The following is a 57,363-nucleotide window of genomic DNA, read 5'->3' on the forward strand; positions in this document are numbered from 1 at the left end:
TCTGGCACATTACTGCCGATCAGTTCTGAGGACCTCTGCGTGCTATCCAGAGCCTACGTCCCCGAAGGGAGGGCGGTGTCCATTCCATCTCGGCCGACAACCGCCCGTCGGCGCCTCTCACGGCGCAGAAGCCTGCGCAACCAAGTCTCAAGCCGTTATCAGATTCGATGAAGAACGGCGGCTGCTTCAGTGGGGAAGGGGCTACGTTCGAGCGCGGCGCAACGATAGCGCATCAACAAGGGGCCAACTGCACCCCGCGCGCACTCCAAGATGTTGAGGTGGCACTCGGGGACTCACATAGCGTCGCTAGCCAGCGCCGCGACATTCAAGTTCGGCAAGCGGTTCAGCATATTCGGAGACAGTAGCAACTTGGCCGAGCGAACACCTGCACTTGAGCGCGGAGCCGAGCGAGCTCTTGATTGTGAGATAGAGGAAGCCCGGCAACCGAGGCAGCGCGGCTCACCAGCGACTCGGCCTTAACGTTCCGCGCATCGCTCTGACGCTGCCGAGCTCGATCGATTACCGCCATTCGCGCCGGATTTCTGGTAAATGCTGAGGGATTCTTCAAGGCGGAGTGACGGCGAGCCACCTCGCGAATCGTAATATCGGTGTCATTCAGCAACAGGACTTCAAGCACTGCCGCCAACTCGGTGTTGTCCGCATCGATAAGCCTTCTCATTGAAACACATCCTTGGGTCGTGCGGAGTGGTCATCCTCGCGTACATGTACGAAAGATCGATTATCCGACTGCTCTTCGTTTTCTGATCCCCGCGGCCTACGCCGGCGATACCAACGCCCAATACGACCTGGCTTTGGCAAACTATTTGGGCCAGGGCATCCCGGTCGATCGCCGCCGGGCGCTTGCATGGAGCTGGCTGGCGGTGCGTCGTGGCTCCAGCAACGCGCGAAAGCAGTTCGACGAGATGGCCAATGGCACTAACGGCGACGAGCGAGCGCAAGCACGCCGGGCTGCGGAGCAGTGGCGCATCGGCCACGACATTGTGTTTTCAGTGGAGCCGCCGGGTTACGGCGGGCTGTCAGCCTTTAATCCGAACGCACCATTTGCACCAGGATATTGAAGCATTGCGCATAGATTGTCGGCGGCGGGCACGCTCGTCCTCGTCGATGACGACATAAGTCAGCGATCGACGTGCGCTTAGTTAGTTGTTGAACGTTGAATTGCCGCCGCGCATCGTAATGAGGAACATTACGTCGACGAAGAGCAGAAACACGGTGAAGACGTGTACGACTATTGCGAGCCACGTCCGCTTTGCGCGATAGGCGGCGCGCGCGAAAAAGAAGTAGGCAACCAGCCAGAAAGGCGTGGCGACAAGAGCAAAAAAGAGAAGAAGGATGGCCATTCGGCGGCTCGCGTTGGTTGCGTGGTGTTATTTTAGCGGCCGCACTTAGCCGAGCGCGCGTTAGTGCCCGCCGCCTCGCAATACCCCGGAGGTCATCTATTTGAAGATCCCGTGCAGCGACTGCATGAGTCCTTCGCAATAGGCCAGACGTTCCTCCGTGTCGAGCTTGACCATCGCCTCAGTCAGTTTTTTGCCATATCGCTGGCCGAACTTGTGTGATGTCACCTTTTTTCGCTTATCCGTCATCAGGACTTCAACGACTTCGCCGGCAAATTCCTGTGCCTTGCGTTGTGCTTCGTTGAGCCGCGCGCAGCCGCAGTTGCCAACGCCTTGTGTGCCGCATCTGAGGCAGCCGACTTGTGCATCACTCAGGTTTTCAACGGGTGTTCGCATAAAGCGTCGAGCTTTAGTCCAGAGAGTGGGGCAGCAGGTGGGGCCTTGAGTGCTTGTGAGCATTGTCCGCTACTCCAATCCTCGTGCAAATCACGGCGACAGCGGCGCAGAGGTGCTCGTCCAGGGGGCAAGTGTCTGTGCCGATGTCGCGATGTTAGACTCGCCGAAACGCAAGGGTACGACATGGGCACCGCAGGGCAGCACGCCGGTGATGGAAGTCACGGGCAAGCGCTTCTCGCTGAACATGATTTCGGCGCTCTGTGCTCAGGGCGAGTTCCGCTTCATGGTGCACGAGGGCGCCGTCACCGCCATCGTCTTCCGGGAGTTTCTCAGTCGTCTGATGCCTGGCGCGAGTGGCCCGGTATTCCTCGTGCTTGACGGGCATCCGGTTCACAAGGCCAGGCTAGTCCAGGAATTCGTGAAGGCACAGAAGGGGCGCCTGAAGCTGTTCTATCTGCCGCCTTACTCGCCGCACCAGAATCCTGACGAGCAAGTCTGGGCACATGTGAAGCGCAGCGTCTCCAGGCGCCTCGTGCAGTCCAAAGACGACATGAAGCGACTGGCCATTGGTGCTCTGCGCCGCATCCAGAAGTTGCCTGCATTGGTGAAGTCCTTCTTTCGTAACCCCGAATGTCAGTATGCCTCTATGTGACATTTCTTTCCGAAATCTTAGTATCAGTTCGCTCGTCCTGTCGAATTGGTTGCCAACGCAGCCGTTTAAACTACCATCAAAGTGACGCACACGCGGGCAGCATGCTGGCGCGTCATTGCAAATCCTTTCCGTTGTGCCGCCCAGGTGCCTCGCAGTATTCATTCCGCATCAGTGAACGTTAAATTTTTTGGAATTATTTTCCGTTCAACTTAATCGCAAATTTCTGAAGCGGAAATATCTTCTGATTATGTCTTTCCATTCGTAACACAATTTGACAACGTTCTAACGCCCTGATATTTTCAGGCCGATTTCCTTGCGGAGAAACTAATCCGCCGCGCTAAGCGGCAGTAATCCCGTCTCAAATTTAATTCGCATAAAACTGAAATTCCTCCCGGGGGAGTTGGACGTGAACATACAGCGGGTATTCATCGGCGCGCTCCCGTCGCAGGACACGCGCCCATTCCGGCTTTTCTGGCGCAACTCGCAGTCGGATCTGGCCAATCTTTTGTTTCTTCAGCGGCTCGATATTCGGGAAGATCTTTGCGGGGGCATTGAAGGGCGGCTCTCGTGTATTTCCACGAGCACTGGAATTGCGCTGCAAAATTTACTGGGCCAGCCTGTCACCGTTCAACTCGTGACTGATACGGGCGGTGTGCAATCGATTTGCGCGATCGTCACCGATGCCCATGAAGGGGAGTCTGATGGATCGCTTGCGACATACCAGTTGGTGATCCGGGACGCACTCTCGATTCTCGAGCGTCGCTTGAACACCCGGATTTTCCGGACTAAAAGCACGGTCGATATTATCCAAACGCTCGTCAGAGAGTGGCGCCAGAAAAGCTCGACGCTTTCTGGCACGTTCGACGTTGACGTTTCGCGTCTGGACTCGTCCAAATACCCCGCGCGCGAACAGACGCTGCAGTTCGACGAATCGGACGCGGACTTTATCCGGCGCCTCTGCCGACGCGAAGGGATTGCGTGGTTCGTGAAATCGGGCGGTGGACAGGGGAGCGATTTGAGTGACCAGCCGTTCCACACGCTGGTTTTATTCGACAGCGTGATCAAGCTTGAGCAGGCGCCGGCTGGGACGGTTTCCTACCATGTCGACGCGAGTGTCGGCGAGAGCGACTCGATCACGTTGCTCACGACAGGCCGCCAACTGGTTGCCGGCTCGTTCAGACGGGTGAGCTGGGACTACAAGCCGAGCCAGATGGATAAGGTGCAGGGTTCGACGCGGGTGGACCAGGGCGCCGCCGGAAACGACCTGGGCAAGCTCCTGTCGGATTCGCGCATTGATGCGCCGCATATCGCTGACTCTGCTGACGATTACCAGCGTCTTGGGCGTGCGCGGATCGCAGCGCACGGCGGACAGGCAGTCCGAATGGATGGCGCCAGCGGTGTGCGCAATCTCACGGTGGGCACCTGGGTGGCAGTGACCGGCCATCCGGAGTTGGATCAGCTCGATGAAGTTGATCGACGCGTGATCGTCACGTCACTTCACCATCGCGGTGAAAACAATCTCCCGAAGGAACTCTCGGCGCGCGCGCAGTCGCTTTTTACCTCGAGCCGCTGGCAGTTCGATTCGCCGCCGACGTCGGTGTCGACGCGCATGCGCCCGGCGACGACAGGCGACTCAGACACCAGTCGCTATGAAAATGTCTTTACTGGCGTGCCGCGCGGCACGCCGCTTACGCCGCTCTACGATCCGCGAGTGGATCTGCCACGGGTCTATCCGATCACGGGCGTTGTGACGGTTCCCGACGGCGAGGAAGTCCATTGCGACGAGTACGGTCGAATCAACGTCCAGATCCAGGGACTTGATGAGGCGGATCACGAGCATGCGGGTGGTGCAGGTACGCAGGGCACGCCCGCCGACAGCGCTGCAGTGCGCGTTCTCGGCGGTTGGGCTGGCCCGAACTTTGGGCAGCACGTCCTGCCGCGTGGCGGAATGGAGGTTCTGCTCGATTTTCTAAATGGCGATCCCGACCGCATGTACGTCGCGGGGGTATTCGCGAACGGCCAGAACATGCCGGCTACCTTCACGAAAACGGGAGGCTTGCCTGGGAATCGATATATGACCGGGCTTGTGAGCAAGGAGATCCAGGGCCAGCGGTATAACCAACTGCGACTCGACGATACGCCATCGCAGATAAGTGCTCAACTTGCAAGCGAACACGCGCACTCCCAGTTGAACCTGGGGTATCTCACGCAGCCACGAGATGACGGCAAGGGCGACGATCGAGGCGAAGGGGCCGAATTGCGCACGGACGCGTCAGCCGCACTTCGAGCAGCGCAAGGCATCCTCCTGACTACCTATGCACGTACTCAGGCACAGGGCACTCACCTTGATCGAAAGGAGCTGCAGGAGCTGCTCGACCAGTGCACGTCACTCTTCACGTCGCTCGGACAATACGTGAGCGAGCACGGAGGCACGGCCTCCGATGCAGAAGGCCAAAAGGCGGTTGCAGCGGCGTTCAAGGGCTGGAATTCCAGCGGCAGCGGCTCATCGAGCGCGGCCGCTAGCGCGTCGCCTTCTATCGTTGCGATTGGTGCTGAAACTGGCTCGGTGTCGATTACGCCAAAGACACATATCTTGTTCGCGAAGGAAAACGTCGACGCTATCGCGGAACAACACCTGCAGTTCGCGGCCGGCCAGCGCATGACCGCCACCGCGGGCCAGGGCGTACACCTCTTCGGCAAGGGTGAGGGCGTAAGCGCGATTGCCGGCGAAGGCGCGATGGTGCTGCAGGCTCAGAAAGAGACGCTGACGGCGAGCGCACAGAAGGGCGTGCAGGTGATCTCAGTCGGCGACGAAGTGGTCGTGAGTGGCAAGACGATCCGGCTCGTTGCGGCGGACGGTAGTTATATCAAGTTGGGCGGCGGGATCACAGTGGGCTCGAACGGTGCCTTTACCGCGCACACGGCTGGCCATGACTTCGTCGGGCCGAATACGGACAATTTCTCGCCACCATCGTTCAGCGCCAAGGGTACGGATCAGAAGTTCCGGCTGCGATATCCTGGCACCGACACGGAGGAAAACCCGCATCCTGTGCCAAACAGACCCTACGAAATTGCGTTGAGCAACGGCAAGGTCATCAAGGGCGTCTCTGACAGCCAGGGCTTCACCGATCTGACCGCTGATGACGCCATGCACATTGCCCAGGTTCAAGTATTCGACGCGGTGGAATAAAAATGAGTCAATCACACAACCATAAAGTCGTTGGACGGGGCAGCGCGCCGCTTTATCCCCACCGACCCAAAGACGCACATGTGCCGATCGACACGCAGCATCGGTATCCGTGCACAACGATTCTGATCCACGGCGTCAACGATCTCGGGACGGATTTTGGCACTGTTGAAAAGGGCCTCTGTAAGGGGTTGAATGACCGACTGGGTCGAACCGATTTTTCGGGCGCGGAGTACACGCACGGTCGTATGGCCAATGACGGCCGTCACGTGACGTCTGCCGATCTGATGAAAAATCTGGACGCAACCATGTACAGGCGTTCGCCAAAAGCGGACACCGTGAGTCCGTTGATTCCGTTCTACTGGGGGTTTAAAGCCAACAAGACGGACCTTGCCAAGGATCCGAAGGACCAGAAGCGAAACGGCCAGAACCTCGACAAGTTCGGCAATCGACTCGATCCTAACCTCTGCAAGAACGGGGGGATGTTTGCGAATGCAACCAATAATATTCGTGATATTTTCGACACGAATTTTAAGGGGGGATGGAAGACTTGGTTGCTGAACAAGGGGCAAAACGACGCGACCCACCCACTTCACGCGTGCCCGAACCGGCACTACATGGTGCTCGCGGCAAAGCGTCTTGCGGCGCTCGTTAGGCAGATCCGGCTCGTGGATCCCAATGAGACGGTTAACATTATTGCGCACAGCCAGGGGACGATTATCAGCCTGCTGGCTCAGGGCTTTCTGACCGAGGGATTGCTCGGCAGCAACGGCGTTGCAGATCGAGCTGCAGATACGCTGATTCTGATCGACTCTCCCTATTCGCTCAGCGAAGAGTTCATGGATCGCCTGACGCAGACTGGCGACACGCAACAGACGACCTACGCGCGGGCGAAGACCCTGGCCAATCTCGTCGGATTTGTCGGCAAGGCGACCCACAGCAAGCCGAGCCTCGACGACCTTCAATTGAAGCCGGGCCACGACAACTTTGGGATCACGGGCCCGAAGTGGGGGTCGAAAAATGCAGTCCGTTTGACGGCGCCGACCTCTGTCACAGGCAGTCAGTCGGAGAAGGCAACGATCGCCTTTGCCGAACGAGATAATCGCGGATCCGTCGTGATTTATTTCTGCCCTGAAGACAGTACCGTGGGTCTCAGTGGGGTTGCCGGGATGGGGACAATGGGATTGCCAGAGTCGGTGTCCGCTGCCCCTGCGAACGGTCACAAAGAGACGATCCATCTGATAGGTGGGAATTTCCGGCAGCGCGTCTTTACGCGTCGTGCGCGAGATGGAAAACCTGAGAAGGTTGGCACGGATCCGCACCAGTACGTGATGCGTAAGGATGGCGAGTCACCGCACATGACGGGCTTCTGGGATCAATGGCTCAAGCGCGCCGCCGTGGACGTTGGATCGACGAGAAATATCAATGCGCCTGCAACCGGAGGGCTTGCCTTCGCACCTCAAATGGACGGGAACACGCTGCCAGGGACCGGGACTAAGTCTCTATTCGGGCGCAGTGATGCCGACCTTGAAGCAGGCCGTCAGTCTCTTGATGAACTGGAAGCTTCAACCGCGATTAGCGCGACCGACCTGGAGGAGCTTCCGCCGGAGCCACTGTCGTGGCCGTCGTTCGTGCCGGGGCAATCGGGTCTGCCTTCTAATGCGGAGGTGCAGGAGTCCATGAACAAGGGCAAAGACGAACTGGACCAGACGACTGTTCTCCGCGTGTTCGGCACGATGCCGCCGACGCCCGGCCATCTCATGGTCATTCGAATGGAAACGCCCAACGAAGGGAAACTGCGCTGGATGAACAAGAATCGCGTCGACAGTTCGTACCACTCGGCGGTGATGAGCGGCGAGCTGAACCATCGCTGTGCCACCGCCTTCGACGTCTCGATCGGCCAGGCTCGGGCGATTGACGACCCCGACCGGGCCCTCGCGCTGCGTTCAATGGCTGACTGGCGCATTCCGCTTTCAAAGACCGCGACTGTTGGTAAGGGTGCTTTCCATCAGTTCGACTCGATTACCCAGCAGTATGTCGTGGCCACTTCGGATTACAACACCAACGGGGTGTTCCCGAGCGCGACGCTCGTTCCAAAGGCGCCGACGCCTGCTGTGGGGGTGGTCGGCGAAGAGGTCGGCGCCAGACATTCCAAGTTCCTCGATGCGCTCGCAAAGAGCAATATGGGTTCGATCCCGCTCCCGTGATAACGAAATGGCCACCTTACTGAAGCGCCCGTCGGGCACCCGATTTTTCGCCTTGCTCTTGATCGTCGCCGCAATATGGCTGCTGATTATCAAGGTGCTGGCATCCGAGAATTTTTTCGCACTGGACGGTCTTTCTATGCCGCAACGCCTGTTACTTTTCTTCGCCCCGATCGTTGTGGTGGCAGCGGCCGCAATGGCGATCGCTGGCTTCTCGCGTACGAGCCAGGCGGGCGAGAAGGCTGCTGCTGGCGGCACGCTTGCTGCGGGCCCGGCGGCGGCTACTGCAGCCGCTGCTTCCTCAAAAGGCGACCTGCAATTTACGCTCGAAATCCGCCGCTTCGGAGTGACGGTTGACCGGTTTCGCCAGCGTGCACTGCTTATGCGACTCGACGAGGCCGGTCCCAAGGGTACGGTTCTATTGAGTGATCCAAAGGAGTACGAATGGTCTTACAGCACGCGCATGGATCAGTTCGGAAAGCGAGCTAACAATGTGCTCGGCTATACCCTCCTTGATTGGGTCGATTACTGGCCGATCCCGACCGTGCTCGTCGGGCCCCCGTGCAACGAGTCCGACAAGTACGCGAGCCGACTTGGGACGTTCCTTGGGAATGCGGATAACGGATCAGGTATCGGTAACAGTTTCTATATTCGTATGGATGATCTGAACACGTCCGACGGCTCGGAGGTGGTTGGGAAGCTATTCAAGCTCTTCGACGACCATCCTGACCTGCCTGCCGTGTTCGTTTTGGCTCTCGACGGCGCCGTCACGCGCGGATACTCGGGGACGCCAGGCGGTAAGCTGCCGGAGTTCGATACCGATGGCAACTTTGTGCCGACGCATCCCGACGCAGTAGTGGGACTGCTAGTGACGCGCAAGGATCGGGTCGATCGTATGATCCGCCCCTATACAGTCGAGACAGAAGGCATCATCACCAACGAGAAGACGCAGTATGACGTGGTGAAGCTCTCCAATTTCTACTGGCAGGAAGCGCGGGCATACCCCAAGCCGGCAATGGGCGTTAACGATCCGACCGTCGAATACTGGCAGCAAAAGCTCCCGGAGTTCTACAAAACCGAGCAGTTGAAATTCCCGACGGGCTTCAAGCCGAATCCATGGGTGCCGGTACCCTGGACCACGTGGCAACTCAAGGAATACGACCAGTGGCCAGTGCTCGCCAATCTGCACCGACCCGTGCGCGTGGACCTGACGAACGGCCATGGTGTCCCGGCGAAAAAGGGAGAAAAGATCGACAAGCTCCGGTTCGGTTGGGAGCAGGCCCTTACGACCCTGCCGCAGGGTGTTCAGCCTGAGCGCATGTTCTACGACACGGGCGCGTCGACTTCGAACCTTGCGCTGCTGGTGCAATCGCTGCACGACAACAAGCAGCACATCGATCTCGACGATCCGGCCGATGCGTTCGACATGCAGCACCGCATCGGTGGCGACACAGGCGTCAGCTCGACGTTCGTCCAGATCGCTCTGGCGACCATGATGGGCTACGGCGATGGCAAGGCGAATGTACTGGTGAATCTTCGCGATTCGACTCACGCGACCATCGTTATGGTGACGCCGCCTGATGAGGCGTCGCGCAAGGCGCAACCACAGACGTTTAGCTGGACCCCGGCACAATAACGGAGGAATCCGAAATGGCTGGAAAAAAGTACATCGTTGTGGGCGACACGCATAGCCACGGAGGTCGTGTCGTCGCCGGCGCGCCAAATTCACGGATCGCGGGAAAGGCGATTGCCCGTATCGGAGACGCGGCGGTATGTGCCATCCACGGGCCAACGGTCATTGTGGAAGGTTCGGGCAACGCAAAATATGACGGGCGTGCTGCTGCAACGGACGGTGATCTCCTGGCGTGCGGTGGTCGGCTGATAGCGAGTCAGACGACGACTGGTGGCTGAGCGACGCCGACGGTTGAATACGAGAAAGGGTGGGCAGGTGGATGGCTGATCTGAAGGGTAGCTTTGAGCGGGAGCTTTTGCTCCTGCGCCGCGGACTTGCGGACTTTGGCGCGCGTAATTCGCGGGTCGCCGGACGGTTGTCGATGATGGGCGAGCATTCGGAGGACATGCACGTCGAGCGCATGATCCAGTCGGCGGCGCTGCTCAATGGCAGGATCAGGGAGCGTCTGGAGGACGACGTGCCGGACTTCACGGCGCCGTTACTTGAGGTGCTTTATCCTGAGTTCCTTCGTGCCTTTCCGTCGTGCTCGGTAGCGTGTTTCGAGCCCAGCGCTGGAGTTGAGCGGTTGGCCAAACCTTCCGTGATAAAGCGGGGCACTCATCTCACGACGCGGGTCGGCGAATACGGTTTTCGGACCGTCTACGACGTGTCGATGTCGCCGCTAGCCATCGACGATACGATATATCGGTTGCCATCAGCCGTCCCTGCAAGCGTGCAGTTGCCCGAGGGTGCTGCTGGCGTCTTCTCGATCAGCTTTGTCGTGCGCTCCGAATCGGTCTCTCTTGCTGATGCGGCCGGGGAGATCGCGCGGGTCTACATCGACGCGCCAGAAACTCCGACTGCGTCGATCATCGATGCGATCCTTTATCGAGGAAAGCGAGCCTTCATTGAGATCGATTCGAGCGGTCGCTGGAGTGCGCTGGAATCAGTGCCGGTCACGCCTGTTGGGTTCGCGGACGACGAGGCTCTCTTCACGCGGCCCGACGGCGAGGAATCGCAATACCGACTGCTGCTGGAATATTTCGGATGGCCCGTGAAGTTCCATTTTCTGGACTTCCATCTTGGCAAACTGCTACGCGGTCGTGCCATCAAGCGTCGCATAACCCTCCACATTCCGGTTTGTGGTCTTCATCCTGAAACGGCGGCGGCGATCTCGCTGTACGGTCTGAATGCCTCCAATTTCAAGCTCCGATGCGCGCCGGTGGTGAACCTCTTCCCATGCCCGGCGGAGCCGATCGCGCTAAAGGATGTGAATTTGCCCGCATATCCCATGATTCCTCAGGCTGTCTCCCCAGAGGGAGCGCAGGTTTGGGCGGTCGGCGGGGTGCGGCTCACTCGCGATACCGATGGAACGGCGGTGACCCGGGAGTTGAAGCCGCTCTATTCTCTCGACCATCATTCGGGTTTTGCCACGGCAACGAAAACGCGACCGGTTCTTTTCTGGACTGAGTCGCGTCATCAGGGCTACAAGGCTACGGAGGCGGCTGGCCAATGCCTGCTTTCATTCGTGACTGTTGGCGGGGAGGAGGCCGAGCCGCCGCGCGACGAACAGATTGATGCCGCGCTGCTGTGCACGAACGGAAGCGCGCCGGCATCGATGCCATGGGGGGAGAGGGAAGGCGATTTTTCGTTTCCCGATCGCAGCGTGGCCGCGAAAATCACTTTGCTCCTCAGACCTACAGACAGCGCTGAGCGACATGTTCCCCGCAATCAGTATTGGTATGTGATCCAGTGCTTGAGCGCTGGCCCGTTTAGCCTGGACCAGAAGGGTCTGCCATCGCTGAAGGCGCTTCTCGAAGGCCATGTGCCGTCTGCGGATCAAGCCTCAATCGCGCAGATCAACGCTATCGTCAGTCTTGCACGCGAAACGGCGATGGAGTGGATCGTCGAAAAGCCGCAATCGCGTATGGCGCGAGGCCTCCGGGTGCGCTTGGCGTTAAACGAGAGCGCGCTGACGGCTGTGCCAATTGTCGTACTCGCGCGCGTGCTCGAGAGCGTGTTCGTGCAATATGCGCCTGCCCACAGCTTCGTACAACTCGTCCTCATCTCGGCCAACAACGGCGCAGAGCTTGCCCGCGGGCAACTGCTGCCCGGCGTTGTGCCTGTCATCTAGGACTTCCCGTCATATGAGCAGCACGCGTGTGAACGGATCCCCGTCGGCCAACCCGGAGCATTTGCCGAGCAAGGCGCTCGAACGCGCCTTGACGCGACACAGCATGCACTTTGCTGATGGCGCGTGGAAGGGCTTGTGGATTGAGCAAAAGTTCACATGCGATAGGGGGCATGTCACGATCATTGCGCCGCGCAATCTGATCCGGCAGCGGGAGCAGGGTTGTCGCGTCTGCGCGAATGAGGCAGCGACATCGCGCGGCCATGAACTTGCAGCCGCGGCGGATTCCCGTTGGCTGGACGCGCCGTGGAGGGGAACCGCTGCGCGCTACCGCCTGCGATGCAAGGCCGGCCATGATTGGTCGTGCGGCGGGCAGGCGCTGCAGCGTGGCGCTCGATGCACTGAGTGCAAGCTTGAGCACACCAATCTGCCTGGCACGATGCTACGTGACGGTCTCGAACGCCTCGGTGCCGCCGCACGCGAGTACGGCGGCGTCTGTATGTCGGATCAATACGACGGTGTGACTGGCCATTATCTCTTTCGGTGTGGAGCGGGTCACCGCTTCACAAAGACAGGGAATGCAGTCCTGTATGGCGGTGTATGGTGTCCAGAATGTCCTAGGGATAGGATAGTCCTCGTTGACGGGCTGCAGAGGCTCCAGCGGGCCGCGAAAGACAATGGCGGTGTCTGCCTGTCTACGGAGTTTCGCGGAACTGGAGCCAAACATCGCTTCAGGTGCTCACACGGTCATGTTTGGTCCGCGCAGGCGGGCACGATCCTCTATTCGTCTGGGTGGTGCCGGCGATGCCGGTACGACGGCATGATGGCGCCAGAAGGGTTGGAGCGCCTGAAGAATGCAGCCGCACAACGCTGCGGTCAATGTCTTTCGCGCCGATACGGCGGTTATCACGGCAAGCACGAATTTAAGTGTGAAGCCGGACACCGCTGGAAGACCACGGCGCAGTCAGTGCTAAGGGGGGCGTGGTGTCCTCATTGCGCTGAGGCACAAGCGGGCTCGGCTTTATTGCTCAAGGATGGACTCGAACAGTTGCGCGCACGGGCCGCTGAGCCGGGCGGTGAGTGTCTCGACGAGGCCTACCTGGGCACGGTGCACCGGTATAAGTTCCGGTGCAGCAAGGGTCACGAGTGGTCGAGCAAAGGCGGTGCGGTTTTGCGCGGCCGGTGGTGTCAACGGTGCGCGATCGATGCCCAGCGGTGCACAATCGAAGAGGCGCGCGCCGTTGCGCACGAGCGCGGCGGGGAGTGCTTGTCGGAGATCTACGTGAATGCACGCGCACATCTCGTCTGGCAGTGTCACCGAGGACACGTCTGGCCGGCCAATTTCGACAATGTGCGCAACAAGGGGAAGTGGTGCCCCGACTGCAAAGTACTGAACATGATCAGTAGCGCAAAATCGAAGGCGCGCGCCCGGTTGGAAGCGCGCTGAATCGACTTATCGGTCGTCGTGTAGCATCGAATTGGATTCGGACAGGTTGGTGCAAAGCACACCTGAGACCGGTTTATTCGTTGCGTTGTCTATGGCGGTGTAATGCACGCCAGTTTTTTCATTCCAGTCGCATACGCCAGGCGCCGGGCCGCCAATCTTGACGTTGTGGATTGGGTAGGCTCTCAGTGCGTACTCGGCGCTGTCGTTCGATACGCAGGCCGACAGGGCGGCGCAGATCGCGACCAATAGGGTGGCTCGAAGCAATCTAGTCTCCTTTAAAAAGCGACAATATGCCTTTGAACAGTCGCGGTAATTGAACGACCGATTATACGTCCTATAAATTCTGATTATTTTTCGGGCGCCCAGTCCGATCAGCGGCGCAGTGAGATAGCGATTCGCAGGCGAAGTCGGCGCGATAACCTAGCGTCGGTGCGCGAGTGGCGCGCCGCTGACGGCCACAGATCCTGCAGCGCACCCTCACCGCCGGATTGTCGACGAACTTGGCCCTGATGTCGAAGGTCCGCACCTGGCCGGAAGGCGCTGCCCAGCAAGGCTTTCAGGGTTTTTCCTGAAAGTAACGCCCAAACCGCCGGTGCGCGCATGCAGCGTACGGTCGGGAGCAGCGGCAAACAGGCGGGCGACCCGAAGCGCGCGGCGCTCGCGATGATTCGCCTGCCCGAAGTGGAGAAGCCGCCCCGCCATCTGGTGCTGGGTGCATTTGGCGTCGATGCGGTGGCGGCGCGCTTGCGTGCTGCCCTCGCCGATATCGACGCATGGCGCGATACCCGTATCGCGACGGATTATCCGCAAGGAGAGTGAGCTTCAACCCACCGCGATCATCAGCGCGCCGGTGGCCACCAGCGCGCCTTGCCAGAGCCATTCGAAATTGATCCAGCCGCGCCTGAGGATGCCCAGACCCAGGTATTCATAGGCGAGCAGCGCGATGGCGGCGGTGGTCGCGAGCGTGACGACCGTATGCAGCGCGGTAAACGCCGCCGATACCAAAAGTGGGCCGCCCACGCTCACGCCGCTGCCGCACACGGGCAGCAGCGCAGGCATCAACATCAGCCCCGCGCCGTGCAGTGTCGCCATCAACGCCGACCACGCGGCGAGCGCGACAAAGCCCGCCGTCATGCCAACCCGCACGCGATGCCGGTGCCCATAAGCGTGCTGCCACGCGGCCCAGCCGATCAGCAGCGCGCCCAGCGCCCAATGCAGCCCGCTATGCGCGAGCTGCGGGGCCCAGGCGCCGAGCAACGCGATTGAGCTCGTGAAAAGCAGCACGGACGCCGCATGACCGAGCGCGATAGGCGGCAGCGCCAGCAGCAGCGCCGATCGACTGCCGCGCTGCAGGCCGAGCGCAGTCGCGAAGAGCCAGCCCATCGCAGGGTTCACACCGTGAAAGACGCCGCTGGCGACCACGGCGCTCCACGCCGCCCAATGCGAGCCAAGGCTACCTGCGACGTTGTCCATGCCGGGCGTTGTTACGGATAGCAGTACGAATCAGACGAACAGTCGCCGCCTTCAAGCCGGATCTGATGCGGCGGGTGCGTCTTGGGCCATTGCACGAAGAAGCGCTCGTCGAAATCGATTCCGCCGTCAAGACCGGCATCGAGCTTGACCATCCAGCCGTCGATACCTTGCGGATAGAACTGTGCGTCGATGGCGCCATACAGCGAGTTCGTGAAATAGACGCGGCGGCCGTCGCGACTGACCTCGACCATCTGCGGGCCGCCATTGAGCGCGCGACCCGGCGCGGCGGGATGCGCAGCGCTGGAAACGATGCCGCCTACGCGCACCTTACCCGTGAGTTTGGGATGTTCGGGATCCGAAACATCGTATTGGCGCAGGTCGCCGGTGCCCCAGCACGCCACGTAGAGAAAGCGGTCGTCGAGCGAAAGCGCGATGTCGGTCACGAGCGGCGGCACGGCCGAAAATCCCTTGAGCATGGGCGGCAGCGTTTCGGGATCGGCGGGCTCGGCGGGAATTTCGATGATCTTGCGCGCGGCCCATTGGTCGCCATCCCGATACCACTGCCAGATCGAGGCCGAAAGATCCTTCAGGCTGATGACGGAATTCACGAAGCCATAGGGCCTGGTGGGATCGTGCGCGGGGCGCAGTTCGAACACGAGCTGGTTTTCCGCGCCAAAATCGAGCACCTGTTTGTGCTTGCGCGTATGCAGATCCCAGAAGTGCAGGCGGTGGCCATACTGACCGCCAAGCAGAACTTCGGGAACGAGCCCGTTTTCGAAGGCCGCCGGCAGGCCCCATTCGCTCGTCACGAGCGTGTCATAACCCAGATGCCACCAGCCGTCGTAAGCCAGTTGTTGAGGACCCCGTTCGATTTCCCATCGACCGAGAATGTCGAAACTCTCGTGATCCATCAGAAAGATGCCGCCGGGCGCTTCGCCTTCGGCATTGGCGAGTGCGGTCACATAAATGCCATCGGGGCCGCAGTGTACGGTATGCGGGCGCGAATAACCCGCACGCTGCGCGACGTCTTCCGGCTCATGCACGCGCACGATGGAAGGGCGGCGCGGGTCGGGCTTCGTATCGACGATATGAATGCGCGAGGAGCGCAGCCCCGGCACGATCAGATAGCGGCGTTCGGTGTGTGCGTGCGGCGCGTTCGGGCAGAGGCACGAACTGCAGGCGTTCCAGCCGAAGTGATGGAGTTCGTCGCCGGTATTCGGCATTGGCAGGCGGTGGACGATGCGGCCGTAGTCTGGCGAGGCCGGGTCGAGATCGACCACGTCGAGCGTATCGGGGACGCTGCCGGTTGGGTCGAAACTCGCGACCCAGGCGAGCGTTTCCGCTTTCGCTTCGGCCGCCAGTCGCGCGGAGGGATAAAAGCTCGGGTCCGGCTTCCATGTCGCCATCGCTGCCTCCTCTTCGATATGGTCGTAGCGCCTATCATGACCCAATTCGCAGCTTGGCGCTTTTTTAAACCGCTTATTCCTCGTGGATTCAAGCTTATGAGCAGCGGTGATAAAGCATGCGATTGTGCGTTCCGCGAAAACACTGAATTCGCCGCGCCGACATTTATCTGGCGCTCCGCTCTTTCTAGACTTAACACACCGGTTGGCAGCCCGCGCTGCGCCGAACAAGTCAAGTTATCGGAGGTGGAGTCATGAAGTCGCTGATCAAGGCAGTCGCACTGGCCGCGGTGCTGGTAGCGCCAGCCGTTTCTTTCGCTCAATCGCAGGCCGACAATGGTCCCGTTACGCGTCAACAGGTGCGTGACGAACTGAAGGCGCTCGAATCGGTGGGTTGGCGCCCGAATGTGGCGTCGCCGTTTTATCCCGACGATTATCAGGCTGCGAAGGCGCGTCTGGACGCGCGTAACGGCAGCGGTTATGGCCCCGCAATGGACGGCACCTCGCAAAGCGGCGCCGCGAGCAGCTACTCGCCGCCGGTGTATATGAACCGTTAAGGTCTGTCGTAGCAGGCACAAGCGCTTGCGCCGCCCGGATGGCAACATCCGGACGGCGTTGTTTTATGCACAGACTTCAGTGCGAGGCCGATGTGTCGGCATCCTGATGTTCGATCCAGGCGAGCGTTTCGCTCAGCACCTCATCCGATAGTGCGGGATCGTCAACGAGGCGCGCGAGAATCACCGCGCCCACCATCGCCGACCAGCCGCCGATCGCCGCGCGCCGGGCTTGCGCGGCATCGTAAGCGCCGTCGCCCTGGCTGCGCGCGCTCAGGCGCTCGATCTGCTTCCTCAGACCCGCCGCCATCGCGGCGCGCGCCTCGGGGGGCTGACGCACCGTTTCCGCACCAAGCGCGGCCGTGGGGCAGCCATCGGCGATATTATCGCGATGCTCGCCCGACAGATAGCGCGCCGCATAGTGTGTCAGCCTGGTTTCCCCCGTCTCGCCCTGGCCGATCAGATGTTCGAGCGTCTGCACGATCAGTTCGTCCTTCGACTTGAAGTAGCCGTAAAAGCCGCCGTGCGTGAGCCCGGCGGCGTTCATCACGTCCGCAACCGTAACGGCGTCGTAGCCGCGCTCGCGAAAGAGCCGGCTTGCGGCTCCCAGAATTTTCTGGCGATTGATCGCCACCTGCTCCCGACTGACTCGCATCGCGCCCTCCGCACCGCATTTTCCTGCTTGACATTATACATGATGGCCATCATCATTCTATCCTGATACATGATGATCATCATGTAAAAATTCACGACACTCGAAGGAGTTTCACTATGTCTGCTCAACAAGCTGCTGTTCTTATTACGGGCGCATCCTCCGGTATTGGCGCGGTATATGCCGATCGTTTCGCCAAACGCGGCCATGACCTCGTGCTGGTGGCGCGCGATCAAGCGCGCCTGGAAGCGCTCGCGGCGCGGCTGCGCGAGCGCGACGGCGTCAATGTAGAAGTTCTGCGCGCCGATCTCACGCAACGCGCCGATCTGCTCAAGGTGGAAAAGCGCGTTGCCGAAGACTCGCGCATTGGCGTGCTGGTGAACAACGCCGGCGTGGCCTCGGCAGGTGGCTTTCTCGATCAGGGCGTGGAGGAAGTGACTCGCGTGATCGATCTGAACACCACGGCGCTTGCGCGCCTGGCTTCGGCGGTGGCGCCGCGTTTCGTGCGTGAAGGACAGGGCGCGATTGTGAATATCGCTTCGGTGGTGGGCCTGGCGCCCGAGTTTGGCATGAGCGTGTATGGCGCGACCAAGGCCTTTGCGTTGTTCCTCTCGCAAGGGCTGCATCTGGAACTCGGTCCGAAGGGCGTTTATGTGCAGGCGGTGCTGCCCGCCGCCACGCGTACGGAAATCTGGTCGAGCGTGGGCAAGGACGTCAACACGATTGAAGGCGTGATGGAAGTCGACGATCTCGTGGATGCGGCGCTGGTGGGCTTCGATCGCCGCGAGACGGTGACGATTCCGCCGTTGCCCGACGTGCAGCAGTGGCATGCGTTCAACCAGGCGCGTCAGGCGATGTTGCCGAATTTCGCGCAATCGCAAGCGGCGGCGCGCTATCGCGAGGCGGCGCACGACCCGAAGTAAGCAATGTCGTTGAGGCGGCGGCGCGTGGGCTCGCGCCGCTGAGAAAATGGGGCAATAGCGCGGCAATCCGTTTGTCCGCGTTGCTGCTGAAACAGATCAATGTGCAGATTGGGGCGTCACTCTCGGTCGACGTCAGGCCAGAAGGCGTCATGCCGACGCCCGCAAAACCAAAATCCTCGCTGGACGATCTGGTCGCGCAGTGTGACGCGAAGGCTCCGCTGCCCGAAGACCTTGCAGCGTGGGGACAGTCGAAACCTGTGGGACGCGAAGCATGGTAAGGCGCCCGCGGTTTGAGCGCGGGGATATTGTGCGAGTCAGTTTCAACCCGACTTCGGGTCGCGAACAGCGGGGCGATTTTCGGCCCGCGCTGGTGTTATCGCCTGCTGCATTCAATGCGTTCGGCGTCGCGCTCGTGAATATGATCCGCACGCTTGATCTTGAGGCGCGTGGAGCGCATAAGATCGAACGCGCGCCCGCAGAAGTTATTGAAGACGCGCTGGCGCGCCTTCAGACGATCATTGAATGAGATGGGGGACGGGCCAGGTCACCCGTCTCATCCCCACTCATTATTTTTCTGCCTGCACCCCTTGCCCCGCCGCCGGCTTCTGCTGATCCGGCTCCCATCCGCCGCCTAGCGCGAGGAACAATTTCACCTGGTCGAGAGCCACCTGGCTTTCCGCCGCAGCGACTTGCGAATGCGCGCTGGTGAGCGTGCGCGTCGCATCGAGATCCGAAAGAAACGATTCCCGTCCGGCCGAATAGAGCCGATGCGTTTCATCGGCCGACTGCTTCGCCGACGCATACGCCGTGCGCAGCGCATCCGCACGCTGATCGTCGGCGGCATAGGTCGCGAGACTCGATTCCGTTTCACGCAGCGCGTTCAGCACCACGCCGTCGAAATGTGCGAGCGCCTCGCTCGTTGCCGCTTGCGCGCCGCGCACGCGGGCGCGTTGGCCATTGGCCGGGAAGGTCCAGCTGATCAGGGGTCCGAATGACCAGGCGTTGGTCTTGGCCGAGAACAGATCGCCGGTCAGACCGACCGTGCCCACGCCCGCACCGAAGCTGACATCGGGATACATCTCGGCAATGGCCACGCCGATGCGCGCCGTCGATGCCGCGAGCTGACGCTCGGCCTCGCGCACATCGGGACGGCGCCTGAGGAGCGCGGCGCCGTCGCCGACGGGAATCGGCTGCTTGAGTCTGGGCAGGCGATTGCAGGCGAGTGCGGCGGGCGGCAGATCCTTGGGCGCGCGCGCCAGCAGCATGGCCAGCTGATATTGCGCAACGCGGCGGCGGCCCTCGAAACGCGGGATATCCGCGGCGAGGGTCTGCACCTGGGTCTGTCCGCGCGTCACGTCGGGCTGGTTGCCGCGGCCCGCGTCGCGCAGGCGTTTCGTGAGCGCCACGCGCTGCTGCTGCAGCTTCAGCGATTCCTGGGCGATGGCGAGTTCTTCGGCTGCAGAGCACGACTCGACATAGGCCTGCACCACGTCGGCGACCACGCTGATGCGCGCGAGGTCGGCGGCGGCCTCGACGGCCTCGTCGTCGGCGCGCGCAGCTTCGACACCGCGCTTGAGCTTGCCGAATAGATCGAATTCGTACGACACGTTCACGCCGAGGTCGCCGAGATTCGCCACCGGCACTTTTTCGAACAGCAGATACTGCTCGCCCGACACCTGGGCGCGTTGCGCACCGGCAGTGGCGCTGCCCGAAAAGCCGCCCTGCGCATTGGCGACGGCGACGACAGCACGCGAGCGTTCGAGGTTCGCGGCGGCCACGCGCAGATTCGTGTTCGACGCCAGCGCGTCCTGCACGAGTTCGTTGAGCGTGGGGTCGTCGTATAGCTGCCACCAGTTGGCCGGCACGTTCTGCTGCGAGACGGGGGCCTTGTCCGCGCCTTCGATGGGCCCTTGCGCAAGCGGCGCATTCACCGCGGCTTCCTGCGGCAGCTTGTAGTTCGGCCCGAGCGTTATGCACGCGCCCAGTGCGAGGGCGAGCGGCGTGAGGGCGAAGCTGCGCCAAAGACTGCGACGTGTCATTGCGACGCTCCGCTCGCCGTGACCGGCGCGACAGCGGCGTCGGAACCGGCGACGGCTGCGCTGGCGCCTGCGGCACCATTGCGCTTGTCTTTCTTGTCCGCCGCATCGTCGCGCACCGCAACGGTGGCCGTGCGGCCCGCGATCATGCGGAAATCGTCAGGGACTTCATCGAGCGCGACGCGCACCGGAATACGTTGTGCAAGCCGCACCCAGCTGAACGCCGGGTTCACGTTCGGCAGCAGGTTCGGGCTGGCCTGACGGTCGCGGTCTTCAATCGCCGCGACAATGCTCTGCACGTGGCCGCGCAGCGGACGATCCTCGCCCATCACGATGATCTCCACCGGCTGGCCGATATGGATGCCATGCAGGCGCGTTTCCTCGAAGTAGCCATCCACGCGGAACGAATGCAGATCGACCACGGACAGCACGGCGCGGCCCGCCGCCACGTATTCGCCCGTACGCGGCGCGCGGTCGTTCAGATAGCCGTCGACGGGACTGACGACGGTCGTGCGCTCAAGATTGAGCTTCGCGGTGTCCACCTGCACCTGGCCGTCCGCGACCGATGCCTCGCCTTGTTCGACGCGTGTGCGGCTTTCTTCCATCGTTTCGCTCGCCACGAGATTGCCGAGGGCGATATTGCGCGCGTACTCGCGTTTGGCCTGCGCAAGCGTGGCCTTGCGCTGTTCGAGCGCGGCTTGCGCGAGACGCAGCGATAGCGCGTAGCGGGCCTGGTCGATCACGAACAGGACCTGGCCTTGCTTGACCGGCTGGTTGTCCACCACGTCGACGCGGGTGATGAGGCCGCCCACGTCGGGCGCGACCTGAATCACGTCGGCGCGCACGTGGCCGTCCCGCGTCCACGGCGAGAACATGTAGTAATTGACGATGCGCCACAGCACGAGGGCGGCGACCACGACGACGATGAGCGTCAGCAGGATCTGTCCTGCGGAGAACCAGGTTTTTTTCACGTTCACGTTAGTTCACGAAGCGATGCGACACGATGATGACGGCGGCCAGTACGAATACATAAATGCCGAGATCGAAAATGGAGCGATGCCAGACGAGCCGGTAAAAACCGACCCGCGTGAGCACCTTGCCGATCACGACGTTGATGAGGTACGCGATCAGCATCAGCACGAGGACGGCGGGCACGAAGACGCCAAAGATATCGATTTCGCCGATCATGGTGCGGATTTCGAATGAGGTTGAACAGAAACAGTGCTCATGCGCCGGCCTCCGGTGTGCCGCCGCGCGGGCGCTCGCCCGCGAGCGCGGGATAGAGCGCGAGGCGCAGGCCCACCAGCGCGTGCAGCGTGTCGCGCAGCCCGCGCTGCGAGAGACGCGCGCGCGGCGTGCCGCCGGGCGTGACGGTATCGGCGGCGCTGGCCGCTTCCTGGGCAAGGCCGCGCGTGGCGACGCGATGCATGGCGTCGTCGATGGTCACGAGCAGCGCGGGCGAGGCGTTCTGGCGGTGGTTGGCTTCGGCGCAGCGGGTGTAGTGATCGCTCACGCCCGCGAGCACGCGGTCGATGGCGGCGGGCACGTCGCCGTCGAGCTTGCGGCGCGAGCGGCGCAGATCGAGCGCATTGAGTGCGATGCGCAGATCGCGGAAGCTCTCGATCGACGGATGGCGATGCTCGTCCGAAGCCGCCAGACGCGGGATCAACTGCATCAGCCGGTCGACCATGCGCGACGCGAGATTGCGCTGATCGGTGAGCGGCGCGGTGGAGGCGGACAGCGCCACATCGGCCCAACTCGAACGCAACAGACGCCGGGCCGCGAATTCCGCGCCAAAGGGGCGCGTCACGCGCGTCCACACATAGGCGAACAACAGGCCGGCGACGCCCGCGATATTGCTGTTGAGAAACACGAGAAAGTCGGTGTCGTAAGCGCTCTGGATGCTGATGAAGGTCGCCGTGTTCACGGCAGTGAGCATCGTCACCATATTGAAAGCGGGGCGTGGGATCAGCGTGCCGATCAGAATGAAGGGCCCCGCGAAGATCAGCACGAGCATCGCAAAGTCGTGCACCTTGGGCAGCACCACGAACAGATACAGGCCCGCGAACACCACGCTCGCGGCGGTGGCGGCGAAGAAGCGGAACACCATCGGCGCGGGCTCGTCGAGCGCGGCGAAGAAGCAGCAGGCCACGGCCGCGAGCGTCACGGCGCTCGCGCCGTCGTGCCAGCCCGAACTGACCCACAGCCAGCACGCCACCAGAATCGCGCCCACCGGCACCGCGCACGAAATCAGCATCAGGCCGCGGTCGTAGAAACGCTCGGTGCCGCCCAGCCGCCAGTGCCGATAGCGCGGCCGCCAGGTGCCTTCCTCATGCGCGATCAGCGCGCGCAAGGACAGACAGTCCTGCCAGACGTCGATCACCTGACCCAGGCGCCAGAGCGCGTTCGAGAGCAGCGCGCCTTCCCAGCCGGTGAGCTGGTCGTGCGCGGGCTGCAGCGCCGCGATGCGCGCGCGCAGACTGTCGGCGATGCTGTCGCCCTTGTCCTCGTGCATATCGGCGGGGCGGGTGGGCAGCGGCGCATCGAACCATTTGGCCGCGTCGGTGAGCAGCGCGTCGAGCCCTTCGGGCCAGACGTGCAGATCGCGGCGCAGGGCGATCAGCGGATCGGCGAGCGCCGAAATCATCGGCAGAAATAGCTGCATGCGTCCGCGTAGATTCTGTGCGCGTGCGAGGATCTCCGGATGCGTATGGTCGTAGCCGAGTTGGCTCAGGAGGAATTCGAGCTGATTGACCGTCGATGCCAGGCGCTGCCGGCAGGCCGAAATCGCCTTGCCGACGATATTGCCCGAAAGCGTTTCGCGGCCATAGAAGGCGGCGTCGCGGAACCAGGCGTCGGCGCGCTCGATGAGCGTGGGGGCAAGACGGCTCGGCAGGATATTGCTGCCGATCACGCTCGCGCAGATGATGCCCACCGTGATTTCCTCGGTCCGCGCGATCGCCACGTCGAACACCGTGCTCGGGTCGGTGACGGTGGGGAAGGCCACCAGCGGCATGGTGTAGCCCGCGAGCATGAACACATAGCTGCGCGCGGTGCGATCCCTGATCGCCAGATAGAGCAGCGTGCCGGTCCACAGCGCCACGACCACGCTGAACAGCAGCGGCGTTTCCACGAAGGGCGGCACGAGCGCGATGGCGGCGGCCGCGCCCAGCGCCGTGCCGAGCACACGATAAAGCGCCTTGGAGCGCGTTGCGCCGACGAACGGATTCGAGACGATATAGACGCTCGCCATGGCCCAATACGGGCGCGGCAACTGGAACGCGAGCCCGATATAAAGCGCCAGCATCGACGCTGCGAAGGTCTTGACGGAGAAGAGCCAGTCGCGGATGGATGGGTAGGTCATGAGGCCGCTTTCAGCTTTCAGTCAGGAAGGTTGCTGTCGGCCGGATCCGGCGCGTTGAAGGCGTTCAGTACGCGCAACGTGGCTTCGAGGTCCGCGCGACTGATGCCCTTGAGGACGCGCGCGCGCAACCCGCGCAAGTCTTCTTCCATTCTGGCGGTGACCGCCTGGCCTTCTTCGGTGAGCGAGATGGTCTTGGCGCGGCGGTCGTCGGGGTCCTCGTCGCGGCGCACGAGACCGGCGGCGCACAGCTGGTCGAGCAGACGCACCAGCGACGGGCCTTCGATGCCGACGTGCTCGGCGAGCGTCACCTGACGCACCGCCTCGCCAAGACGCCCGGCGGTGAGCAGCGGCGTGGCGCATGCTTCGGAAACGTTATAGGCCGTGAGCGCACCGTGGCTCGTGCGCCGCCACTTGCGGGCGGCCGTCACGAGCGTGCTGCTGACTGCCAGACGTAAGGTGTGAAGATTCGACATCGGCGGGATGATAGCGTAAAGCGATTCGGTAGCAAACTATCTTTTCAGGTGCAGAGCCATCCCCGGATAGTAATTGAGGCGCGGCCCGCGTGCGTGCTGCTTGTCGGTTTCGGCGCCTTTCGCGCGCCGGGTGTGACGCGCGCGCCACGGCAGCCCGGCTATGTCATATGTGCTTAACGTCGTGGCGTCATGGCGGCGCGGTCTGTCGCTTTGTCCATGTATCGTTTTTGCGCTTTACGATGCGTTCCAGCGCGTGAGCAGAGCCGGCAGCTGCGCCATATCGGTGAAGACGTGCGCGACGCCTTCGGCCTTGAGGGCCAGGGCGCTGCTGTGGCCGGGTGCGGCGGGGCTGTAGCCGAATACGGTGGCGCCCGCCGCGAGGCCCGCGCGCGCACCCGTCACGGTGTCTTCGACCACGGCGCAGCGGCGCGCTTCCACGCCCAGGCCGGCGGCCGCGGCCAGATAGACATCGGGGTGGGGCTTGCTGCGCGGCGTTTCATGGCCGCTATAGATATGGTCGCCGAAGGACTCCAGCAGGCCCACCTTGCGCAATTGCAGTTCGACCTTACGCCGATCCGCGCCCGAAGCCACGGCGATACGGCCGTCGTAGGCCGCCTGCACAGCGCGCACGGCGGCGGGAGCGCCGGGAATCTCGATCAGATCGCGCGCGAGCGCTTCATTGCGCCGGGCGCGAAAGCCTTCGAGCCAGGCTTCGGTCAGGCGGAAACCCGTGTGCGCCTCTATGCGCGCGGCCTCGTCCTTGACCATCTTGCCGACGAAAATACCCATCGCCTCATCGACGGAAAGCCTCCAGCCCAGCTCGCCGAGCATCTGGACCAGCACGACATGGGTGATGCGCTCTGAATCGACCAGCACGCCGTCACAGTCAAACAGGACGGCGTCGAAGGGGAGAGCGTGGAGAGTGGGCAAGGCGGACATCGTCGGGTGGAAGGTGTGTAAGCCGAGGGGCGATGATAACCGGGATGGGGGGCGGGTGTGAGTCGGGTTGATCGGCAGAGGACTGGATTGCGACTTTCGGAATTCTCCAATTCTGGGCGTTGATGAGCCGACGGAAAGTGGACGTTCTCGCGCATAGCGATGCGCAAGCAACATCCATTTTCCAGGGGACTCACGATGGTCGACCGCTATCAATCCGAACACAGCATGCCCCGAATTCCGCTTTGCAACCAGTCTCGCGCCTCGCTTTCCTTCGATGGGCAGCGTCTGATATTGTCCGGACCCGTATTTGGCGTTTTTCGTGCCGTGTCAGGGCGCCCGGATGATCTGGGCCACTTCGACTATTCGTCCGCCCGCCAGCGGGAAGGAAGTACCGGACCGATACCGCCCGGGCGCTATTGGATCCAGCCGTCACAGATGTGGACGAATCGCTGGTATAGCCTTGCTCCGCGTGCAGCCTGGGGCGATCATCGGATCACGATTCACGTGTTTCCGGGCACCGAGACTTTCGGGCGGGGCGGATTCTTTATTCACGGCGGGACGCACGCGGGAAGCGCCGGCTGTATTAATTTGCACGCTGCAATGGAGCCTTTTGTGCGTGCATTGGCAGAAGCTGTCGCATCTTCGCCAGATTGCTATATTCCGCTGACCGTCAGGTACTGACATGGCCAGAAACACAGCATTCATATTGGTTGGCGTGGCCCTGGCGGCGATAGTCGTCGGAGTGGTCACGTTCAATGTTCTCAATTTGAGCGAGGCATACGGCGGTGGACCGCCTTACTATTCGCGCACGACGAACATGGATAAATGGAGCAGCCCGCTTCCCGTTCTTGGCCCCATCGACGTGCTAGTTGCGATTGCAGTTGCGGCTTACGCCCGATGGTGGCGACGCCAACGCTAGTGTCTGATCGGCCGCCCGGCTGGCACAATACGCGTTTTCGCTTTTGATTTACGCCTCACCATGCCGACCGATACCCACGCCGACCAGCCTTCCACGCCTGAACTGCCGGGCCGCGCGGCCTATACGCAATTCGCCGATCGCTACGCGCAGATGGCCCCGGAAAAACCGCACAACGCGCTCTACGAACGCCCGGCGACCGCTGCGTTGCTCGGCGACGTGGCGGGCCTGAGCGTGCTCGACGCGGGCTGCGGCCCCGGCATCGTCAGCGCGGAGCTCGCGCGCGCGGGCGCGCAGGTGAAAGCCTTCGACGTCACGCCCGCCATGGTCGAACTCGCGCGTAGCCGCTGCGCCGACCTGAACGTGGAGATCGCGCAGGGCGATCTTGGCCAGCCGCTCGCATGGCTCGCCGACGCCCAGTTCGATCGTATCGTCTGCTCGCTCGCGCTCGACTATGTGGAGCGTCTCGCGCCCACCTTCGCCGAATTCCATCGCGTCGCCCGGCCCGGCGCGCGGCTGGTGTTTTCGATGGCGCACCCCATGCGCGACTGGATCGACACGCGCACGCGCGGCAATCGCCCGTACTTCGACACCACGCGTTTCGGCCTGCATTGGGGCGGCTTCGGCGAACCGAAGCCTTATGTGGAAGCGTATCGCCGCCCGCTGGCCGATATCGTCAACGCGCTGCTGGAGACCGGCTGGCAGATCGACGGCATGCTGGAGCCGAAGCCGGCCCCGGAAATGAAGGCCGTCGCGCCCGCGCTCTATAACGAGCTTGCGCTCGCGCCCGCATTCCTCTGCATCCGGGCGCGCCGCGACTGATCCGGCCTGAGCGCGGCCTGAGTGCTGCTTTAGCGCCTTCTTAGCGCCGCGCGGCCGCCGAAAGCGATTCTTCGAGCGCGGCCACGCCGGCGGGCAGATCGACGTCCGCGCCGAGATCGCGCATGGTGCGGCCCAGCGCATGAACGGTGCGGAACAGATGGTGTTCGCGACATTGCTCGCCCATCTGGCCGATCCGCACAATCGGCAGTCCGAACGATCCGGCGATCTCCACCTGATACTGTTGAGAGATATGATTGCACACGTCGCGCGGCGTAAGGCCCACAGGCAGCGCGATGCCGACCACCGAATTCAGACGGCACTCCTGCGGTGTATACAGTTCGAGCCCAAGCGCGGCGACGCCGCTTTGCAGCGCCAGCGAGCAGCGCTGATGACGCGCGAAGCGCCTTTCGAGCGTCTCCGTGCAGACGAGGCGCAGCGCTTCATGCAGCGCCAGCACGCCCGACACCGGCGCGGTGTAGTGATAACCGGCCTTGTGCCAGAAGTTCTCCGCGAGCGTGGCGTCGAGACACCAGTGCGTATTCGGCGCGGTGCGTTCGCGCACGCGTTGCCACGCGGCGTTAGAAAACGCGATCAGCGATACGCCGGGAATCGAGGACAGCCCTTTTTGCCCGCCGGTGATGACCACGTCGATGCCCCACGCATCCATTTCCAGCGGCATGGTGCTCAGCGTGCAGACCGCATCGACGACGACCAGCGCGCCCGCCGCCTTGGCGATACGCACGATGTCCCTCAACTGGCGATTCCACACCGTATTGGACGTCTCGCCGTGCACGATGGTGACGATGGCGGGGCGCGTGCGCTCGATGGCCTGCGCCACGGCGTCGAGCGAGGCGATCTCGCGATCGCTCACATCGAGCGTGGAGACGTCCGCGCCGATGCGTCGCGCCATCTCCGCCATCCGGCCGCTAAAGAAGCCGTTGACGATCGAGAGCACGCGCGTGCCGGGCCATGCGAGGTTCGACACCGCCATTTCCATCGCCGCCGATCCGGGACCGGCCACGCCGAGTACCCAGTTCGAACGCGTCTGGAACACGTAGCGCGCCATGGTTTTCACCTGGTCGATGACGCGCGCCATGGTGTCGCCGAGGTGATTGATCACGACCGAATTGGCCTTTGCGACGGCATCCGGGATCGGCACCGGGCCTGCGCCCATCATCAGCAGCGGCTCGTCGGGCAGGATCTCGGTGAGCGGATCGACCGCCGGGCAGGCGACCGGCGACGCGGCGGCCGCTGCTGCCCGTTGCGGGATCAGGGAGTCGGTGGAGCGCGTGTTGTCGGTCATGATGAGTTCCTTGAGGGGGCAGCAAAACGCTGCGAGTGAAATGTGCGCGCACGCTGGCGGCAGGGGAAAAGCAGAGTGTTCTCCGTCGCGGCTCACAAAGCCATGTACAGTTGCGCACATTTCCTCTGAACAGTGAGGAAGACGCTAACCGGGCTTGCTGCGGCATGCGCTGTGAGGCGCCGTAGGGCGGCCTATAATCGCCGGTTTCCTGCTTCGCAGGATCAAGGGGGGCGCAGCATGCCGCAATTCGCCGTGGATAACCCGTTTCTCGAAACGCTCGGCGTGATCGTCGCGCAGTGGCGCGAGGGCTATGCGGAGCTTCTGATGCCGATCGACGGTTCGAAGCTCAATCGCCAGGGCGTGCTGCAAGGCGCGCAGGGGACGTTCAAATATTCGAAGACGGTCTAAAGTCATTCGTTATCCATATCGATTTGCCGGCAATAAAAGAGCCCGCGAACCGTGAGGCTGGCGGGCTCCTGCAGACCGACGCCTAAACCCGCTTAACCCAGTAGCAAGGCATCGTCGGCGAGCTTTTCGTGGCGCGTCTGCTCGAACATGCGCAGCAGGTCCGGCACATCCAGACCCCGACGTTGCTCGCCCGATACATCCAGCACCACCTGCCCCTGATGCAGCATCACCGTGCGCTGGCCGTAATCGAGCGCCTGGCGCATGCTGTGCGTGACCATCATGGTCGTGAGCTTCGCTTCATCGACGATGCGCGCCGTGAGTTCCAGCACGAACGCCGCGGTCTTCGGATCGAGCGCCGCCGTATGCTCGTCGAGCAGCAGAATGCGCGACGGTTGCAGCGAAGCCATCAACAGGCTCACCGCTTGACGCTGGCCGCCCGAGAGCAGGCCGATACGATCCGCCAAACGGTTTTCGAGGCCCAGATTCAGCAGGCGCAGTTTCGCGCGAAACAGTTCGCGGTCCTGCTTTTTCAGCGCCGGACCAAAGCCGCGCCGCTTGCCGCGCGCCATTGCCAGCGCCATGTTTTCTTCGATCGTCAGCGCTTCGCAGGTGCCCGCCATCGGGTCCTGGAACACGCGCGCGACCAGATGCGCGCGATCCCACGCCTGCTTCTTCGTGACGTCGTTGCCGTCGATGGTGATCTTGCCGCCGTCCACCATCTGATCGCCGCTGATTGCATTGAGGAAGGTGGACTTGCCCGCCCCGTTCGAGCCGATCACCGCCACGAACTGGCCGGTGGGGATTTCCAGCGTAAGGCCGCGCAGCGCGCGCGTTTCGATCGGCGTGCCGGGGTTGAAAGTGAGTTTGAGGTCTTGTGCGCTGAGCATAATTCAGGCCCTCCCGTTCTTGCGGCCGAACAGCTTCTTGCGCGTCGCGGGCAGCACGAGCGCGACGGTCACGAGCACGGCGGTGACGAGGTTCAGGTCCTGCGCCTTGAGGCCGATGAAATCGCTATTGAGCGCGAGTGCAATAAAGAAGCGATAGAGAATCGCGCCCAGCACGGCGGCGAGCGTCGTGAGCACCAGACGGCGCGCGGGCAGAATGCTCTCCCCGATGATGACCGCGGCCAGCCCGATCACGATGGTGCCGATGCCCATCGAAATATCGGAGCCGCCCTGCGTCTGCGCGAACAGCGAACCCGCGAGCGCGACCAGCGCGTTGGACAGCGCCATGCCGGCCAGCGTCGCGCGGCCCGTGGCGATGCCCTGGGCGCGCGCCATGCGCGGGTTCGCGCCGGTCGCGCGCAGCGCGAGACCGTACTGCGACGAGAAGAACCAGTCCACGCCTAGCTTCGCCGCGAGCACCACCACGAACAGCGCGAGCGGGCGCAGCACGTAGTCGGGCAGCCAGGCGGGCTGGATCATCGTGAAGACGGTGGATTCGGTGATGAGCGGCACGTTGGGCGCGCCCATCACACGCAGGTTGATCGAGTAGAGCGCGATCATCATCAGGATGCTGGCGAGCAGATCCATGATTTTCAGGCGCACGTTGAGCCAGCCGGTGACGAAGCCCGCCGCCGCGCCTGCGATCATCGCGCAGAGCGTGGCGACGAACGGGTCCTGGCCATGCGCGATCAGCGTGGCCGCGACCGCGCCGCCCAGCGGAAAGCTGCCGTCAACGGTGAGGTCGGGGAAGTTGAGGATGCGAAACGAGATCAGCACCCCGAGGGCGACGAGGCTGAAGATCAGACCGATCTCAAGCGCGCCCAATAGCGAATAGAGGGACATGGGAAATCCTGTTGCGGTTTCCGGCGGGCGGATTGCGGTGACGCGGCCGGATGGGTCGCCGCGCGCGCCGCGCCGCCCGGGTGAGGCGGCGTGACGCGCGCGTGCGCGAGGCCCGATGAAGGCCGGTGCTTTGCTTGCGGCTTGCTGCTGTTACGTGTCACGCGTTACGCGGGCACGTCGTGCATCAGATGCCCGCGAGGCGCGTCACTTGACGACCGTAGTCGCGTCCTTGAGCAGATCGGCGGACAGCGTCACGCCCTGCTTTTGCGCGGCGGCCGGATTCACGAACAGTTGCAGTTTGCTGCTGGTTTCCGATGCGATCGCGCCGGGCTTTTCACCATTGAGAATACGCACGACCACCTTGCCGGTCTGATGGCCCAGGTCGCTATAGTCGATGCCGAGCGCCGCAATGGCGCCGCGCTTCACGCTATCCGTATCGGATGCGACGAGCGGAATCTTCGCCTCGTCGGCCACCTTCACGAGTGCTTCGTAGGCCGAAACGACGTTGTTATCCGTGTTCGTGTAAATCACGTCGACCTTGCCGATCAGGCTCTTCGCCGCCGCGCCGATATCCACCGTGCGCGGTGCTGCCGCTTCCTTGAGCGTCATGCCCTGTTGCGCGAGCAGTTGCTTGAGCGCCTTCACGACCACCACCGAATTCGCTTCGCCGGGGTTGTAGACCATGCCGACGGTCTTCGCATTCGGCACCACGCGCTTGATGAGCGCGACCTGCCTGTCGAGCGGCAGCTTGTCCGACACGCCGGTGACATTGGTGCCGCTGGGCGTCCACGTCTTCACGAGCTGCGCGGCCACCGGATCGGTCACGCCCGAGTACACCACGGGCACCGACTTCGTCGCGGCAACCACGGCCTGTGCCGAAGGCGTGGCGATGGCGACGATCGCGCTGGGATTGTCGCCGACGAACTTGCGGGCGATCTGCGCAGCGGTGCCGGTATTGCCCTGAGCGCTCTGGTATTCCCACGTGAGATTCTTGCCTGCGTCGTAACCGGCGGCCTTCAGCTCGTCGCGCACGCCGTCGCGGATCGCGTCGAGAGCGGGGTGTTCGACGATCGACAGGACTTCAACGGTGGCGGTGCCGGCGGCGCGTGCTGCGCCCGAGGTCAGGGCGAGCGCGGCAGCGCTGGCGATCAGGGTAAGGGTGGCGGCCTTGGCGGCGACGAGCTTGAAGGTTTTCATTCTGTTTGATCTCCCCCGAATGTTCGGTTCTGGACGGGTGTGGTCCGCTTGCGCGGCAACGCCGTCGTCCTATGCATCCCGTTTCGCGCACAGCGAGCACGTCTTCACCTTGCGTGCTCCTTACGCCATGCGCCGCGATGGTGCATAAGACCGGCGGCGAGGCAGCGAGCATACCACCGACTTTTAGCGATCCGGCACGCGCACCGGAACAGTGCGGCGAAGATGCGACGGCCTGTCACCGGCACTCAAAAAATAGTGGATGCGATTTTCAGGAAAACTCCGCAGGGCGCCGGAAGTTTTCCCGGATTCAGATCGGAAATAATGCGAATGGTGAATGTGAACGGATTAAGGCTGTGATCGCGCTTCGAAATCCTCTTGCGATGAAAGCATTGTGTAAATTTATGATAAAAATCAATCAGTTGGCGCATTTTGCATTTAGGGTTTTTACTATGTTGCAGCGCGGGACTCAGAGGAAAAAATTTCAGGGCGGATAATCCGTTTCTTTTCGGATAAAGGCATTCGGTCAGTCTTCCGGACGATTTTCCGATCGGAAAGAACAGTGCGATTTATTTCGAATCGGAAATCGATTTTCCTAAAGCCACGCCAGGCATGCGTTTCGACGAGCTTGTCCCGTCGGACGTCTCTACGTCGGCCGATTTTTCAAATGTTTTCAAGCTCTTTGGCGTGATTTTCCTCGATTGACGGCGATCAGTACTTCGCGAGGTATCGGAAAAAACCCTCGGTTGCGAGTGGGGGATTTTATTGATAGCATCCGCCGGTCGCTGATTGAGCCCGGACCACCCTCCGGACGAAATGCAGTGAACGGGGCAGGCGGATCGCTTGCGCAACAGGGAATACGTAACAACGTGCTTCTCTCCGAACTCAACCGCAACAAAGCGGGTGATATACGCCGGGCCCCGTCACGTCTTTAGTGTTCTCAGCTTTTCTGGCCCGTCGTTGTCGTCCCCCTTGGCTCGTCCTCGGGGTGCTGTTCGTTTGCGCAGGTCATCCGTCTGACCGGTTGACCCGAAACCAATCGAGGAGCTCCTGATGACGTCGTTGTCCTGCCTTACCCGCCTTACTTCTGTCTCCGTGGCAGCCGCGCTGCTCGCTTTTGGTGCAGCCGCTCACGCCGACACCGTCAAGATCGCTATCGCCGGCCCGTTCAGCGGCGCGGTCGCCCAGTACGGCGACATGGTCAAGGCTGGCGCCCTGACCGCAATCGACCAGATCAACGCCGCCGGCGGTGTGAACGGCAACAAGCTCGAAGCCGTCCTGATGGACGATTCGTGCGAGCCGAAGCAGGCCGTCGCCGTCGCCAACAAGATCGTCTCGCAGCACATCCAGTACGTGGTCGGCCACGTCTGCTCGGGCTCGACGATCCCCGCATCCGACATCTACGAAAACGAAGGCGTTGTGATGGTCACGCCGTCGGCCACCGCGCCGCAGCTGACCGAAGGCAAGAAGCGCCAGTTCATCTTCCGCACCATCGGCCGCGACGACCAGCAAGGCCCGGCCGCTGCCGCCTACATCATCAACAAGGTCAAGCCGAAGAAGGTCGCGATCCTGCACGACAAGCAGTCGTACGGCCAGGGCATTGCGACGTCGGTGAAGTCGGCGCTCGACAAGGCGCATATCCCGGTCGTGGTGTTCGAAGGCATCAACGCAGGCGATTCGGACTACTCGGCAGTCGTTACCAAGCTCAAGTCGCAAGGTGTGGACTTCGTGTATTTCGGCGGCTACCACCCGGAAATGGGTCTGCTGATGCGCCAGTCGCGTGAGCAAGGCGTCAAGGCTGTGTTCATGGGACCGGAAGGCGTGGGCAACAAGGACGTGACGGCCATCGCCGGCCCGGCCTCGGAAGGCATGCTCGTGACGCTGCCGGCCGACTTCGCAGCCGATCCGGCCAACGCGAAGCTGGTGAAGGCATTCGCGGATGCGAAGCGCGACCCGAACGGCCCGTTCCAGATGCCGTCGTACGCGGCAGTGGAAGTGATCGCCGACGGCATCGCCGGTGCAAAGAGCACCGACCCGACCAAGGTTGCGGCTTACCTGCACAAGAACGCGTTCAACACGCCGATCGGCAACGTGCAGTACGACGCACAGGGCGACCTGAAGTCGTTCCGCTTCGTTGTGTACACGTGGCACAAGGACGCCACCAAGACCGCCGCGAACTGATCCCGGCGCTGCACGCTGCCAGAAGTTGCATAAGCGGTATTGAGCGGCATACGCCCCGTCTTTTGTTGTGGCGGGGCGTTTTTATAGCCGCTCCCTGGTGGTTGTGCGCGCAACCATGAAAACGGATTGGTACGGTTCTAAAGGGTCTCTTACCGGCTTCATCGCCGCGGGGCTTAAAGCATGAATGATTTTCTTCCTCAGTTTACCCAGCAGCTCGTCAACGGGCTCACGCTGGGTGCGATCTATGCGCTGATCGCCATCGGCTATACGATGGTCTACGGCATCATCGGCATGATCAATTTCGCTCACGGCGAGATCTATATGATCGGTGCCTATGTGGGCCTCGTCACGCTCACGGCTATCGGCACCACCGCGGGTTATCCGCTGCCGCTCGTGCTGGGAGCGGCGCTCATCGTCTCGGTGGTGGTCACCGGGCTGTACGGTTTTGCGGTCGAGCGCGTCGCGTATCGGCCGTTGCGCGGCGGCCCGCGCCTGGTGCCGCTGATCTCGGCGATCGGCATGTCGATCTTTCTGCAGAACTACGTGCAGATTGGTCAGGGTGCGCGCGATGTGTCCGTGCCGATGCTGATTTCCGGCGCGCTCGATTTCAACATGGGCGGCAACTTCGAAGTCACGATTCCGTACGCGCGCATGCTGATCGTAGGCACCACGGTCGTGCTGATGGTCGCGCTCACGCTCTTCATTTCGCGCTCGCGTATGGGCCGCGCCTGCCGCGCTTGCGCCGAAGACATGAAGATGGCCAACTTGCTGGGCATCGACACCAACCGCGTGATCTCCTTCACGTTCATTCTGGGCGCGATGCTGGCGGCGGTGGGCGGCGTGCTGATCGGTCTGACGATCGGCAAGCTCAATCCGTACATCGGCTTTATCGCCGGTATCAAGGCGTTCACGGCGGCGGTGCTGGGCGGCATCGGCAGCATCCCGGGCGCGATGCTCGGCGGTGTGCTGCTCGGTCTGGCCGAAACTTTCGCATCGGCGTACATGCCGTCCGAGTACAAGGACGTCGTGGCGTTCGGCCTGCTCGTGCTCGTGCTGCTGTTCCGTCCCACCGGCCTGCTCGGCAAGCCGGACGTCGAAAAGGTGTGAGGTCGATATGAGCCAAACTGTTTCGGTTCGCGCCGCCGGCCATAGCGGCCCGTCTTCGTCGCAGACGTTGAAGGGCGCGTTCGTGGCCGCATTCGCGACCATCATTCTCACCGCGCCCATCCTGGGCCTGCAGCTTACGCTCGACGGCTATCAGGTGGTGTTGCAGCAGCACTGGCATCCGGTGTGGATTGCCGCTGCCGTGGTGTTCGTGTTCCAGCTCGCCAAGCCGATGTTTGTGCGCGCAACGAGTTCGGTGAAACTGCCAAAAGCGCCTGCCCTGGGCGCGCGTCAGCAGCGCGTGGCGATCTGGGCGCTGCTCGCCTTCGGCGCAGTGTTCCCGTTCATCAGTTCGCGCGGCACCATCGACGTCGCCACGCTCGCGCTCATCTACGTGATTCTGGGTCTCGGCCTGAATATCGTGGTGGGTTTCGCGGGCCTGCTCGACCTGGGTTACGTGGGCTTTTACGCGGTGGGCGGCTATACGTATGCGCTGCTCAACCAGTATTTCGGCTTGACGTTCTGGGAATGCCTGCCGCTCGCGGCGCTCGCTTCGGCGGCGTTCGGCTTCGTGCTGGGCTTTCCGGTGCTGCGTCTGCGTGGCGACTATCTGGCGATCGTCACGCTCGGCTTCGGCGAAATCATCCGCCTGCTGCTCAACAACCTCACGAGCATCACGGGCGGTCCGGACGGCATCTCGGGTATTCCGAAGCCCACCGTGTTCGGCTTCGAACTCGCGCGTCACGCCAGTGTGGAAGGCGCCAAAACCTTCAACGAGCTGATCGGCATCGAGTACAGCGGCGAGCACATGATCATCTTCCTGTACCTGCTCGCGCTGGTGCTGGTGGCGTTCACGCTTTTCGTCACGAGCCGTCTGCTGCGCATGCCGATGGGCCGCGCCTGGGAAGCGCTGCGCGAAGATGAAATCGCCTGCCGCTCGCTCGGTTTGAACCCCACCCGCATCAAGCTCTCGGCGTTCACGCTGGGCGCTTCGTTCGCGGGTCTCGCCGGTGCGTTCTTCGCGGCGCGCCAGGGACTGGTCACGCCCGAGTCGTTCACCTTCATCGAATCGGCGCTGATCCTGGCCGTGGTGGTGCTGGGCGGCATGGGCTCGCAACTGGGCGTCGTGCTCGCCGCGATCCTGCTGACGGCGTTGCCTGAAGTGGCGCGCGGATTTGCCGAGTACCGCATGCTGATTTTCGGTCTGGTGATGGTGCTGATGATGATGTGGCGTCCGCAGGGGTTGTTGCCCGCTAGCCGTGCGCACGTGGAGTTGCCGCAATGAGTGCACAAGCGTTGTTGAAAGTGGCGGGTCTGCAGATGCGCTTCGGCGGTCTGCTCGCGGTGGACGGCATCGAGTTCGATGTGCGCCCGAATGAAGTCTTCGCCATCATTGGGCCGAACGGCGCGGGCAAGACCACGGTGTTCAACTGCGTGGGCGGCTTCTATAAGCCGACCGCGGGCGACATCGTGCTCGACGGCCACGCGATCAACGGGCGGCCGAGCCACCAGGTTGCGCGTCGCGGCCTCGTGCGCACGTTCCAGAATATCCGTCTGTTCAAGCAACTGACGGTGCTCGAAAACCTCATGGTTGCGCAGCACCTGAAGGTGAACCGCAATATGCTCAGCGGCCTGTTCGCGACGCCTGCATATCGCCGCGCCGAACGCGCCGCGCTCGAACGCGCCGCTTACTGGCTCGAACGTCTTGGCCTGAGGGACGTGGCCAACCGCGAAGCCGGCACGCTGTCGTACGGCCATCAGCGCCGACTCGAAATCGCGCGCTGCATGATCACGGACCCGCGTCTGTTGATGCTCGACGAACCGGCGGCCGGTCTGAATCCGCAGGAAAAGATCGAGTTGCAGCACATGATCGACGGTCTGCGCAACGAGTTCGGAATCTCTGTACTCCTGATCGAACACGATATGAGCCTGGTGATGGGCGTTTCGGACCGTATCCTCGTGATGGAACACGGCAAGCCGATCATGATTGGCAAACCTGAAGAAGTGCGCAACGATCCGCGCGTGATCAAAGCCTACCTGGGAGAGGACTGATGCTCAAGCTGGACAAGGTCCATACCCATTACGGCGCGGTGGAAGCGCTGGCGGGCGTGTCGATCGAAGTGAAAAAGGGGGAGATCGTCACCCTGATCGGCAGCAACGGCGCCGGCAAGACCACGCTGATGATGACCGTGTGCGGCACGCCGCGCGCATCGTCGGGACACGTGACGTTCGAAGGTCAGGACATCACGCGCATGCCCACGCATGAAATCATGCGTCTGGGCATGGCGATTTCGCCCGAAGGCCGCCGTGTGTTCCCGAGCCTCACTGTGCTCGAAAACCTGCAGATGGGCGGCTTCTTCGCCTCGCAGCACGACATCGACGCGGGCATCGAGCACGTCTTCAAGCTGTTTCCGCGCCTTAACCAGCGTGCGAAACAGCGTGCGGGCACGATGTCGGGCGGCGAGCAGCAGATGCTGGCGATTGGCCGCGCGCTGATGAGCAAGCCGCGTTTGCTGCTGCTCGATGAACCGACGCTCGGGCTTGCGCCGCTCGTGATCGCGCAGATATTCGACATCATCCGCACGATTCGCGAAGAAGGCGTGACGGTGTTCCTCGTCGAGCAGAACGCGAACAAGGCGCTGCATGTGGCCGATCGCGGCTACGTGCTCGAAACCGGGCGCGTGGTGCTGGCCGACAGCGCCGACAACCTGCTCGCCAACGACGACATCAAGCGCGCCTATCTGGGCGGTTAAAGCGCTCGCGTTCGACGACGTCGCCAGACGGTCCGCGCATGTCTCCCCTGTTAAAGGGGCGATTGCGCGGGCCGTATCTATTTGTACGAAGCGATTCAATCGCTGCGCGCGTGTGCCAGTTGCGCAAGCTGGGCGACGAGCCGCATCAGATCGCCCTGACTGCGCGTGGCCGTTTTGGCGAAGACATGATGCAGATGCGTGCGCACGGTGGAGGGCAGAATCCGCAGCGCAGCAGCGATATCGCGTGGATTCGCGCCATTGCCGATCTCGCAGGCCACGCGCGCCTCGGCGGGCGTGAGCGCGTAAAGCGCAATCAGGCGCTGCTCGATCCCGCGCTGTGCGGCCTGCGGGTCGATCACCATCAGCATGGCGTTGCCGCGCTGCGCGCCAAGCGGGGACACCAGCACCTGAAGCGGCATGTCGCATGGCGTGCGCTCGATCAGCATGGCGCTGCCGCTGCGCGCGGATGAACCGCTGCCCGCCGCATTGGCGATCAGCGCATGGAGCCGCTGCGTGGTCGTGGACGAACGCGTCTGCAAGCCATGCGAACTCTCGCGCAAGCCAGGCGGCTGCACGAGCAGCGCGGCAGCGGCCCGATTGGCGAAGCTCACTCGCGCTGCGCGATCGACGATCAGCACGGCTTGCGCGAGACCATCGAGCGCATCGAAGGCATCGATTGCGGCAGGCGGTTCGCGACCGGATTGCGCATCCTCAGTGAACAAACGGCGTTGCACGCGGTCAACTCCCGCCATTGCGAAGCATCGTGAGTAGCGTCGATGTGGCGACCGGCGCGAGAGGCGCCGCCGGGGCCGCACAGACAGGAGAGGGTGTGGCTGCGCAGCAAATTCGCGCAGGAGGAACCGTGGGAGGCAAGTTAGCAAACCGCCTGCTCGCGCCATGCGCCGCAGCATGCCTGACGCATTCTTCAATGAATAGACGATAAAACTTTCAATCAGGTTTCGATTTGATGCGTTTCTCTTTCTTCGTGTAGCGCAATTTGAGGGGGACTGGACAACTGGCCCGCGCTCACGATAATGGTTTGTCCCGCACGGGGACGCGGCTTCGCTTAACAAAAATGAGGCGCCGCGCACGTCACAAATAAGTCACACCGGAGAGTTGTTGGATGTCTGAAGAGTATGAAGTGCACGGGCCGCACGATCACGCGGTCGAACATGCCGCGGCCGGCCACGGCCATGCAGCGCATGGTGCCGAAGGCGAGCGCGACCCCTTTCCGGGCCGCATGGCGGTCATGACGGCGATCCTCGCGTCGATCGGCGCGATCCTCTCGTACCAGAGCGGCAACAGCGAAAACCTCGCGCTCTATTACAAGAACGAGGCGGCGATCCACAAGACCGAAGCGGCGAATCAGTGGGCTTATTACCAGGCCAAGGGCGAGAAGCAGAATCTCGCCGAACTGGGCGCATCGCTGGCCGCGCTTGCGCCGAACGCCGCCGAAGCCCAGCGACACTTCGCCGCCGACGCCGACCGTTATCGCCAGCAGAAGGATCCGATCCGCGCCAAGGCCGAGGCGCTGGAGAAGCAGGTGCAAGCCGACGACGAGCACGCAGAAGAGTTGCTGCACGGTCACCATCGCTGGGCGCAGGCCACTACGCTGATCCAGATTTCGATCGCGCTCACGGCAATTACCGTGCTCACGCGCCGCAAGTGGCTGCTGCGCACCTCGGTAGGGGTTGGCGCGGCGGGCGTGGTGATGGGTTTGCTCGCGTTCTTCGCGGGCCAGGCGTGATATGCGCGCCTGGTGCGCCTGGTGCGCCGCCAGACCTCATCAATCGCTAGCCGCCACACACGATGGCGGTCAGCAGCAGCGGCACCACGGATTTGACCGTGGCGTCGCTGTTCGCCTCGCTCACGCGTGTGCGCACAGATTCCGCGGGCGCCGACACCACCACGCCATAAAGCGGCGCCTTGATCTCCTTGCCCGCGCCGTGCCGGAACAGATCGTCGTCGCGCGCATAGCCCAGCACCACATAGATGGGAAAGCCAAACGCGCTCATGCGGATGCCCTGCGCGGGGCGGAAGGCGTTGACCGAATTGGCTTCGACCCGGCTTGGCTTCGGGTCGATGGACTTCTCTTCAATCAGCGCCGAAATAAATTCATGCGGATTCGACGTGCAATCGAAGTGCTTGTCCTGATTCTGTTGGGGTTGCGCGCCGAGCGGCGGGCAAAACCCCAGCAGCGCCGCAAGGGCGGCGAAGGCGGCAAGCAAAGGCACCACAGGGACTCGACGCTGTTTCATGGCAGTGACGATGGCAGTAACGGCTACCGCTTGAGTTCCACTGGAATCCATTCGACACCGAAACCCCGTTCCTGTTCAAGGGGGCGGCACACAAATTGCGCAAATCTGCGCCACGTAGCCGTCCCTTTTCAGTGCAATTGAAGCGATTGCTGTAGCCCTTACAGCATCGACTTCGCCTGGCTCAGGATCTTGTCGCATACCTGTTTGGTGGCGGCCTGCTTGAGACCGCTGCCGGAGAGGTCGAGTTGCTGGCCATTGCCGGCCGTGAGAATGCCGCCCGTCCCCTTCTCGTAGCCGCTATCGGTGGTGGAAGCGCCGCCGGGCAATTTGCTGAGCAGCGAGTCCTTCACGTTGCCGGCCGTGTCCGCGTTCAGGTAATTGTTCTTGATGCAGAACTGCAGCAGGCCCGTGACATTGCCCATGCTGTTCGAGGTGACCGACGAGCCGGATAGCGCACTGCCAAGTCCGCCGAGATTGCCGAGCGCGCCCGAAGTCGAGCCGCTGCTGCCGCTCTGGTTGAGCAGATTGCCGAGCTGGGCGTGTGCGGCATGCCAGGGCGCGAGCAGGGTGGCGCTCATGGCAGCAGCAGCGGTCGCGGCGATCAACGCGCGCGTGCTGCGCGAGGTGAATGTTTGCATACGACGGATCTCCTTGAAGGCCATGGCCTTCGTACTATAGACGGATTCGTCGGCTGGCTTTTTCTGGATGGCTATGCGCAACGTGAGCAGTTCATGCAAAAACCGCGGTAATTCTCTAGCGTGATTTGCATGCGATGCAAACAGATTTGGTCTATGAGCAAATGCTGGCAGGATGAAGCAACCGTGCAACCGGCGTATTGAATGCAATTCATCGTCGTGTCATTTGTTGCGTGCACAACTGAGATTCGGGGAGAGGTTTCGGCAGAAGAGCGACCGGGACCAAATGGATGGGCGCGGTTGAAAGCGATGCAATTGAAATACTGAAATTGCGTTTGCGATGTAAAAGGCATTTGCCTCGACAGGGCGAGGCGTCGGCGTCGCTCATGCGAAGCACAAAGTAACGCGAATTAACATGCCGATACGACGCTGCAGCGGCGCACCCGTTGTCTTGCAGGGCGCATACGATAACGAAAATGCCTTGATATAAGGGATTTTCTGCCGATTCGAAGAGGGATAACGCACTGTCTTGCAAGCGCGATCGGGCATATTTCACGCCATACAAGACGTGACTTTGTTTCTAACCGTAACACTTATTACGGCCCTCCTCATTGGCTGGTTTCAGGTGGTATGCTTCCTGCACAAATTCTCCCTTGCACGAGTGAGACCACGTTCTTTGCGTCAATACCGTGATTTCACGCACTGCCTGAGTGCAGTCGGTGACGCAAAAGAACAAAACATATAAACATATGGTGCAACCGAGCACGCCCACGCGGACATCAAGAACCGCGAGCGACGCTCCGTCACTGCAGCCCCGGTCCGGCTGCGTGGAGAACAGCATGAATTTCGTAGAACTGAGCGACGACGAGTGGGCGCTAGTGTCCTCGCTCGTATCCGATGAACCGCCTATACGGCTCAACCGACGTGGCCGCCCGCGCGCGGAGCCGCGCGTCGTGGCGAACGCCGTGCTGTGGATCTTGACGACCGGCGAGTCCTGGTCGCGCCTGCCCGCACGATATCCGTCCGGACCGACCTGCCGCCGCCGTTTCGAGGAATGGCACGTCAGCGGCACGCTGCTTGAGTTGGTGCAATTGCTCACGCAGCGCGGCCGCCGCTTTGTCTATGTGCCCGAGCCCGCTCAGGCGCAGGCCATGTCGAGCCCACAGGCAACGCCTGCCGTGGCCGTCGTGGCGGAGGAAGCCATCGAGGACGACGGCTTGCCCGCCGTGTACTGGAAGAGCCCGGAAGCCTGGCAGGCGCCCGCATTGCCGGCCGATGCTGCGCCGTTGGCCGCGAATGCCGCTGCGAATCCGATCGAGAGCATGACGCGTCAGCTCGCCCGTCTGGACGAGGCGCTGTTGCAGGCGCAGCATCGCACGCCTGCCGCCAGGGCAGGGGCCGGGCAGGTCTCGCCGAGAGTGCCGCCCCAGGCTGATTCCACCGCCCACGCCGCGCGTGTAAAACCCCACGCGGCCGCAGCGGTGCGTACGATCGTGCCCGAAGACAATTTCGAGGTTCCGGGTGCCACGCCGCTGGTCGAGCAGATAGCCGAATGGCGCGGCTATGTGGTTCATCTGAGCGTGGAAGCCGCGCGCAGCCGCACGCATCGCGGCATGTATCGCGCCGCTGCGGAAATCCTCAAGGATGGCAAGCGCGTCGAGCGTTCGGGCCTTGTCGGCCCCGCGTTCGACGACGCCGATGCGGCGCGTCACTATGCTTTCGATTGGGCGCGTCAGTGGATCGACCGCGAAGGCCCGCATCGGTCGCGCGACGGTGTCGGCGGCGCCGATGTCGACCCCGAAGATCAGGATCCGGGCGTTTCGCTCGCGCGTGCCTATGCTCAAACCGGCGCTGAAGACGGTGGCGTGGTCACTCGCGCGATGCCGATGGCAACGTCGGCTTTGGCGACGGCGGGTTCGCACGTCGTCACCAGCGGCATGCGTCATGCACCGCTGCAACGCTATACCAGCAGTGCGCTGCTTGCGTCCGGCGAAAGCCACGAGGCGTCCACCGCCACTGGCGCCGATCGCCATCCTCACGCTTCGCGCTATAGAACGCATCTGAGCTAGGCGGCGGCCCGCTTCATCCCTGGCCGCTGCTTTTGCTTTCGCTTTCCCGCTGGTCTTCGAAGCTCTCGTCGAAAGCATTTCGCGTTTCATCTTTCTGCACAGTTACGCCGTCAACCGGAATCGATTCGCTCCAGTGGTCACTGGATCATTCCGTTGCGGCGCAAGCCGTGGTGTCTCCGTCCATTTCATCGGGTGCAGGGCGCTCTCATGGGCACCCCGTCACGCACTGACTGAATTCAACCGCCTCGCCCGAGCCCTTGCGGGCCCGGGCGATCCCATCATTGCCGGCCGTACTGATCGTCAAGACGCACGATGTCGTCTTCGCCCAGGTACGAACCCGACTGCACCTCGATGATTTCGAGCGGCATCTTGCCCGGATTTTCGAGCCGGTGCGCCACTCCTAGCGGGATATAAGCCGATTCGTTTTCCGAAACGATAAAGCGTTCCTCGCCGCGCGTGACGAGCGCCGTGCCACGCACGACGACCCAGTGTTCGGCGCGATGATGGTGCATCTGCAAGGACAGACGCGCGCCGGGATCGACCACGATACGCTTGACCTGGAAGCGCTCGCCGCTGTCGACGCTGTCGTAGTGACCCCACGGGCGATGCACGAGGCGATGGGCGACGGCTTCGCTGCGCTTCTGCGTTTTGAGGCGTTGGACGATCTTCTTCACGTCCTGGGCGCGCGAACGGTCGGCCACGAGCACCGCGTCGGCGGTTTCGACCACCACGAGATTCTCGGTGCCCAGGCACGCGATCAGGCGTCCATCCGAATGCGCGAAGGTGTCGTTCGCGCCTTCGAACATCACTTCGCCTTGCGCCACGTTGCCCGCATCGTCCTTTGGGGCGACCTGCCAGACCGTGTCCCACGAACCGAGATCGGTCCAGCCCGCCGAAAGCGGCACGACTACGCCGCTGGCCACCGAGGTATCGCCGGACAGCGGCTCCATCACCGCATAGTCGATCGAATTCGATGGCGAGCGTGCGAAGCACTCGGGATCGACGCGGAAGAAGTCCCCATCGGCCTTGCCGTGCTCGACGGCGGCCGTGCAGGCCTCGTAAATCGCGGGCTGGAAGTGGCGAATCGCCTTGAGCCATGTGGACGCGCGCACAATGAAGATGCCGCTATTCCACCAGTAGCGCTGCGAGGCAACGTACTGTTGCGCCAGTTCGATATAGGGCTTTTCGACGAAGCCATTGAGACGGCGCGCGCCATCGGGCTCCCGGGCGGCAAGCGGTTCGCCCACATGAATGTAGCCGTAACCCGTTTCCGGGTGCGTGGGCACGATGCCCATCGTCACGATCTGGCCGTTGGCGGCGTGGCGCACGCCGTCCGCGACCGCTGCCTGAAACGCTTCGAGATCCGCGAGCGCATGATCCGCGGGCATCACCACCATGATGCCGTCCTGCTGCGCGGAGGTCACGGACAAGGCCGCGATCGTCAGTGCGGGTGCGGTGTCGCGCGCGAGCGGTTCGAGAATCAGGCGTGCTTCCTTGCCAGCCGCGCGAACCTGATCGGCGGTCGTAAAGCGATGTTCCTCGTTGCACACGATCATGAGCTTGTCGGCGAGCGTCACGCGCCCGGCGAGGGCGTCGAGCCGGCCCGCTGTATCCGCGAGCAAGGACCGCTCGCCGACCAGGTTGATCATCTGCTTCGGGTATTGCTCGCGCGACAGTGGCCACAGTCGCGAACCCGCGCCGCCGGCCAGCACCACGGGACATACCTGCAGCGCGTTGCGCGCGTCGTCGCGCGACGCTGCCTGTTGAGCCGCGCGTGCCGAGGCCGTTGCGGAACCCGTATCCGTCATCTCGCTCTCCTGAAAGGGGTTTCGGTTAAGCAATTTGTAGCACGCTTAAAATCGCAATAAATCGAGTCGTAAAGAAGAAAACAAAAAATATTCGGATTAAATTAAAAAATGATGATTCGTCATGAATGGATTTGAATAAAAATAAAAAGAAAAATGTCCGTTATGACCGGAATGCTGCGAAATAAATCAGCCTGTACCGTCAGCGATCCGGCAAAATTTTCCGCTTCCGTGACACGTTCAAAGGCTTGCTGGGCGGCCTTTCCGGCAATCGTTGCCGAAAAAATCAGACAAAAATTAGGTCGTTAGCAACGAAACATTTGGAGATACTTTTTGCCCTTGCGCTCGCAATTTTTATAGCGCTTTATTAGGGTTTATTCGGATGCGAATTAGCAGCGCCGGATCGATTCCGGTGCAGATCTCCTGAATTCCGCGGATTCCCGTAGCAGCGGCCATGATGCAAAACGCGTGGCTGCATTTCATTTTTTAACCGAGGTGCCGGACATGCTGAGCGTTCTAGCCAGAATCATCGATGTTGCCGCCATCGCCGCTGGCGCGCTGCTTGCGGCCGCCCTGCACCACGGACGCTTCGTCACGCTCTCCGATCCCGAAAGCGTGGCGCTCGGCTTCAACTGCGTGCTGGCGATCTGGATGTTTCCCGCATTCGGCATTTACCAGTCGTGGCGCGGCAAGTCGCTGTTCGTGCTGGCGGCGCGAGTGTGCGCCGCCTGGATCGCGGTGGAGTGCACGGGCATTCTGCTGAGCTTCAGCGTGCACCGCGCCGATTCGCTTTCGCGTATCTGGCTGGCCTACTGGGTGGTGGCGTCGGTGGCCTTGCTGATCGTGTCCAAGGCGCTGGTGCACATGGTGCTGCGCAGCCTGCGCCGCGAGGGCTACAACCTGAAGCAGGTGGCCGTGGTCGGCGGCCCGCGCTACGCGCGTTTTCTGATCGAGCAGATGAAGAGCCGACCGGAAGCGGGCTTTCATCCCGCGCTGGTGTACGACGAAGACACCGATGCCGATGGCAATGCGCGCCTTGACGGCGTGCCGGTCGAACGCAACCTGCAGGCGATGCTCGAATTCGTGCGCGAGCACGATGTGCGCGAACTGTGGCTCGCTTTGCCAATCACGAAAGAGCGCACGATTCACCGCATCGTCATGGCGATGCGCAACGATTTCGTGAATATCCGCTTTATCCCCGATGTGCGCAGCCTGTCGTTCTTCAGCCAGCCGGTGGTCGATCTGCTCGGCGTGCCGGCGATCAATCTCGCGGCTTCGCCGGTGACGGATCTGAGCGTGCTGCCCAAGCGCGTGTTCGACATCCTGTTTGCCGGCGCGGTGCTGGTCGCGCTCGCGCCGCTGTTCGCGCTGGTGGGGCTGGCGGTGAAGCTCACGTCGAAGGGGCCGGTGTTCTTCAAGCAGCGCCGCAAGGGGCTAGACGGCAACGAGTTCGAGATCTACAAGTTCCGCTCGATGAAGGTGCACGCGGAAGTCGCCGGCCAGGTCACCCAGGCGCGCCGCAACGATCCGCGTGTGACGCGCGTGGGCGCCTTCCTGCGTCGCACGAGCCTTGACGAGCTGCCGCAGTTCATCAACGTCCTCAAGGGCGAGATGTCGGTGGTGGGGCCGCGTCCGCATGCGCTGGCGCACGACGACATCTACAAGGATCTGGTGCGCGGCTACATGGCGCGCTACCGCATCAAGCCGGGCATTACCGGCTGGGCGCAGGTCAACGGTTTCCGGGGAGAGACCGATCGCGTGGAAAAGATGCGCGACCGCGTGCGTTTCGACCTGCATTACATGCAGCACTGGAGTTTCGCGCTCGATCTGCGCATCGTCGCGATGACCATGTGGAAGGGCTTTGCTGGGCAGAATGCTTACTAAGCCATGCTGAATAAAGTATTGCACAGACGTTGAAAAGCATTGAATTCACATTGAGCATACCAGGCGCATCGCGTGCGCATGAGGCCGCGGCCCTGGTGGACACCAACAGGCAATCACAATTGAGGTGGGCATGAATCTGACGATCATTGGCAGCGGTTATGTGGGTCTCGTGACGGGCGCGTGTCTGGCCGACATCGGCAACGACGTGTTCTGTCTCGACGTGGACCAGCGCAAGATCGACCTGCTCAATCAGGGCGTCGTGCCGATTCACGAGCCGGGCCTGAAGGAAATCATCGAGCGCAACGTGCGCGCGCGCCGTCTGACGTTCTCGACCGATGTCGAAGCGGCAGTCGCGCACGGCGATGTACAGTTCATCGCCGTGGGCACGCCGCCCGACGAGGACGGTTCGGCCGACCTGCAATACGTGCTGACGGCTGCGCGCAACATCGGCCGCCTGATGAACGGTTTCAAGGTCATCGTCGATAAATCGACGGTGCCGGTCGGCACGGCGGCGCTGGTGCGCGATGCAATCGCGTCAGAGTTGCGCAAGCGCGGCGAGAACCACATGTACTCGGTGGTCTCGAATCCGGAGTTCCTGAAGGAAGGCGCGGCCGTAGACGATTTCGCGCGCCCCGACCGCATCGTGCTGGGCTGCGACGAAGACGTGCCGGGCGAACGCGCGCGCGAACTGATGAAACGCCTGTACGCGCCATTCAACCGCAACCACGAACGCACGCTCTACATGGACGTGCATTCGGCGGAATTCACCAAATACGCCGCGAACGCGATGCTGGCCACGCGCATTTCGTTCATGAACGAACTGGCGAATCTGGCCGATCGCGTCGGCGCGGATATCGAGGCAGTGCGCCGTGGCATCGGTTCCGATCCGCGCATTGGCTATGACTTTCTCTATGCGGGCTGCGGTTACGGCGGCTCGTGCTTCCCGAAGGACGTGAAGGCGCTGATGCGTACGGCCGAGGATTTCGGCGAGCCGCTGCAGATCCTGCGGGCCGTGGAAGCGGTCAACGAAGCGCAAAAGCAGGTGCTGGCGCAGAAGATCGTCACGCGCTTTGGCTCGGATCTCACGGGCCGCACCTTTGGCCTCTGGGGCCTCGCATTCAAGCCGAACACGGACGACATGCGCGAAGCACCGAGCCGCACGCTGATCGCCGAACTGCTGGCGCGCGGCGCACGCGTGCAGGCCTATGACCCGGTCGCGGTGAAGGAAGCGCAGCGCGTGCTGGAGATGGATCTGCAGAAGACGCCCGGGCAGCTTGAGCGGCTCGTCTATGCCCATGACGCGATGGAAGCTGCGCATGGCGCGGATGCACTGGTCGTCGCCACCGAATGGAAGGTGTTCAAGGCGCCGGATTTCGAAACGCTCAAGGCGCAGCTGAAAACGCCGATCGTGTTCGACGGCCGCAATCTGTACGAGCCGCTCACGCTGCAGGAACTCGGCATCGAGTATCACGCCGTGGGCCGCGCGAGCGCCGCGCAGGCAAGCCGTGCGCGCGCCGAAGCCGCAACTTCGACGCAATCGCAGGTGACCGCGTAAATACGCGGTCGCAACGAGGAGTCACCCGTCCATGTTCAACGACGTATTGATCGTCTGTCACGCGAATGTCTGCCGCTCGCCAGCGGCGGAACAGCTGTTTCGCGCGCGTCTTCGCGAGCGTGCGGCCGGCCACGCAGGCGCGTTTCATTCGGCGGGTCTGCGCGCACGCGAAGGCGTGGACATGGACCCCGTGATGCAACGCCTGCTCGCGGAGCGCGGCGTGGAGGTGGGCGAGCACCGCTCGCGCCGCCTCACGAGCCGCCTCGTGCGACAGGCCGACCTCGTGCTGGTCACGGAGCGCCATCAGGTCGGCGAGGTCGAGCGTATCGAACCGACCGCGCGCGGCAAGGTGTACGCGCTCGGCAACTGGGAGAACTCGGACGTCGCCGACCCGCATGGTCAGGATGAAGCCATGTATCGCGACAGTCTCGAATTGATGGATCGTCTGGTAAAGGGATGGCTGAGCCGAATATGCCAATGAGTAAACTCAATCTGATGAGCGCGCTGGCGCTGAGTATTTTTGTTTCCGCATGCGCGAGCGCGCCTGGCAACTACCTCGATTCCTCCAGCCTCAAGGAGCAGCCCGGCAATCAGCCGCAGAAGCAGTACGACGTGCATCTGATCGACTCGCAGCTCGTGATGCGCCAGGCGCAGGAAGCCGTGGCCGCGCAACAGCGCGAACTGCCGCCGGCGAAGTACGCGTCGCCGGCCGACTACGTCTATCACCTCGCGCCTCAGGACATTCTGGGCGTGACGGTGTACGACCATCCGGAACTGTCCACGCCGCAGGGCTCGACGTTTTCGCAGGGCGGCAACACCACGCAGACGGTCGGGCAGGCGCTCACGCAGCCCTATACCAACGCGCTTTCCGGGCAGTCCGATCCCTATGGCCAGACCGTCGCCAAGGACGGCACCATCTACTTCCCGTTCGTGGGACGCGTGATGGCCGCGGGCAAGACGCCGGGGCAGTTACGCGACCAGCTCGCGTCGGGTCTCGGGCCGTATATCAAGAATCCGCAGGTGGACGTGCGCGTGCTCGCCTACCGCAGCCAGAAAATCCAGGTGACCGGCGACGTGAAGACGCCGGGCCCGCTTTCCATGAGCGACGTGCCGCTGACGCTCGTCGATGCGATCACGCGCTCGGGCGGCAGCACCGACAACGCCGACATCAACCGCGTGCGTCTCACGCGCAACGGCAAGCTCTACGTGCTGGACGCGAACCGCATGCTCGATTCGGGCGACGCGACGCAGAACGTGATGCTTCAGGACGGCGACATCATCAATGTGCCAGATCGTTCGGATAGCAGAATATTTGTGATGGGCGAAGTGAAGACGCCCATTCAGACCGGCATGATTCGCGGCAAGCTGACGATCGCCGATGCGCTCACGTCCGCGGGCGGCATTCTCGATACCGACGCGAATCCGCGCCAGATCTTCGTGATGCGGGGAATGAAGGACAACCCGAGCGAGCCGGAAATCTACCGTCTCGACATGACGAAGCCCGACGCGATCATGCTGTCCTCGCAATTCCAGCTCAAGCCGATGGATGTCGTGTATGTCGGTACGGCAGCCTCGACGACCTTCAACCGCCTCTTGCAGCAGATCCTGCCAACGGTGCAGACGGTCTTCTACCTGAAGCAGATCACGCGCTAAGCGCGTGAGGTCTTCCCTCCCACGCAACACGATTTAAAACGGGATCGAAACGTGAGCATTCAAGCCAACAGTCAGGCGGCCCCGGCGGCCCGCACAGAGGAAGAGGACGTCGTCCTCGGCCAGTTGCTGCGCGTCATCATCGACGACATCGGCTGGCTCATCGCGATCGCGGCGGTGGTGGTCGGCTGCGCCGTGTTCTACTGCTTCGTCGCCAAGCCGGTGTATACGGCGGACACGCAGGTGCGCGTCGAGCAGGCCGACTACACCTCGCAGGCGCTGACGCAAACGCAGTCGGGCGCCAACATCACCAGCGGCCAGCAGGGCTCCCTGCCGACCGACGCGGAAATCCAGATGATCCAGAGCCGCAGCGTGCTCGAACCGGTCGTCAGGCAGTTCAAGCTGAACTTCACGGTCTCGCCGGTCACGCTGCCCGTGGTCGGCAGCCTCGCGGCGCGCCTGGCGACGCCGGGCACGCCCTCGCATCCGTGGTTTGGTCTGGGCAGCTATGCATGGGGCGGCGAAGTCGCCGGCGTGGATTCGATCGAAGTCTCGCCGGGGCTTGAGGGCAAGAAGCTCACGATGACCGCGCTCGACGACAACCGCTACGTGATTTCCGGCCCGGACGGCGGCCGGCTGGTGGAAGGCACGGTGGGGCAGCAGGTGCAGGGCGGCGGCGTCACGATGCTGGTGAGCGAGCTGAAGGCGCGCCCCGGCACGCGCTTCACGGTCGTGCGCATGAACGATCTGGACGCCGTCACGGGCTTCCAGAACGCGGTCAAGGTGCAGGAGCAGGGCAAGCAGACGGGCGTGATCGATATCTCGCTCGAAGACAACGATCCCGATCACGCTGCCCAGGTGGCGAATGCGGTCGCGCAATCGTATCTGCGCGAGCACGTCGCCACCAAGCAGGCCGATGCGAGCAAGATGCTCGACTTCCTGCGCAGCGAGCAGCCGCGCCTGAAGTCGGACCTCGAAAACGCAGAAGCCGCGCTGACTGCGTATCAAAGCAAGTCGGGTTCGATCAACGCCAGCGACGAAGCGAAGATCTATCTGGACGGCAGCGTTCAGTACGAGCAGCAGATTTCCGCGCTGCAATTGCAGATCGCTTCGCTGCAACAGCGCTTTGGCGACCAGCATCCGGTGCTGATCGCGGCGCGCCAGCAGCTTGCGCAATTGCAGGGCGAGCGCGCCAAGTACGACACCAAGTTCCGCGACCTGCCAGCTACCGAAGTCAAGGCCGTGCAGCTGCAACGCGACGCGAAGGTGGCGGAAGACATCTACGTGCTGCTGCTCAACCGTATTCAGGAGCTTTCCGTGCAGCGCGTGGGCACGGGCGGCAACGTGCATATCGTCGATCCGGCGATGCGCCCGGGCAAGCCGTCCAAGCCCAAGAAGCTGCTGATCATCTCGGCGGCCACCATGCTCGGCCTGATTCTGGGCACCGGCTTCGTGCTGATGCGCCGGAACATGTTCAAGGGCATCGTCGATCCGGATGTTATCGAGCGTAATTTCCAGCTGCCGGTCTACGGTCTCGTGCCGCTTTCGGCGGAACAGGCGGTGCTGGAAAAACGCGCGCCGGTGCGCGGCGGTACGCGTTTGCGTGAAGTGCTCGCCAATGCCGCGCCCAAGGATCTCACGGTCGAGAGCCTGCGCTCGCTGCGCACCTCGCTGCAGTTCAGCGTGATGGATGCGCGCAATCATGTGGTGGCGCTAACCGGCTCGGTGCCGGGCGTCGGCAAGAGCTTTCTCACCGCGAATCTGGCGGTGCTTCTGGCGCACTCGGGCAAGCGCGTGCTGATGATCGACGGCGACATGCGCCGTGGCGCGCTTGAACGCTATCTGGGCGGCCCGCAGGAAAACGGCTTTTCCGAGCTGCTCTCGGGGCAGATCGCGCTGGACGAGGCGATTCGTGGGACCGAAGTGGATAACCTGCAATTCATCTCCTGCGGCCGCCGTCCGCCCAATCCGTCCGAGCTGCTGATGTCGCCGCGCCTGGGCCAATACCTCGACGGTCTCGCCAAGCGCTACGACATTCTGCTGATCGACACGCCGCCGGTGCTGGCGGTGACCGATGCCGCCATCATCGGCGCTCACGCCGGCTCGACCTTCGTGGTGCTGCGCTCGGGCATGCATACCGAAGGCGAGATCGCCGATACGCTCAAGCGTCTGCGCAATGCGGGCGTGCGCGTGACGGGCGGCGTCTTCAATGGCGTGCCGGCACGCGCTCGCGGCAGCTACGGCTATGGCTACGCTGCGGTGCAGGAATACCTGAGCGCCTGATGAAGGAGGAACACGCGATGAAAGTTACCGTGCTCGTGCCGACGTATCGGCGTCCTGAAGATCTCGCACGCTGTCTGTCGGCGCTGCTGTGCCAGCAGCGCGCGCCCGACCAGATCGTGGTGGTGGCGCGCGCCGACGACGCCGTCACGCACGCCTGTCTGGCCGAACACGTCACGCCGCGCGTGCTGAACGTGGACGTGGCGATGGTGCAGGAGCCGGGCCAGGTGGCCGCGCTCAATCGCGGTCTGGAAGCGGCGACGGGCGATGTCATCGCCATCACCGACGACGACGCCGCGCCGCGCGCGGACTGGGTTGCGCGTATCGCCGCGCATTTCGAAGCCGATGCGAAACTGGGCGCGCTGGGCGGACGCGACTGGGTGCATGAGGAAGGCCGCGTACTCGATGGCGAGCGCGAGCTGGTGGGACGCGTGCAGTGCAGCGGACGCATCGTCGGCAATCATCATCTGGGCGTGGGCGCGGCCCGCGAAGTCGATCTGCTCAAGGGCGCGAATATGAGCTACCGGCGCGCGGCGATCGGCGACCTGCGCTTTGACCGCCGTTTGCGCGGCACCGGCGCGCAGACCCACAACGATATGGCCTTCAGCATGGGCGTGAAGCGCGCGGGCTGGAAGCTCGTCTACGACCCGCTGGTGGCCGTGGACCACTATCCCGCGCCGCGTCCCGGCGAAGATCCGCGCAACGCGCAGACGCTCGCCTCTATCCGCAATGGCGCGTTTAATTTCCACCTGATCCTGCGTGGCCATCTCGCGCCGCTGCACCGCGAAACCGCATGGTGGTGGTGGGCGCTGGTGGGTACGCGTGTCTATCCGGGCTTGCTGCTGGCGGGCCTGAGCGCGCTGCGTTCGGGCTCGGCAGGCGCGGCGTTCGCGCGCTGGCGCGCGGTACGCGGTGGCGCACGCGAGGCGCGCCGCGCGATTGCCTGACACACATCGCCCGATAACGATCGACGGAAGTATCCGCTCGCGCGTCGACGACTGATCGGCGTGCCCGCACACGAATTTACGGAGGACCCCGAATGAGCAGTACGAACGTCCACGTGCACCTGTTTTACGGCGCGGATCCGCGCCACTATCGCAAAGGCGAGAATATCGGCTCGCTGTATGGCTACCATCACGCGCAGTCTGCGGAATTCGCGCTCAATTACGCGCAGGACACGCCCGAGGGCAAGCCGGTGCGTTTCGTGCGCCGGGCGCTGAAGGCGGCGCTCGGTTTCGATTTCATTCACGCGTGGCGCAACCGTGAAGCCATGCTCAATTCGGATGTGATCTGGACGCACACGGAGCAGGAGCATCTGGCCGTGGCGCTCGTGCTGCTGATGCAGGCAAAGAAGGGCGGGGCGCGTCCTTTGCTGCTCGCGCAAAGCGTCTGGCTGCTCGACCGCTGGCCGGGCTACGGCGGCCTGCGCCGCGCGTTCTACAAGCGCCTGCTCGCGCGCGCCGACCGCCTCACTACGCTGGCCAGCGAAAATGCGGCGCTGTGCAAGCAGTTCTTCGGCCGGGCCGCCACGTCCCTCCTTTACGGCCTGAATACCCGCGATTTTCCACTTTGCCCGCCCTCGCACTGGAAGCCGCATGCGCCCGTGCGCGTGGCCGCCATCGGCAACGATCGCGACCGCGACTGGACCACGCTCGTCGCCGCCTTGCGCGACGATGCGCGCTACGAAGTGCGGATTGCCACGCGTCGCCGCATGCCGGCGTCCGCGCGCGCCGCGAACGTGGAGATCGTGCGCGTGTCCGGCATCCAGCAGCAGCACGCGCTCTATAACTGGGCTGATATCGTCGTCGTGCCGCTGCGCCCCAATACGCACGCTTCGGGCATCACAGTCATGCTGGAAGCCGCCGCGCTCGGCAAGCCGATGATCGTCACCAGGGTAGGCGCGCTCGACGATTACTTCGACGACAAGGCCGCGTTTTATATCGAGCCTTTCAACGCACAGCAGTTGCGCGAGGCCGTCAACGCACTGGTGGACGATCCCGCACGCGCACTCGCCCAGGCGCGCGAAGCCTGCGAGCAACTGAGTACGCGCGATCTCACCACGGAGAACTACGCGCGCCAGCACGTGCAGCTCACCCGCGAAATGTTGCTCGAACGCGATCCGCGCACGCAGTCCGCTACGCGCGCCGCGATGGCGGGCGCTACCGGCCAGATGCCGCGCGGGATGTGATCATGCGTGTGCCGTCCACCTTTCCCGGCGCCATGCCGTCTCCCGCGCCCGCTTCAGCGCCTGCCCCGCAGCGCGCGCCGAAATCAGGCCTGCGCCGCGCGATGGGCCGCGATACGCTGCCGGTCATCGCGCTGTGGACGCTGACGGGCCTCCTGATCCTCGCGCATCAGGGCTCGGTGCTCACGCTGGCCTTTCCGGTACTGGCCATCGGCGTGGGGCTGTGGCTCTATTTCGTGAATCCGGTGCGCTATATCGGCTTCATGTGGTGGCTATGGTTCCTGAGCCCTGAAGTGCGCCGTCTCGCCGATTACGGCAAAGGCGGCTTCACGCCGACCAGTCTGATTCAGGTCGCGCCGCTCGCGGTGACGATGATCAGCGGGCTATCGCTGCTGCGTTATTACCCTGTGCTTGCGCAGCGCCGCGGTCTGCCCTTGCTGCTCGCGCTGCTTGGCATCAGCTATGGCTTCGTCGTGGGCGTGGTCGCAAACGGCCCGGCCGCCGCTGTGTTCGATCTGGCGAACTGGGTTTATCCGCTGCTGATCGGCTTTCACATCATGGTGCTCACGCGCCAGTATGAAGAAACCCGCGACACCATCGTCAATACCTTCATCTACGGCATGTTCGTGATGGGCGCGTATGGGCTGGTGCAGTTCTTCATCATGCCGCCGTGGGACGCGATGTGGATGATCGGCTCCGATATGAATTCGCAGGGCGACCCCGTGCCGCTGGGCGTGCGCGTGTTCAGCACGATGAATTCGTCGGGTCCGTTCGCTTTCGCGATGATGGGCGCAATGGTGCTGGTGATGGCTGCCAAGCATCGCGTACGCTGGATCGCGGCGGCGTTCGGCTTCTTCTCGTTTGCGCTCTCGCTGGTGCGTTCGACCTGGGGCGGCTGGGCGATTGCGATGGTGATCCAGCTGATGAAGTCGAGCAACAAGGTGCGCCTGCGCATCATTGTGAGCGCCTTTGTGCTGGCGGGCGTGTGCGTGCCGCTGCTTACCTTCGGCCCGGTTGCCGACCGCATGCAGCAGCGTCTGAACACGCTCGTGAATCTGAGCGACGACCAGAGTTACGAAGCGCGCAACCAGTTTTACGCCGATTTCGCCAAAACGGCCTTCACCGATGTGACGGGCGAGGGCCTGGGCGCGACCGGCGCATCGACCAAGCTTTCCAGCAGCAACGGCCAGCTCGGTCAGTACGGCAGCTTCGATAGCGGCGTGATGAACATTCCGTTCGTGCTCGGCTGGCCGGGCACGCTGATGTACATGTCGGGCGTGCTGTGGCTGCTCGCGCGCGCGGTCCGCGTGGCGCTGCGCATGCCCGAGGACCGCTATGTATGCGCCTGTCTGAGCCTGATGGTCTCGATTTTCGCGATGCTGGTGTTCACCAATTCGCTGGTGGGCACGGGCGGTCTGCTGCTGTTTTCCAGTGCTTTTTCCATTCTCGGCGCGGGGCATTGGCGCAGGATCACGCGGCGCCAGGCCAGCGGCATTGCGCCAGCCACCCCGCCAGACACTACCCCGCCTACGGAGGTCTCCGATTGAGAGTCGCAATCGTCACGCATGTGGTGCGCCATAACGACGGCCAGGGGCGCGTCAACCATGAAATCGCGCGCGCGGCGCTCGACGAAGGTTTTGAAGTCACGCTGGTGGCTTCGCACGTCGCGCCCGAACTGCTCGCGCATCCGAAGGTGAAATGGGTGCGCGTGCAGCCATCGAAGCTCTGGCCCACCAACCTGCTGCGTCAGCAGGTGTTCGCGCTCAAGAGCGCGTTGTGGCTCAAGAGCCATCGCAGCGAATACGACGTGCTGCATGTCAACGGTTTCATCACCTGGGCGCACGCCGACGTCAACAGCGCGCACTTCGTGCATGGCGGCTGGGCGCGCAGCAAGTATTACCCGTTCGGTCTCACGCGTGGGCTGTGGTCGGCGTATCAGTTCGTCTATACGCGGGCGAACGCGGTGCTGGAGCGCTGGGCCTACCGGCGCTCGCGCGTGATCGCGGCGGTGTCGCGCAAGGTCGCGGACGAAATCATCGTTTCGGGCGGTAACCCGATCGAACGCGTGGACGTGATCTATAACGGCGTGGATACGCGCGGCTTCTCCGGCGCAACGCCCGATCGCGCGAAGTTCAACTTACCTGCCGATCAATTCCTGCTGCTGTTCGTGGGCGATCTGCGCACGCCGCGCAAGAACCTCGGCACCGTGCTGCATGCGCTCAAGCAATTGCCCGAGCACGTGCATCTGGCGGTGGCGGGCTATCTGCCGGGCAGCCCGTATCCAGAGATGGCGCGCGAACTGGGCGTTGCTTCTCGCGTGCATTTTCTCGGTCTCGTGCGCGAAATGCCGGTTCTGATGAGTAGCGTCGACAGTTATGTATTTCCTTCGCGCTACGAAGCAATGAGCCTTTCGCTGCTGGAAGCGATGGCGGCGGGCTTGCCGGTGGTCACGGCGCGCACGGCGGGCGGCGCGGAAATCATCACGCCCGATTGCGGCATCGTGCTGGAAGATCCGGACGACGCCACGGCGCTCGCGGGCGCGATCAAACAACTTGCCGACGATGCGCCGCGCCGCGCCGCGATGGGCGAAGCCGCGGCGGAACTGGCCTGCAGTTTCGGCTGGGCCCGCATGGCCGCGCAATACATCGCGCTATACCGCGAGTTGGCGGGCGAAGCGGGCGCGACGGCGCGCAGCGACGCGCCCACGCTCGCGCCGCTTTCGAGCGGCCAGGCTCTGCCGCGAGCAGAGACCACCTGATACTTCTGTCGCCCGCAGGGGTGCATAACAAGTTGCATAAAAAGGAATCGCGATGACGAAACATTCCATCCATTCGCTACAGATCGGCATGCACTGGTTCCCCGAGCGCGCCGGCGGTCTCGATCGCATGTATTACTCGCTGGTGGGCGCGTTGCCCGGTGCGGGCGTGCATGTACGTGGCGTCGTGGCCGGGTCTCCCAAGGTGGCGCAGGACAGCGGCGGCGCGATCCAGGGTTTCGGGTCGGCGGCGCGGGCGCTGCCGTTCCGGCTGATGGACGCGCGCCGCGCCTTGCGCAGCGAAGTCCGCCGCCATCGCCCCGATGTGATTTCCTCGCACTTCGCGCTCTATACCTTTCCTGGCCTCGACGTCACGCGCGGCATTCCACAGGTCTCGCACTTCCAGGGACCGTGGGCCGACGAAAGCTTCGTTGAAGGCGCCGCCACGCTGAGCCAGCGCATCAAGCACTCGCTGGAACAATCGGTGTACGAACGATCGTCGCGACTGATCGTGCTGTCCAGGGCATTCGGCGATATTCTGACCAAGCGCTATGCGATCTCGCCCGAGCGCGTACGTATCGTGCCGGGCTGCGTGGATACAGCGCATTTCGATCCGGCCTGCTCGCAAGGCGAGGCGCGTCTGCGCCTGCAATTGCCGCAGAATCGCCCGATCGTGCTGGCCGTGCGTCGCCTCGTGCGCCGCATGGGCCTGGAAGATCTGATCGACGCGGTGAAGCAGGTCAAGCAGCGTCACCCCGATATCCTGCTGCTGATCGCGGGCCGAGGCCGTCTGGAGGCGGAATTGCAGCAGCGTATCGAGGCTGCCGATCTCACCGATAACGTCAAGCTGCTGGGCTTCGTGCCCGACGCGCATCTGCCTTCGCTCTATCGCGCCGCGACGCTGAGCGTCGTGCCGACGGTGGCGCTCGAAGGCTTTGGCCTCATCACGGTGGAG

The 57,363-nt window shown here is 62.8% G+C and carries 53 protein-coding genes and 1 pseudogene (1 of these 54 only partly in view); 34 read left to right on the forward strand and 20 right to left on the reverse strand.

The window, feature by feature from the left end; all coding sequences use genetic code 11:
* Positions 1-608: 608 nt before the first annotated feature.
* On the forward strand, positions 609-1,079 hold the full coding sequence (locus tag F4827_RS11390; RefSeq protein ID WP_183724056.1) for a sel1 repeat family protein: 471 nt from the start codon (positions 609-611) through the stop codon (positions 1,077-1,079).
* Positions 1,080-1,160: 81 nt separating this feature from the next.
* Here the strand turns inward: F4827_RS11390 and F4827_RS11395 are convergent, their stop codons facing one another.
* On the reverse strand, positions 1,161-1,361 hold the full coding sequence (locus F4827_RS11395) for a hypothetical protein (RefSeq protein ID WP_183724057.1): 201 nt from the start codon (positions 1,359-1,361) through the stop codon (positions 1,161-1,163).
* A gap of 96 nt (positions 1,362-1,457) precedes the next feature.
* Positions 1,458-1,754, reverse strand: a complete 297-nt coding sequence (locus F4827_RS11400) for a hypothetical protein (protein WP_183724058.1) — start codon at positions 1,752-1,754, stop codon at positions 1,458-1,460.
* Between the two features lie 106 nt (positions 1,755-1,860).
* Between F4827_RS11400 and F4827_RS11405 the strand changes: the two are divergent.
* From F4827_RS11405 to F4827_RS11435, 7 genes and pseudogenes are all read left to right on the forward strand, one after another.
* Positions 1,861-2,406, forward strand: a pseudogene (locus F4827_RS11405) (IS630 family transposase); the annotation flags it as partial.
* A gap of 406 nt (positions 2,407-2,812) precedes the next feature.
* Entirely contained in the window at positions 2,813-5,596 is a 2,784-nt protein-coding gene (locus tag F4827_RS11410) for a type VI secretion system Vgr family protein (protein WP_311673161.1), read from the forward strand.
* A gap of 2 nt (positions 5,597-5,598) precedes the next feature.
* Positions 5,599-7,800: a DUF3274 domain-containing protein gene (locus F4827_RS11415; protein WP_183724059.1), complete on the forward strand. Its 2,202-nt coding sequence runs from the start codon at positions 5,599-5,601 to the stop codon at positions 7,798-7,800.
* Between the two features lie 7 nt (positions 7,801-7,807).
* Positions 7,808-9,433: a DUF2875 family protein gene (locus F4827_RS11420; protein WP_260175124.1), complete on the forward strand. Its 1,626-nt coding sequence runs from the start codon at positions 7,808-7,810 to the stop codon at positions 9,431-9,433.
* Between the two features lie 14 nt (positions 9,434-9,447).
* A complete protein-coding gene (locus tag F4827_RS11425; protein WP_183724060.1) occupies positions 9,448-9,708 on the forward strand; it encodes a PAAR domain-containing protein in 261 nt (86 codons plus the stop codon).
* Positions 9,709-9,749: 41 nt separating this feature from the next.
* Positions 9,750-11,603: a type VI secretion system baseplate subunit TssF gene (gene tssF, locus F4827_RS11430; protein WP_183724061.1), complete on the forward strand. Its 1,854-nt coding sequence runs from the start codon at positions 9,750-9,752 to the stop codon at positions 11,601-11,603.
* Positions 11,604-12,420: 817 nt separating this feature from the next.
* Entirely contained in the window at positions 12,421-13,047 is a 627-nt protein-coding gene (locus F4827_RS11435; protein WP_183724062.1) for a hypothetical protein, read from the forward strand.
* 6 nt (positions 13,048-13,053) lie between these two features.
* Here F4827_RS11435 and F4827_RS11440 read toward each other — a convergent pair whose 3' ends face one another.
* A complete protein-coding gene (locus F4827_RS11440) occupies positions 13,054-13,311 on the reverse strand; it encodes a hypothetical protein (protein WP_183724063.1) in 258 nt (85 codons plus the stop codon).
* 336 nt (positions 13,312-13,647) lie between these two features.
* Between F4827_RS11440 and F4827_RS11445 the strand changes: the two genes are divergently transcribed.
* The gene (locus tag F4827_RS11445) at positions 13,648-13,866 is read left to right on the forward strand and encodes a hypothetical protein (RefSeq protein ID WP_183724064.1); all 219 of its coding nucleotides are present in this window, start codon (positions 13,648-13,650) and stop codon (positions 13,864-13,866) included.
* Positions 13,867-13,869: 3 nt separating this feature from the next.
* Here the strand turns inward: F4827_RS11445 and F4827_RS11450 are convergent, their stop codons facing one another.
* Entirely contained in the window at positions 13,870-14,520 is a 651-nt protein-coding gene (locus F4827_RS11450; protein ID WP_183724065.1) for a hypothetical protein, read from the reverse strand.
* Positions 14,521-14,531: 11 nt separating this feature from the next.
* Entirely contained in the window at positions 14,532-15,926 is a 1,395-nt protein-coding gene (locus tag F4827_RS11455; RefSeq protein WP_183724066.1) for a selenium-binding family protein, read from the reverse strand.
* Positions 15,927-16,177: 251 nt separating this feature from the next.
* On the opposite strand from F4827_RS11455, the gene F4827_RS11460 reads away from it, so the two are divergent.
* Positions 16,178-16,480 carry a DUF4148 domain-containing protein gene (locus tag F4827_RS11460; RefSeq protein WP_183724067.1) on the forward strand — a complete coding sequence of 101 codons (303 nt, stop codon included), beginning with the start codon at positions 16,178-16,180 and terminating at the stop codon, positions 16,478-16,480.
* Positions 16,481-16,556: 76 nt separating this feature from the next.
* On the opposite strand, the gene F4827_RS11465 is transcribed toward F4827_RS11460, so the two are convergent.
* Positions 16,557-17,132 (reverse strand): TetR/AcrR family transcriptional regulator, encoded by a 576-nt coding sequence (locus F4827_RS11465; RefSeq protein ID WP_183724068.1) that lies wholly within the window; start codon positions 17,130-17,132, stop codon positions 16,557-16,559.
* 116 nt (positions 17,133-17,248) lie between these two features.
* Between F4827_RS11465 and F4827_RS11470 the strand changes: the two genes are divergently transcribed.
* From F4827_RS11470 to F4827_RS11480, 3 genes are all read left to right on the forward strand, one after another.
* Positions 17,249-18,052 (forward strand): SDR family oxidoreductase, encoded by an 804-nt coding sequence (locus F4827_RS11470; protein WP_183724069.1) that lies wholly within the window; start codon positions 17,249-17,251, stop codon positions 18,050-18,052.
* 71 nt (positions 18,053-18,123) lie between these two features.
* Complete coding sequence (locus F4827_RS11475) at positions 18,124-18,330, forward strand: hypothetical protein (protein ID WP_260175125.1); 207 nt, start codon at positions 18,124-18,126, stop codon at positions 18,328-18,330.
* On the forward strand, positions 18,324-18,578 hold the full coding sequence (locus tag F4827_RS11480) for a type II toxin-antitoxin system PemK/MazF family toxin (protein ID WP_183724070.1): 255 nt from the start codon (positions 18,324-18,326) through the stop codon (positions 18,576-18,578). The genes F4827_RS11475 and F4827_RS11480 overlap by 7 nt, the downstream gene beginning before the upstream one ends.
* A 40-nt stretch (positions 18,579-18,618) precedes the next feature.
* Here the strand turns inward: F4827_RS11480 and F4827_RS11485 are convergent, their stop codons facing one another.
* The 6 genes from F4827_RS11485 to F4827_RS11510 form a co-directional block, all read right to left on the reverse strand.
* Positions 18,619-20,091 carry an efflux transporter outer membrane subunit gene (locus F4827_RS11485; RefSeq protein WP_183724071.1) on the reverse strand — a complete coding sequence of 491 codons (1,473 nt, stop codon included), beginning with the start codon at positions 20,089-20,091 and terminating at the stop codon, positions 18,619-18,621.
* Positions 20,088-21,059: an HlyD family secretion protein gene (locus tag F4827_RS11490; RefSeq protein WP_183724337.1), complete on the reverse strand. Its 972-nt coding sequence runs from the start codon at positions 21,057-21,059 to the stop codon at positions 20,088-20,090. Before F4827_RS11490 ends, F4827_RS11485 begins: the two co-directional genes overlap by 4 nt.
* Before the next feature lie 7 nt (positions 21,060-21,066).
* On the reverse strand, positions 21,067-21,276 hold the full coding sequence (locus F4827_RS11495) for a DUF1656 domain-containing protein (protein ID WP_027818583.1): 210 nt from the start codon (positions 21,274-21,276) through the stop codon (positions 21,067-21,069).
* Between the two features lie 37 nt (positions 21,277-21,313).
* Positions 21,314-23,452 carry an FUSC family protein gene (locus F4827_RS11500; protein ID WP_183724072.1) on the reverse strand — a complete coding sequence of 713 codons (2,139 nt, stop codon included), beginning with the start codon at positions 23,450-23,452 and terminating at the stop codon, positions 21,314-21,316.
* Between the two features lie 17 nt (positions 23,453-23,469).
* Positions 23,470-23,925 carry a MarR family winged helix-turn-helix transcriptional regulator gene (locus tag F4827_RS11505; RefSeq protein ID WP_183724073.1) on the reverse strand — a complete coding sequence of 152 codons (456 nt, stop codon included), beginning with the start codon at positions 23,923-23,925 and terminating at the stop codon, positions 23,470-23,472.
* Positions 23,926-24,159: 234 nt separating this feature from the next.
* The gene (locus tag F4827_RS11510; protein WP_260175126.1) at positions 24,160-24,855 is read right to left on the reverse strand and encodes an HAD family phosphatase; all 696 of its coding nucleotides are present in this window, start codon (positions 24,853-24,855) and stop codon (positions 24,160-24,162) included.
* Between the two features lie 204 nt (positions 24,856-25,059).
* Here F4827_RS11510 and F4827_RS11515 point away from each other — a divergent pair, with 204 nt between their 5' ends.
* Both F4827_RS11515 and F4827_RS11520 read left to right on the forward strand, forming a co-directional pair.
* Positions 25,060-25,545 (forward strand): tlde1 domain-containing protein, encoded by a 486-nt coding sequence (locus tag F4827_RS11515; protein ID WP_183724075.1) that lies wholly within the window; start codon positions 25,060-25,062, stop codon positions 25,543-25,545.
* A 298-nt stretch (positions 25,546-25,843) separates the two neighbouring features.
* The gene (locus F4827_RS11520; RefSeq protein WP_183724076.1) at positions 25,844-26,602 is read left to right on the forward strand and encodes a class I SAM-dependent methyltransferase; all 759 of its coding nucleotides are present in this window, start codon (positions 25,844-25,846) and stop codon (positions 26,600-26,602) included.
* Between the two features lie 40 nt (positions 26,603-26,642).
* Here the strand turns inward: F4827_RS11520 and F4827_RS11525 are convergent, their stop codons facing one another.
* Positions 26,643-27,779 carry a pyridoxal-phosphate-dependent aminotransferase family protein gene (locus F4827_RS11525; RefSeq protein WP_409258789.1) on the reverse strand — a complete coding sequence of 379 codons (1,137 nt, stop codon included), beginning with the start codon at positions 27,777-27,779 and terminating at the stop codon, positions 26,643-26,645.
* Positions 27,780-28,142: 363 nt separating this feature from the next.
* Here F4827_RS11525 and F4827_RS11530 point away from each other — a divergent pair, with 363 nt between their 5' ends.
* Complete coding sequence (locus F4827_RS11530; RefSeq protein ID WP_409258786.1) at positions 28,143-28,313, forward strand: hypothetical protein; 171 nt, start codon at positions 28,143-28,145, stop codon at positions 28,311-28,313.
* Positions 28,314-28,405: 92 nt separating this feature from the next.
* Here the strand turns inward: F4827_RS11530 and F4827_RS11535 are convergent, their stop codons facing one another.
* The 3 genes from F4827_RS11535 to F4827_RS11545 all read right to left on the reverse strand — a co-directional run bounded on the left by F4827_RS11535 (position 28,406) and on the right by F4827_RS11545 (position 31,297).
* Positions 28,406-29,200, reverse strand: coding sequence for an ABC transporter ATP-binding protein (locus tag F4827_RS11535; protein ID WP_183724078.1), 795 nt, complete (start codon positions 29,198-29,200; stop codon positions 28,406-28,408).
* Positions 29,201-29,203: 3 nt separating this feature from the next.
* A complete protein-coding gene (locus tag F4827_RS11540; protein WP_183724079.1) occupies positions 29,204-30,100 on the reverse strand; it encodes an ABC transporter permease in 897 nt (298 codons plus the stop codon).
* Positions 30,101-30,304: 204 nt separating this feature from the next.
* Positions 30,305-31,297 (reverse strand): ABC transporter substrate-binding protein, encoded by a 993-nt coding sequence (locus tag F4827_RS11545; protein ID WP_183724080.1) that lies wholly within the window; start codon positions 31,295-31,297, stop codon positions 30,305-30,307.
* Between the two features lie 137 nt (positions 31,298-31,434).
* Between F4827_RS11545 and F4827_RS11550 the strand changes: the two genes are divergently transcribed.
* From F4827_RS11550 to F4827_RS11575, 6 genes are all read left to right on the forward strand, one after another.
* Positions 31,435-31,791 carry a hypothetical protein gene (locus F4827_RS11550; protein WP_183724081.1) on the forward strand — a complete coding sequence of 119 codons (357 nt, stop codon included), beginning with the start codon at positions 31,435-31,437 and terminating at the stop codon, positions 31,789-31,791.
* Between the two features lie 556 nt (positions 31,792-32,347).
* The gene (locus F4827_RS11555; RefSeq protein WP_183724082.1) at positions 32,348-33,475 is read left to right on the forward strand and encodes a branched-chain amino acid ABC transporter substrate-binding protein; all 1,128 of its coding nucleotides are present in this window, start codon (positions 32,348-32,350) and stop codon (positions 33,473-33,475) included.
* 180 nt (positions 33,476-33,655) lie between these two features.
* Entirely contained in the window at positions 33,656-34,582 is a 927-nt protein-coding gene (gene livH / locus F4827_RS11560) for a high-affinity branched-chain amino acid ABC transporter permease LivH (protein WP_167066992.1), read from the forward strand.
* A 7-nt stretch (positions 34,583-34,589) separates the two neighbouring features.
* Positions 34,590-35,864, forward strand: coding sequence for a high-affinity branched-chain amino acid ABC transporter permease LivM (locus tag F4827_RS11565; protein WP_183724083.1), 1,275 nt, complete (start codon positions 34,590-34,592; stop codon positions 35,862-35,864).
* Positions 35,861-36,631 (forward strand): high-affinity branched-chain amino acid ABC transporter ATP-binding protein LivG, encoded by a 771-nt coding sequence (gene livG / locus F4827_RS11570; protein ID WP_183724084.1) that lies wholly within the window; start codon positions 35,861-35,863, stop codon positions 36,629-36,631. The genes F4827_RS11565 and livG overlap by 4 nt, the downstream gene beginning before the upstream one ends.
* Positions 36,631-37,332, forward strand: coding sequence for an ABC transporter ATP-binding protein (locus F4827_RS11575; RefSeq protein ID WP_183724085.1), 702 nt, complete (start codon positions 36,631-36,633; stop codon positions 37,330-37,332). Before livG ends, F4827_RS11575 begins: the two co-directional genes overlap by 1 nt.
* A gap of 95 nt (positions 37,333-37,427) precedes the next feature.
* Here the strand turns inward: F4827_RS11575 and F4827_RS35810 are convergent, their stop codons facing one another.
* Positions 37,428-38,066 (reverse strand): helix-turn-helix transcriptional regulator, encoded by a 639-nt coding sequence (locus F4827_RS35810; RefSeq protein ID WP_183724086.1) that lies wholly within the window; start codon positions 38,064-38,066, stop codon positions 37,428-37,430.
* 389 nt (positions 38,067-38,455) lie between these two features.
* Here F4827_RS35810 and F4827_RS11585 point away from each other — a divergent pair, with 389 nt between their 5' ends.
* Complete coding sequence (locus tag F4827_RS11585) at positions 38,456-39,079, forward strand: DUF4337 domain-containing protein (protein ID WP_183724087.1); 624 nt, start codon at positions 38,456-38,458, stop codon at positions 39,077-39,079.
* Positions 39,080-39,125: 46 nt separating this feature from the next.
* Here F4827_RS11585 and F4827_RS11590 read toward each other — a convergent pair whose 3' ends face one another.
* Together F4827_RS11590 and F4827_RS11595 are read right to left on the reverse strand one after the other, a co-directional pair.
* A complete protein-coding gene (locus tag F4827_RS11590) occupies positions 39,126-39,590 on the reverse strand; it encodes a hypothetical protein (RefSeq protein WP_183724088.1) in 465 nt (154 codons plus the stop codon).
* 158 nt (positions 39,591-39,748) lie between these two features.
* A complete protein-coding gene (locus F4827_RS11595; protein WP_183724089.1) occupies positions 39,749-40,228 on the reverse strand; it encodes a DUF2501 domain-containing protein in 480 nt (159 codons plus the stop codon).
* An 836-nt stretch (positions 40,229-41,064) separates the two neighbouring features.
* Between F4827_RS11595 and F4827_RS11600 the strand changes: the two genes are divergently transcribed.
* Positions 41,065-42,294, forward strand: coding sequence for a transposase (locus F4827_RS11600; RefSeq protein ID WP_183724090.1), 1,230 nt, complete (start codon positions 41,065-41,067; stop codon positions 42,292-42,294).
* A 278-nt stretch (positions 42,295-42,572) separates the two neighbouring features.
* Here F4827_RS11600 and F4827_RS11605 read toward each other — a convergent pair whose 3' ends face one another.
* The gene (locus F4827_RS11605) at positions 42,573-44,102 is read right to left on the reverse strand and encodes a mannose-1-phosphate guanylyltransferase/mannose-6-phosphate isomerase (protein ID WP_183724091.1); all 1,530 of its coding nucleotides are present in this window, start codon (positions 44,100-44,102) and stop codon (positions 42,573-42,575) included.
* A 501-nt stretch (positions 44,103-44,603) separates the two neighbouring features.
* Between F4827_RS11605 and F4827_RS11610 the strand changes: the two genes are divergently transcribed.
* The 10 genes from F4827_RS11610 to F4827_RS11655 all read left to right on the forward strand — a co-directional run.
* Positions 44,604-45,983 carry an undecaprenyl-phosphate glucose phosphotransferase gene (locus F4827_RS11610; protein WP_183724092.1) on the forward strand — a complete coding sequence of 460 codons (1,380 nt, stop codon included), beginning with the start codon at positions 44,604-44,606 and terminating at the stop codon, positions 45,981-45,983.
* Positions 45,984-46,113: 130 nt separating this feature from the next.
* Complete coding sequence (locus F4827_RS11615; protein ID WP_183724093.1) at positions 46,114-47,538, forward strand: UDP-glucose/GDP-mannose dehydrogenase family protein; 1,425 nt, start codon at positions 46,114-46,116, stop codon at positions 47,536-47,538.
* Between the two features lie 31 nt (positions 47,539-47,569).
* The gene (locus F4827_RS11620; protein ID WP_183724094.1) at positions 47,570-48,019 is read left to right on the forward strand and encodes a low molecular weight phosphotyrosine protein phosphatase; all 450 of its coding nucleotides are present in this window, start codon (positions 47,570-47,572) and stop codon (positions 48,017-48,019) included.
* Positions 48,016-49,191 carry a polysaccharide biosynthesis/export family protein gene (locus tag F4827_RS11625; RefSeq protein ID WP_183724095.1) on the forward strand — a complete coding sequence of 392 codons (1,176 nt, stop codon included), beginning with the start codon at positions 48,016-48,018 and terminating at the stop codon, positions 49,189-49,191. Before F4827_RS11620 ends, F4827_RS11625 begins: the two co-directional genes overlap by 4 nt.
* Before the next feature lie 51 nt (positions 49,192-49,242).
* Complete coding sequence (locus F4827_RS11630) at positions 49,243-51,471, forward strand: polysaccharide biosynthesis tyrosine autokinase (protein ID WP_183724096.1); 2,229 nt, start codon at positions 49,243-49,245, stop codon at positions 51,469-51,471.
* Between the two features lie 17 nt (positions 51,472-51,488).
* The gene (locus tag F4827_RS11635) at positions 51,489-52,415 is read left to right on the forward strand and encodes a glycosyltransferase family 2 protein (RefSeq protein WP_183724097.1); all 927 of its coding nucleotides are present in this window, start codon (positions 51,489-51,491) and stop codon (positions 52,413-52,415) included.
* A gap of 92 nt (positions 52,416-52,507) precedes the next feature.
* Positions 52,508-53,656, forward strand: a complete 1,149-nt coding sequence (locus F4827_RS11640) for a glycosyltransferase family 4 protein (RefSeq protein WP_183724098.1) — start codon at positions 52,508-52,510, stop codon at positions 53,654-53,656.
* 101 nt (positions 53,657-53,757) lie between these two features.
* The gene (locus F4827_RS11645) at positions 53,758-55,200 is read left to right on the forward strand and encodes a glucose-6-phosphate isomerase (RefSeq protein WP_233177947.1); all 1,443 of its coding nucleotides are present in this window, start codon (positions 53,758-53,760) and stop codon (positions 55,198-55,200) included.
* Complete coding sequence (locus F4827_RS11650) at positions 55,197-56,411, forward strand: glycosyltransferase family 4 protein (protein ID WP_183724099.1); 1,215 nt, start codon at positions 55,197-55,199, stop codon at positions 56,409-56,411. Before F4827_RS11645 ends, F4827_RS11650 begins: the two co-directional genes overlap by 4 nt.
* 52 nt (positions 56,412-56,463) lie before the next feature.
* On the forward strand, positions 56,464-57,363 hold the 5' portion of the coding sequence (locus tag F4827_RS11655) for a glycosyltransferase family 4 protein (RefSeq protein WP_183724100.1). 258 nt of this gene lie beyond the right edge of the window; only the first 900 of its 1,158 coding nucleotides appear in the window; its start codon is at positions 56,464-56,466; its stop codon lies off the right edge, out of view.

The sequence above is a fragment of the Paraburkholderia bannensis genome, from assembly GCF_014200455.1.
GTDB lineage: Bacteria > Pseudomonadota > Gammaproteobacteria > Burkholderiales > Burkholderiaceae > Paraburkholderia > Paraburkholderia bannensis_A.

Bases quoted from the DNA above. Each gene is read 5' to 3' on its own strand.
- F4827_RS11435 (WP_183724062.1), top strand. From the start codon at position 12,421: ATGATGGCGCCAGAAGGGTTGGAGCGCCTGAAGAATGCAGCCGCACAA.
- F4827_RS11450 (WP_183724065.1), bottom strand. From the start codon at position 14,520: ATGGACAACGTCGCAGGTAGCCTTGGCTCGCATTGGGCGGCGTGGAGC.
- F4827_RS11610 (WP_183724092.1), top strand. From the start codon at position 44,604: ATGCTGAGCGTTCTAGCCAGAATCATCGATGTTGCCGCCATCGCCGCT.
- F4827_RS11600 (WP_183724090.1), top strand. From the start codon at position 41,065: ATGAATTTCGTAGAACTGAGCGACGACGAGTGGGCGCTAGTGTCCTCG.
- F4827_RS11395 (WP_183724057.1), bottom strand. From the start codon at position 1,361: ATGGCCATCCTTCTTCTCTTTTTTGCTCTTGTCGCCACGCCTTTCTGG.
- F4827_RS11615 (WP_183724093.1), top strand. From the start codon at position 46,114: ATGAATCTGACGATCATTGGCAGCGGTTATGTGGGTCTCGTGACGGGC.
- F4827_RS11425 (WP_183724060.1), top strand. From the start codon at position 9,448: ATGGCTGGAAAAAAGTACATCGTTGTGGGCGACACGCATAGCCACGGA.
- F4827_RS11500 (WP_183724072.1), bottom strand. From the start codon at position 23,452: ATGACCTACCCATCCATCCGCGACTGGCTCTTCTCCGTCAAGACCTTC.
- F4827_RS11645 (WP_233177947.1), top strand. From the start codon at position 53,758: ATGGGCCGCGATACGCTGCCGGTCATCGCGCTGTGGACGCTGACGGGC.
- F4827_RS11640 (WP_183724098.1), top strand. From the start codon at position 52,508: ATGAGCAGTACGAACGTCCACGTGCACCTGTTTTACGGCGCGGATCCG.
- F4827_RS11585 (WP_183724087.1), top strand. From the start codon at position 38,456: ATGTCTGAAGAGTATGAAGTGCACGGGCCGCACGATCACGCGGTCGAA.
- F4827_RS11525 (WP_409258789.1), bottom strand. From the start codon at position 27,779: ATGATGGGCGCAGGCCCGGTGCCGATCCCGGATGCCGTCGCAAAGGCC.
- F4827_RS11540 (WP_183724079.1), bottom strand. From the start codon at position 30,100: ATGTCCCTCTATTCGCTATTGGGCGCGCTTGAGATCGGTCTGATCTTC.
- F4827_RS11635 (WP_183724097.1), top strand. From the start codon at position 51,489: ATGAAAGTTACCGTGCTCGTGCCGACGTATCGGCGTCCTGAAGATCTC.
- livH (WP_167066992.1), top strand. From the start codon at position 33,656: ATGAATGATTTTCTTCCTCAGTTTACCCAGCAGCTCGTCAACGGGCTC.
- F4827_RS11555 (WP_183724082.1), top strand. From the start codon at position 32,348: ATGACGTCGTTGTCCTGCCTTACCCGCCTTACTTCTGTCTCCGTGGCA.
- F4827_RS11420 (WP_260175124.1), top strand. From the start codon at position 7,808: ATGGCCACCTTACTGAAGCGCCCGTCGGGCACCCGATTTTTCGCCTTG.
- F4827_RS11415 (WP_183724059.1), top strand. From the start codon at position 5,599: ATGAGTCAATCACACAACCATAAAGTCGTTGGACGGGGCAGCGCGCCG.
- F4827_RS11535 (WP_183724078.1), bottom strand. From the start codon at position 29,200: ATGCTCAGCGCACAAGACCTCAAACTCACTTTCAACCCCGGCACGCCG.
- F4827_RS11605 (WP_183724091.1), bottom strand. From the start codon at position 44,102: ATGACGGATACGGGTTCCGCAACGGCCTCGGCACGCGCGGCTCAACAG.
- F4827_RS11530 (WP_409258786.1), top strand. From the start codon at position 28,143: ATGCCGCAATTCGCCGTGGATAACCCGTTTCTCGAAACGCTCGGCGTG.
- F4827_RS11505 (WP_183724073.1), bottom strand. From the start codon at position 23,925: ATGTCGAATCTTCACACCTTACGTCTGGCAGTCAGCAGCACGCTCGTG.
- F4827_RS11455 (WP_183724066.1), bottom strand. From the start codon at position 15,926: ATGGCGACATGGAAGCCGGACCCGAGCTTTTATCCCTCCGCGCGACTG.
- F4827_RS11550 (WP_183724081.1), top strand. From the start codon at position 31,435: ATGGTGCATAAGACCGGCGGCGAGGCAGCGAGCATACCACCGACTTTT.
- F4827_RS11520 (WP_183724076.1), top strand. From the start codon at position 25,844: ATGCCGACCGATACCCACGCCGACCAGCCTTCCACGCCTGAACTGCCG.
- livG (WP_183724084.1), top strand. From the start codon at position 35,861: ATGAGTGCACAAGCGTTGTTGAAAGTGGCGGGTCTGCAGATGCGCTTC.
- F4827_RS11400 (WP_183724058.1), bottom strand. From the start codon at position 1,754: ATGCGAACACCCGTTGAAAACCTGAGTGATGCACAAGTCGGCTGCCTC.
- F4827_RS11485 (WP_183724071.1), bottom strand. From the start codon at position 20,091: ATGACACGTCGCAGTCTTTGGCGCAGCTTCGCCCTCACGCCGCTCGCC.
- F4827_RS11460 (WP_183724067.1), top strand. From the start codon at position 16,178: ATGAAGTCGCTGATCAAGGCAGTCGCACTGGCCGCGGTGCTGGTAGCG.
- F4827_RS11470 (WP_183724069.1), top strand. From the start codon at position 17,249: ATGTCTGCTCAACAAGCTGCTGTTCTTATTACGGGCGCATCCTCCGGT.
- F4827_RS11625 (WP_183724095.1), top strand. From the start codon at position 48,016: ATGAGTAAACTCAATCTGATGAGCGCGCTGGCGCTGAGTATTTTTGTT.
- F4827_RS11445 (WP_183724064.1), top strand. From the start codon at position 13,648: ATGCAGCGTACGGTCGGGAGCAGCGGCAAACAGGCGGGCGACCCGAAG.
- F4827_RS11575 (WP_183724085.1), top strand. From the start codon at position 36,631: ATGCTCAAGCTGGACAAGGTCCATACCCATTACGGCGCGGTGGAAGCG.
- tssF (WP_183724061.1), top strand. From the start codon at position 9,750: ATGGCTGATCTGAAGGGTAGCTTTGAGCGGGAGCTTTTGCTCCTGCGC.
- F4827_RS11465 (WP_183724068.1), bottom strand. From the start codon at position 17,132: ATGCGAGTCAGTCGGGAGCAGGTGGCGATCAATCGCCAGAAAATTCTG.
- F4827_RS11515 (WP_183724075.1), top strand. From the start codon at position 25,060: ATGGTCGACCGCTATCAATCCGAACACAGCATGCCCCGAATTCCGCTT.
- F4827_RS11590 (WP_183724088.1), bottom strand. From the start codon at position 39,590: ATGAAACAGCGTCGAGTCCCTGTGGTGCCTTTGCTTGCCGCCTTCGCC.
- F4827_RS11620 (WP_183724094.1), top strand. From the start codon at position 47,570: ATGTTCAACGACGTATTGATCGTCTGTCACGCGAATGTCTGCCGCTCG.
- F4827_RS11545 (WP_183724080.1), bottom strand. From the start codon at position 31,297: ATGAAAACCTTCAAGCTCGTCGCCGCCAAGGCCGCCACCCTTACCCTG.
- F4827_RS11495 (WP_027818583.1), bottom strand. From the start codon at position 21,276: ATGATCGGCGAAATCGATATCTTTGGCGTCTTCGTGCCCGCCGTCCTC.
- F4827_RS11480 (WP_183724070.1), top strand. From the start codon at position 18,324: ATGGTAAGGCGCCCGCGGTTTGAGCGCGGGGATATTGTGCGAGTCAGT.
- F4827_RS11595 (WP_183724089.1), bottom strand. From the start codon at position 40,228: ATGCAAACATTCACCTCGCGCAGCACGCGCGCGTTGATCGCCGCGACC.
- F4827_RS11565 (WP_183724083.1), top strand. From the start codon at position 34,590: ATGAGCCAAACTGTTTCGGTTCGCGCCGCCGGCCATAGCGGCCCGTCT.